Below are 54096 nucleotides of genomic sequence, written 5' to 3' on the forward strand. Positions count from 1 at the left end.
GGTCGCACCCGCTGGTGCCGTGACCGCCCCGGCGAGGAGAGCGACGCCGCACGCGGCCAGCACGAGCCGCCGCACCGGTCCGCCGGACCGGGAGGCGTCGGTGCGACCCAGCCCCACCTCGAGCGCGGTCGCGGTGGTCACCAGCCACACCCAGGCTGCGGCGAGGGCCGCCACCACGGCGGTCCCCCGCACGAGCACCACGTCGAACGGGAGGCCGGCCCAGGAGCCGTGGAACGAGGCGACCACGTCGGCCCACACCAGGGCCAGGCCGAGCGCCACCACCATGGTGACGCCCGCCCAGACGGCCAGGCACCGGGTCCCCCGATTCATGCCGATCCCTTCGTTTGCTTCCGTTTGCCTCATTCAACGGCGCGTGGCGCCTCCCGTCAATCAACTGTGCACAGACGACGGCGCGCGCCGGGGATGCGACAGACTGGGCCCATGACGGGGGCGCGATGACCTGGGAGGAGCAGCTGTTCGCGCTCTTCGACGACCTCGAGGGCCAGGCCGAGGCGCTCTACGACGCCGAGCGCGAGGCCGAGGTGGCCGACCGTAGCCGCGCGGAGTACCAGCAGGTGACGCTCGCCAGCCGGCTGATGGCCTCGCTCGATCGCGAGATCGGGCTGGAGGTGACCGGCCTGGGCGCCGTCCGTGGGAGGCTGCACCGCGTCAGCGCGGAGTGGTGCCTGCTCGCCGCTCGCGCGCAGGAGTGGATCGTGCCGCTGGCCGCCATCTCGGTGGTGCGCGACGCCTCCCCGCGCTCAGTGCCCGAGGTGGCGTGGTCGCCGCTGACACGGCTGGGCCTGGGCTCGGCGCTGCGGCGTCTCGCCGAGGCCGAGGAGCGCTGCCTGGTGCACCTCGACGACGGCTCACGCCACGAGGGGCGCTTCACCCGGGTGGGCGCGGACTTCGCCGAGGCCGTGGGCGACCACGGCGGCACGCTGCTGGTCGCCTTCGCCCGGCTGGCGGCCGTGCAGAGCCGGACGTCCTGAGAGCGGCTACGTCGCCTCGACGTCGTAGGGCGGGATCTGGCCGTCAGCGAGCCGCGGGCTGCGGCGACGGGCGTCCGCCTCGTCGCCCTCCTCCATCGCCTCGATGATGTGCTTGCGCACGATCGAGCGCGGGTCGAGGTCGCGCAGCTCGAGGTCGGCGAACTCCGGCCCCAGCTCGGTGCGCAACTCGTCGCGCGCGTTGTTGGCCAGGGAGCGGGCCTTGCGGAGCATCTGGCCCGCCTGCTGGGCAAGGCCGGGGAGCCGGTCGGGCCCGAAGACCAGGACGGCGATGAACGCGATCACCGCCATCTCGGGCAGTCCGACTCCGAACATGGCTCAGAACTTACTGGACGGGGTGAGGCCGAGCTGCATGCCGGCCAGGCCGCGTCCGCGACCCGACAGGGTTGCAGCGATCCTGGAGAGCTCCTGGGCGGCCGGTGCGGTGGGGTCGGAGTCGACGATCGGCTTGCCGGCGTCGCCGCCCTCGCGCAGCGAGATGTCGAGGGGGATCCCGCCGAGCACCGGCACGTCGTAGCCGAACCGCTGCGACAAGGTGGCCGCGACGCGGGCGCCACCGCCGGAGCCGAAGACCTCGAGGCGGTGCTCGACACCGTCGGCGGTGCAGTGCGGGCAGGGCAGGTAGCTCATGTTCTCCACGACGCCGATGACGCGCTGGTGCATCATCGAGGCCATCGTGCCGGCCCGCTCGGCCACCTCGGCGGCCGCCTCCTGCGGTGTCGTGACGACGAGGACCTCGGCGCCGGGCAGGTGCTGGCCCAGGGAGATGGCGATGTCGCCGGTGCCGGGAGGGAGGTCCAGCAGCAGGACGTCGAGGTCGCCCCAGTAGACGTCGGCCAGCATCTGCACGAGCGCACGGTCGAGCATCGGCCCGCGCCACGCCACGACCTGGTCGCGGCGGGGCTTGAGCATGCCGATGGAGATCACGGACACGCCCGACGAGGTCGGCACGGGCATGATCAGGTCGTCGACCTGGGTGGGCCGGGAGTCGGCCACCCCGAGCATCGCCGGCACGGAGTGGCCGTAGATGTCGGCGTCCACGACGCCCACCTTGAGACCCTGCTTGGCCAGCGCCAGGGCGAGGTTGACTGTCACCGACGACTTGCCCACACCGCCCTTGCCGCTGGCGACGGCGTAGACCTTGGTCAGCGACCCGGGCTGGGAGAAGGGGATCTCGCGCTGTGCCTGGCCGCCGCGCAGCTGCTCGCCGAGGCCGGCTCGCTGCTCGGCCGACATGACGCCGAGGTCGACCTGCACGCGGGAGACGCCCTCGAGGCGACCGACCGCGGCGGTGACGTCGCGGGTGATGGTCTCCTTCATCGGGCAGCCCGCGACCGTCAGCAGCACGGTCACCGCCACGACGCCGTCGGAGGAGATGCCGACCGACTCCACCATGCCTAGGTCGGTGATCGGGCGCTTGATCTCGGGATCGTTCACGGTGGCCAGGGCGGCTTGGACCTGCTCGACGGAGGGAGAGCTCATAATGCCCCAGCGTAGTCGGCGATCCGCGGGCAGCCACACCGCGACCGCTCAGGCCTCTGTGACCTGCGACTCAGGACCCGACGCGGGCCCGGTCTCGGTGCGCGCCCGCTCGTCGAGGTCCTGCAGCAGCGAGCGGAGCTCGGAGCGCATGAAGTCGCGGGTGGCCACCTCGCCGACCGACATCCGCAGGGAGGCGACCTCGCGGGCGAGGAACTCCATGTCGGCGTGCGCCCGGGCGTTGGCCTGCCGGTCCCGCTCGTTGATGATCTTGTCGCGCGTCTCCTGCCGGTTCTGGGCGAGCAGGATCAGCGGCGCGGCGTAGGAGGCCTGGAGGCTGAGCATCAGGGTCAGGAAGATGAACGGGTAGTCGTCCCAGCGCAGCCCGGCCGGCGCCAGGAGGTTCCAGGCGACCCAGACCAGGACGAACAGGGTCATGTACATCAAGAACCGCGCCGTGCCCATGAACCGGGCGAACTGCTCGGCGAAGACCCCGAAGGCGTCGGAGTCGTAGCTCGGCCGCCGCACCAGCGAGCGGCGCGCCTCCCGGGGGGTGTCCAGGCGGGGGCGGTGGGCGCGGGACTCGCTCATGCGCGACCGCCGATCGGCCCGGGACGGACGGCGTCGTCGCGCCAGTTCGCCGGGAGCATGTGGTCGAGCAGGTCGTCGACGGTGACCGCGCCGAGCAGCCTGCCCTCCTCGTCGACCACCGGCGCCGCCACCAGGTTGTACGTGGCGAGGTGGGCGGCCACCTGGTCGATGCCGGCCTCGGGGTGCAGCGGGTCCATCGACTCGTCGAGCGCCGCCGCCACCAGGGTGGAGGGCGGCTCGCGCAGCAGTCGCTGGATGTGGGCGGCGCCGAGCAGCCGGCCCGTCGGCGTCTCGAGCGGCTGCCGGCACACGTAGACCAGCGCCGCGAGCGCGGGCGTCAGCTCGGGGTTCCGCACCTGCGCCAGGGCATCGGCGACCGTGGCCTGCGGGTCCAGGATCACCGGCTCGGGGGTCATCATGGCGCCGGCCGTGTGCTCGGCGTACGACATCAGGCGGCGCACGTCGTCGGCGTCCGCGGGCTGCATCAGGGCGAGCAGGGTCGCGGCCGTGTCGGGCGGCAGGTCGGCGATCAGGTCGGCGGCGTCGTCGGCCGACATCTCCTCGAGCACGTCGGCGGCGCGCTCGGAGTCCAGGTGCTCCAGGATCTGGACCTGGTCCTCGTCGGGGAGCTCCTCCAGCACGTCGGCCAGCCGCTCGTCGTCGAGCGCCGCGATGACCGCCGCGCGCCGCTCGGCGGGGAGGTCGTGGATCATGTGCGCGGCGTCGGCGGGCCGCATCTCGTTCATGGCCGCGATCAGCTGGGTGGCGCCCTGCGTCTCCTCGCGCCGGGTCAGGCCGTCGACGTCGCGCCACTCCGCGACGTGCGTCTGGCCCTTGCGCCGGAACCCCTTGGCCGGCTCGGCGACCGCGACCCGGCTGACGACCCAGTCGCGGTTGCGCGCCTGCTCCATCGCGACGTCGTAGACCGTGCCCGAGACGCCGGACGGCTGGATGGTCACCGAGCGGTCGAGCATCTGCGCCATCACCAGCGTCTCGGTGGATCGCTGCTCGAAGCGCCGCATGTTGAGCAACCCGGTGATCGACACCTGACCGGCGTCGATGAAGGTCACCCGGGTCATCGGCACGAAGATGCGTCGCCGGCCGAAGACCTCCGCGACCAGGCCGAGCACGCGGGGCTGGTTGGCCTCCGACCGCAGGGCGACCACGACGTCGCGCACCTTCGCCACCTGGTCACCCTGGGGGTCGAAGATCGGCAGGCCGACGAGCCTGGCGACGTAGACGCGGGTGGGGGTGGTGCTCACCGGGCAAACCTACCGGCCGCCGGGCACCGCGAGGGGCAGTGCTCTCAGCGTTGCGCGGAGGAGTAGAACTCCCGGGCGCAGGTCTCGCCCGCGCAGTCGCGCTGCTCCTTGGTCAGGCGGCGCAGCTCGCGCAGCTGGCCGGCGAAGCGCGGGTCGTCGGCGACGCTGCTGAGCTCCCACGGGTCGAGGTCGCGGTTGTAGAGCTCCTCGCGGCGACCGGGGGTCCGGACGTAGGTCCAGGGCCCCGCCCAGACGCCGTCGTACAGCGGCTTGGTCCCGCCCTTGACCTTGTAGCCCTCGATCGGCACGACGCGGGTGTCGGCCCCCGTCCTGAGGTACGGCGTGACGTCGACGCCGTCCTGCGGGCGACCGGGGGTCGCCCCGGCCAACGACGCGAAGGTCGTCGCGATGTCGGCGTTGGTCACCGGTGTCGGCACCGTGCCGCCGGGCGGCAGCCCGGGTCCGCGGATGACCACGGGGATGCGGAGGATGGGGGAGAAGTGCCAGAGCTTGCCGGTGAGGTTGTGCTCTCCGGAGGCGTAGCCGTTGTCGCCGGTGAAGACCACCCAGGTGTTCTCGAGCTGACCGGTCTCGCGCAGCGCGTCGACGGTGTCGGCGATGGCCTGGTCGACCGACTGCAGCGCCTCGAGGCGCTGCTGGTAGGCCTCGCGCAGCAGCGCGCGGTCGCGCTCGTCCCAGCGGGCCCAGGTCACCCTGGCCACCGCCTTGTCGGACGTCTCGTCCTCGAACATGTCGGGGGTGGCGGGCAGGTCCTGGTCGCTGAAGGTGTTCTCGTGCTCGGGGGCCGGCACGGTCGTCTTGAGGCGCCTGTCGCTGTCGGGGTCGGTCCGCAGCGGATCGTCGTCCTGCTGCGGGTGGCCGGTGTGCGGCGCCACGTAGTTGACCCACATGTACCAGGGCCGGTCCCTGCGCGCCGGGTCCCTCACCTGCTCGATGGACAGGTCGCGCAGCAGGTCGGTGGAGTACTGCTCGCGCTCGCTCACCACACCGTTGTCGTTGATCTCAGGCTTGGCGAAGTTGTACGTCGAGGGGTCGACGGTGGCCTGCCAGTCGGTCCACCCCGGGGGGACGTAGGTCTGGTCGTCCTCCCCGTAGCCGTTGAGGTACTTGCCGACGAACATCGTGTCGTAGCCGGCCTCCTGCAGCCAGACCGGCAGCGTGTCCTCGTCGGCGAACGCCTCGAAGCCGCCGCCCTCGCCCTCGATGGTCAGCGCCTGGTGGTTGTGGGCGTACTGGCCGGTGATCAGCGAGGCGCGGGCCGGGACGCAGATCGGCGTCGGGGCCAGGCCGTTGGCGACCGTCACGCCCCGGTCGGCGACGTACCGCTGCAGCTTCGGCATGAAGGCGATGTCGCCGGGTGCCGCGTCGTCGGCGGTGACGAGGAGCAGGTTGGGCCGCCTCCCGCCCGGCTCGAGCGGTCGCGGCGCCACCGGTGACGACGGCAGCACGGTGTCGCGCGGACCGGGGTCGGCCACCGGCGCAGCCGAGGTCGGCACCTGCCGCTTCGGCTTGGCCCGGGGCGCCGCGTCGTCGGAGGTACAGCCGGCGGCACTGGTCGCCAGGACGGCCAGCGCGGTGACGGCGACCAGCCGGCGCCGGCCGGGGCGTTGCGAGCGGCGCCGCATGCGGACACCTCACTGTGTCGGGGACTGTGTCGGGGTGGGTCGGCTCCCGATCCTAGACGCCGGTGGCGGAGGCCCTGGTGCTAGGTTCGCCTTCGTTGACGAGCCCTTGGAGAGTGGATCGAGGCAGCAAGTGACCCGTCGCGTGATCCTTCACGTGGGTGCGATGAAGACCGGCACGAGCTTCGTCCAGTCCGTGCTGGCCACCCACCGCGAAGCACTCGCCGACGTGGGCGTCAGCTACCCCGCGGGCAGTCCGCAGGCGGTGCTCGACCTCCTCCGGCTCCCCAAGCAGCCGCGGCAGCACCGGGAGCGGTGGCAGGCGCTCGCCGCCGAGGGCGCGCAGGACGGCCGCGACCTCCTGGTCTCCATGGAGTTCCTCAGCTTCGCCCAGGACCGCCACGTCGCCGCCGCGCTGGAGCCCTTCGCCGGCGACCGCATCGAGGTCGTCGTGTCCGTGCGTGACCAGCTCGGCGCCATCCCCGCGCAGTGGCAGACCTACTGCCGCAACCTCGGCACGGAGGGGTGGCCGGACTACCTCCGCTCGATCCAGCCCACGTTCCTGGGCCGCGCGCGCAAGACCCGCGCGTTCCGGACCTTCAACCGGGCGCAGCAGATCCCCGCCTTCGTACGCCGCTGGGAGGAGGCGCCCGGTGTGGCCGGCGTGCACGTGGTGACGGTGCCCCCGTCGGGCTCGCCGCCCTCGCTGCTGTGGGACCGCTTCGCAGCGGCCGCCGGCCTGCCTCCCGTCGAGGTCGACCTCTCCGTGGTGGAGTCGAACCCGTCGCTGGGCTACGGCTCCTGCGACTTCCTGCGCCGGGCCAACACCCACCTCTCGGTGGTGCAGTCCAAGCCCTACCGCCGCGGCGTGCGCCGCCTCGCCCGCGGCGCTCTGGTCGGTCGACGCGGCGAGGAGTCCAAGCCGGTCCTCGACCGGGGCGGGGTCAGGCTGGGGCTCTCGATCAACCGCGAGGTCAGCTCCTTCCTCTCCCAGCGCGGCTACCCGGTGTTCGGCGACCTCGCCGACATCCGGCTCGAGGCGGACCCTGACGACGCGCCCGACCGGGCGGCGGAGGTGGACGACTCCGAGACGCGCGGCGCCGTGCTCGCCGCCCGTGCGTGGCTGGCCGACCGGGTGGAGGGGGTCCCGACGACGGCGCCGGAGTCCCTCGACGAGCTCGTCCGCGAGACGTCGCTGCTGCTGGCCCGGCTCAACGGGTGGGCCGACGTCGCCGCAAGGGCCGAGACGACCGGTGCGGGGGTGCGCTGATGGTGGCCACCATGCAGGACGTGCGCGTCGACGACGACGGCATCCGCTTCAGCTCCCACGACGACGTGGTCGTCGACGTCACCTTCGACGGCCGCCGCGTCTGGTCCTTCTGGCTGCAGCGCGACACCGCCGGCCGTGGCGGTGACCGGGAGATCGCCTGGCCGCAGCCGCTGCGCCGCTTCCTCGACGGCGCCACCCGGCTCGCCCTGGTCGACCACGTCGCCGACGCCGAGCTGTACGCCGCGGAGGTCGCCCTCGGCGGCGGCACCGGCCGGATCGCCGTCCAGGACAGGAAGGGCCGGCCGCTGGGCCTCGACAAGTCCAACCGCCTCTCCCGGCTGTTCGAGAGCCGCGACAGCGACCAGGTCGCGCCGCTCATGGACGCCATCGACACCGTCCTGCATGCGCTCGACAAGGCCGGCATCGAGGGCTTCGTCGCCTACGGCACGCTGCTGGGCGCCTACCGCGACGGCCGGCTGATCGGCCACGACTCCGACGCCGACCTCGGCTACGTCAGCCGGCACTCCCACCCGGTCGACGTCATGCTCGAGTCCTTCGCGCTGCAGCGGACGCTGGTCGAGATGGGCTTCGTGGTCACCCGCTACAGCGGCATCGCGGTCAAGGTGCACGTCCCCGAGGCCGACGGCAGCATCCGCGGGCTCGACGTCTTCGGCGGCTTCATGCGTGACGGCATGCTGTACCTGATGGGCGAGGTGGGCGCGCCGTTCGAGGAGTCCTGGATCTTCCCGCGCGGCACCGTCGAGCTCGAGGGCCGGACCTTCGCCGCACCGGCGCACCCCGACCGGCTGCTGGCCGCGATGTACGGCGAGGGCTGGCGAGTGCCCGACCCGGCGTACGAGTTCACGACCCCCGACTCCACGCGGCTGCGCCTCAACGGCTGGTTCCGCGGCATCCGCGTCGGCCAGGGCCGCGGCATGGGCACCCGTGAGCTCACGCCCGACGAACCCAGCGGGTTCGTGCAGTGGGTGCACGGCCGGTGCGACGCCTCGGTCGGCACCGTCGTCGACGTCGGCTGCGGCTACGGCACCGACGTGGTGTGGCTGGGCCGGCAGGGCCGCTCCGCGTGGGGGATGGACGCCCACTACAAGTCCTACGTGCGGATGCGGAGGCTCGCCGAGGCGGAGGACCTGCCCGTGCGGTTCCGCTGGGTCAACCTGACCGAGCAGCGCTCCGTGCTCGACGCCGCGGCCGACCTGAGCCGCCTCCCGGGTCCCCGGGTGCTGACCGCCCGGCACGTCCTGGACACCCTCGACCGCGCCGGGCGCGACAACGTGCTGCGGGTGGCCCGCGTGCTCGCCCGCGGCGGCGGCGCCTTCTTCTGCCAGGTGCAGGTCACGCCCGACCGGAACCCCGAGAGCCACGGCCAGGTCTCGCCCCTCGACCTCGACGACCTGCTGCAGGTCATCGCCGCGCACGGGGGCGACGCGGCGCACGTGGAGACCCTGAACGAGACCGACGCGGCCGGTGCCGCGAACATCGCCCGACTGATGGTCACCTGGAAGTGAGAGCCATGCCCGCCCCCCCGAAGTTCCTCACCGACCGCCTCGCCGCCCGACGCAGCCTGCGCTCGCGGGTCAGCGCCCTGGAGGAGGCCGTGCAGGAGAACCGGCAGCTCAACCTGCGGATCGCCGAGCTGACCGACGCCATGATGGAGCTCGTCGTGCCGCTCTCCGAGCGCGACGAGAGCAAGGTGCAGGCCGTGGTCGACCGCTACCGAGAAAGCCTGGGCGGTCCCCGCTGATGGCACGACGGGTCCTCGTCCACCTCGGGCTGCCCAAGACCGGCACCACCTACCTCCAGGCTGCGCTGTGGTCCAACAAGGACCGGCTGCGCAAGGCGGGCGTGCTGCTGCCCGGTGCCCGGCACCGCCGCCACCTGCTCGCGTCCCTCGACATCCGCGAGGACCCTCGCCTGGCCCGCCGCACGGGCGACATCGCCCACCCGTGGCAGGACCTCGTCGACGAGAGCCGGGACTTCCCTGGCGACGTCCTCATCAGCCACGAGTTCTTCGGGGCCGCCGCGCCCCGGCACGTACGGCGGATGGTCGACTCCTTCCCCGACCGCGAGCTGCACGCCGTCGTCACGGCGCGGCCGCTGACCGACCTCGTCGCCTCGCGCTGGCAGGAGTGGATCAAGAACGGCGGCGCGCTGCCCATCGACGAGTGGCCGGCCCGCAGGACCTACGACCCGGCCAACGAGTGGGGCTGGGGCTCCTTCGACCTGCACGACATCCTCCAGCGCTGGGAGCAGGTCGTGCCCCGCGAGCGCATCCACGTCCTGCCGGTCGACACCAGCGCCGACCCCGTCGAGCTGTGGCGACGGTTCTGCGGCGTGCTGGGCGTCGACGCGGACGAGTTCTCCGCACCCGCCGACGTGGTGAACGCCTCCCTCGGCGTCGTGGAGGTCGAGCTGCTGCGCCGCGTCACCCCGCACCTCACCGACTTCCTCAGCGCCAGCGACCGCGGCCGGTGGGTGCGCGGCTACCTCGCCGAGGGCGGGGTGCTCCCCGAGTCGGGCGAGAGGTTCAGGGTCGGACGTGAGGCCTACGAGAACCACCACGTCGGGCGCGCCCGGGCGGCCGTCGACCTGGTGGCCGAGGGGGGCTTCGACGTGCGGGGCGACGCCTCGCTGCTCGAGCCCCGGCCGCTGCCGGACCACCGGCACCCCGGCGAGGTCACCGACGCCGAGCTGGTGGAGTCCGCGGCCCAGACGATCGCCGCCATGCTGGAGGACGTCCGCACCATCTCGCGGGAACGCGACGAGCTGCGTCGACGTCTCGTCGAGGAGGAGTCGATGGAGGCCCGCGCGCGCGGCTTCGTCGATGAGGAGCAGCAGGGATCCTGGGTTAGGCTCTCGCGTTCGTTGGACCGATTTCGGAGGCATGGGGAATGAAGTTCCGGGGGATCACCCTGCTCGTCGTGGCGCTGCTGCTGACGACGCTCACCGCGTTCTCGACGCCTGCGCAGGCGGGGCGCAACTACACGCCGCGTGACGGCGGCTACTTCAACCACCCGCGCGAGTCCAAGCGCGAGGAGACCCGCATCGAGCGGACCATCCTGAAGACGATCAACCACGCCAAGCGCGGCTCCCGCATCCGGATCTCGCTGTTCTCCTTCGACCGCCAGCGGATGGCGCAGGCGCTGGTGCGCGCCAAGAAGCGCGGCGTCCGGGTGCAGGTCCTGCTCAACAACCACCAGTTCACGCCGGCGCAGAGGATCCTCAAGCAGGGCCTGGGAGGCAAGCGCCGCAAGAAGAGCTTCTCCTACGAGTGCCACTTCGGCTGCCGCCACTTCCAGCTCGGCGAGAACCTCCACACCAAGATGTTCCTCTTCTCCGAGCTGAAGAGCGGTGCCACGAACATCGTCTTCACGGGCTCGCTGAACCTCACCGAGAACTCCGTGGTCAACCAGTGGAACGACATGCTGTCGCGGCCCAACGACCCGGCCCTGATGGCCGGCATGGACGAGCTGTGGCGGGAGATGCGCCGTGACAAGCGCGCCAAGGAGCCCTACTTCGTGCGGCAGGCAGGGGAGTTCCACCTCCAGGCCACGCCGTTCCCCAACCCCACCAGCACGACCGATCCCGAGATGGCGATCCTCAACCAGATCGACTGCGTGACGCCGCCGGCTGCCGGCTTCGGGCACAACGGGCGCACGGTGGTGCGGGTCTCCATGCACTCCTGGGCCGACGCGCGCGGGGTGTATCTCGCCAAGAAGATGCGCGACCTGTACGCCGCGGGGTGCGACGTCCAGGTGATGTACGGCATGGCGGGCGTCGCGGTGCGCAAGGCGCTCGCCACCCGCACGCCCCGTGGCTACCTGCCCGTCCACGTCGACGGCTACGACACCGACTACGACGGTGAGATCGACCTCTACAGCCACCAGAAGTACCTCGCCGTGTCCGGCACCTACGAGGGCAACCCGGCCAACGGCGGCGTCTGGACCGGCTCCAGCAACTGGAACTTCGGCGGCCTGCGGGGCGACGAGATGATCATCCGCCTGCCCTACCGGTACTACGGCCAGTGGCTCCAGAACTTCGAGTACATCTGGAAGCACGGGTCGCACCTGGCCCGCTTCATCCCCTACCTGGTGCCGGGCACGTCCGGGCGCATGGTGGTGCAGGACACCGAGCCCGTCGACCAGCCCAACCTGAGGAAGGGCGAGGCCTGGGAGGACGACTGATCCTCCCCGGATCAGCAGCCGCCGGGTGACCCAGGTCACGGTGCCGGTGCCGTACCGCTGGGTAGCGTGACAGGTCCGCCCGCCGCCCCACAGTGAGGACACGTCATGGGCCGTCTGTGCCAGACCGAGGGCCTCTCCGAGGACCAGACCGAGATCCTCAAGGCGGTCCGGCAGTTCGTCGACACCCGGATCATCCCGGTGGCGACCGAGCTCGAGCACGCCGACGAGTACCCCCAGGAGATCGTCGACGGCCTCAAGGAGCTCGGCATCTTCGGGCTGATGATCCCCGAGGAGCACGACGGGCTCGGGGAGTCGCTGCTGACCTACGCCCTGTGCGTGGAGGAGATCGCGCGCGGCTGGATGAGCGTCTCCGGCATCATCAACACCCACTTCATCGTCGCCTACCTGCTGATGCAGCACGGCACGCCCGAGCAGAAGCAGAAGTACCTGCCCCGCATGGCCTCCGGGGAGGTGCGCGGCTCGTTCTCGATGTCCGAGCCGGGGCTCGGCTCCGACGTCTCCGCCATCAAGACCCGCGCGAAGCGGACCGACTCCATCGATGGGGGAGGCTACGAGATCACCGGCCGCAAGACGTGGCTGACCAACGGCGGCACCTCCAACCTCGTGGCGGTGCTGGTCCGCACCGACGACGACGCCGAGGAGGGCACCTCGGTGCACCAGCGGATGTCGACCTTCCTGGTGGAGAAGGAGCCGGGCTTCGGCGAGACCGCCCAGGGCGTCACCATCCCCGGCAAGATCGAGAAGATGGGCTACAAGGGCGTCGACACCACCGAGGCGGTCTTCGAGGGCCACCGGATCTCCGCCGACCAGGTCCTCGGCGGGAAGCCCGGCAGGGGCTTCTACCAGATGATGGACGGCGTCGAGGTCGGCCGCGTCAACGTCGCCGCCCGCGCCTGCGGCATCGCCCACCGCGCCTTCGAGCTCGGCATCGCCTACGCCCAGCAGCGCGAGACCTTCGGCAAGCCCATCGCCCAGCACCAGGCGATCCTCTTCCGGCTCGCCGAGATGGCGACCAAGGTCGAGACCGCCCACGCGATGATGGTCCGCGCCGCCCGCCTCAAGGACAAGGGCCGGCGCAACGACGTCGAGGCCGGCATGGCCAAGTACCTCGCGGCGGAGTACTGCAAGGAGGTCGTCGAGGACTCCTTCCGCATCCACGGCGGCTACGGCTACTCCAAGGAGTACGAGATCGAGCGCCTCTACCGCGAGGCCGCCTTTCTGCTCATCGGCGAGGGCACCGCCGACATCCAGAAGATGATCATCGGGCGCCGCCTGCTCGAGGACTACAAGCTCCGCTGAGGCGTCGCACGCAGACGCGGGGCGCTCCGGTCGTGGCCGAATGTGCAGCCCCGGACCGGTCCAGAGGTTAGACTCCCCCCACCGCTCGGTGATCGGCTGCTGCGGCGACCTGGATCCCAGCCCTGTAGGAGGCAACCCCGTGCGGCCATCTCGGTACGCCCACTCCGACGCACTGCGTGCAGGCGCCGTGGCGGTCGTCGTCGCCGTGATCCTCGCTGCGCTGACCCTCGACCTCGATGGCTCGCCCCGCTCGGAGCCCGCCCCGCGGGCCGAGGCCGGAGCGGCGCCGGTGGAGGCCGAGGTCGAGATCGAGGTCGTGGAGGAGCAGGTCGAGCAGGTCGCCGCGCGCGCACGCCCCCGGAAGACCAAGCCCAAGTCGGCCAAGCAGCAGGTCGTCGAGCGCGCGAGGGCGGTCAAGAAGCTCGCCCGGGTCGCCCAGAAGAAGGCCGACTACCGCGAGGACCTGCTGGTGAAGCTGGGCCGCGTGCCCGTCGGCGCCACCGCACCGACCAGCGTGCGCATCAGCTCCTTCAACATCCTGGGTGCCGGCCACACCGCCCCGGGTGGCAACCGTCCCGGCTGGGCCGGCGCCGTGACCCGCATGCAGTGGCAGCTGAGCCTGCTCCAGCTGCACGACGTCGACGTCGTGGGCTTCCAGGAGTTCCAGCCGCCGCAGTACGCCTCCTTCATGGCCTCCGCCGGATCCCAGTACGGCGTCTACCCGGGCCCCGCGCTCGGCCCCGCCGCGATGGCCAACTCGATCGCCTGGCGCCTCGACAAGTGGGAGCTGGTCTCCTCCACCGGGATCGACATCCCCTACTTCGGCGGCAACCCGATCAAGATGCCGCTCGTGCTGCTGAAGAACAGGCAGAGCGGCCGCCAGATCTACTTCGCCAACTTCCACAACCCCGCCGACGCCCACGGCCCGGCCCAGGGCTTCCGCAACCAGGCGACCCAGATCCAGGTCAAGATGGTCAACGACCTGCGCGCGACCACCGGTCTCCCGGTCTTCATCACCGGTGACATGAACGACCGCGAGGAGTACTTCTGCCCGATGACCACCCTGGCCTCCATGAAGGCGGCCAACGGTGGCGGCAGTGGTCCCGGTGCCTGCGCCATGCCGCCCAAGCCGTGGCAGGTCGACTGGATCTTCGGCTCGCCGGAGGTGACGTTCAGCAACTACGTCGCCGACCGCAGCCCGCTCGTGGCCCGCAGCACCGACCACCCGATGATCGTGGCCGACGCCACCGTCGCCGCAGCGGTCGGCACCGGCGACTGCTACCCCGTCCGCAAGGGCACCGGATGGGTCCCCTGTCCCGGTGAGGGCACCCTGGGGCGCACCGACGGCAGCAGCACCCCCTGAGGAGGCCAGGAGCATGACGCAGAACCCCAACGACGACCTCAAGGCCAAGATGCGTGAGGCGCTCGACCGCAAGAACAAGCAGGAGAAGGGCGTCCACCGGGACGGCCCGGTGCGCGAGAAGGCGCACGGCTCCGAGGTCGAGGGCGGCGCGGGCCCGAAGATGCACCGCCGCAAGGCGGGTGGCGGGGGCTCGTAGCCCACCCGTCGCGAGACGGTGGCGACGTCCGGGAGGATGGGCGCATGCAGTTCGGACGCAGCTATGAGGAGTTCGAGGTCGGTGCCACCTACCGGCACTGGCCCGGCAAGACGGTCACCGAGTCCGATGACCACCTGTTCTGCCTGCTCACGATGAACCACCACCCCCTGCACCTCGACGCGCACTACGCCGAGGAGACGACGCAGTTCGGCCGCAACGTGGTGGTGGGCAACTACGTCTACTCGATCCTGCTCGGCATGAGCGTCCCCGACGTCTCGGGCAAGGCCATCGCCAACCTCGAGATCGAGTCGCTGCGCCACGTGGCTCCCACGTTCCACGGCGACACGCTCTACGGCGAGACGACCGTGCTCGACAAGTGGGAGTCGAGGTCCAAGGACGACCGCGGCGTCGTCCACGTCGAGACCATCGGCTACAACCAGGACGGCAGGGTCGTGTGCATCTTCCGCCGCAAGGTGATGGTGCCCAAGGACTCCTACCTCGCGGCGCGCGGCGGCGAGCAGCCGGGCCGGCCGACGCCACAGCCGGACAAGAGCTGGCCGGCCCCTCAGCAGGGCTAGGTGCACTCAGGGGTTACGACGGCGAACAGGTCGCCGGGCTGGCACTCCAGCGCGTCGCACAGCGCGGTGAGCGTCGAGAAGCGGACGGCCTTGGCGCGCTGGTTCTTCAGCACGCTGATGTTGACCACCGTGACGCCGATGCGCTCGGCGAGCGCGGTGACCGTCAGGCCCCGCTCGGCGAGCAGCTCGTCGAGGCGGCATTGCACCCGGTGGGGCTCCTCGACGGGCATCAGACGAGCCCCTCGACGTCGTCGCGGAGCCGGGCGCCCTGGCGGAACGCCTCGGCCACAGCCCCGAGGGCCAGACCCAGCGCCGAGATGGCGAGGGTGCCGGCGGGGATGACGACCGAGAACCAGAACTCCTGCCCGAACGCCTCCTCGAGCACTGCCGCGTTGGCGATCCCCGTGAGCGCGTGGTGCGCCCACGGCGCCAGGAGCAGCGTGAGGCCCACGACGCGCAGGCGACGTACGGCGGCGTCGGAGAAGCTCTCGCCCCGCTGGATCGTCCGCACCAGGCCCAGCAGGGGCCCGGTGACCAGCGGCGCGGCCGCCGCGACCACCAGGGCGGGCAGCAGGGTGAGCAGCCAGAGCGTGCCGGACGCGTCGGCGAGGGTGACCTCGGCGCCGCCGTCCCACGCCGCCGAGGCGCCGTCGCGCAGTGCCGGGCTGGTCACGCGCGCCTGCTCCTCGAGGACGGCGGGCCACACGAGGGCGTCGCCGCCTGCCCAGGCGGCCAGCGGCAGTCCCACGACGACGAGCGGGACACCCAGGAGGCCGACCAGCAGCAGGAGCTTGGTGGCGGCGTAGTCCCACCGGTCGAAGTCGAGTCGTGCCATCGTCGTGTCCCCTGTCCTGGATCCGTGTGTTATCGAGGAACGATAACATCGACTTTCGATGTGTCAACGCTCTGGCATGCTCAGGGGATGACGAGCGAGCTGTGGATGTGCCGGCACGGCGAGACGGAGTGGAGCCGCGACGGCCGCCACACCTCCACCACCGACCTCGAGCTGACCGCCGGGGGCGAGGAGGTCGCCACCACCCTGGCCGAGCGCCTCGCCGGCACCTCGTTCGACCTGGTGCTGAGCAGCCCGCGGGTGCGCGCCCGGCGCACCGCCGAGCTGGCCGGGTTCGATCCCGAGGTCGAGGAGGACCTGGTCGAGTGGGGGTACGGCGACTACGAGGGCATCAGCACCAACGAGATCCGCGAGACGGTGCCGGGCTGGACGGTCTTCACGCACCCGACCCCCGGCGGCGAGACCGCCGAGCAGGTCGGTGCCCGGATCGACCGGGTGGTGGCGAGGGCGCGTGACCACGGCGGCCGGGTGCTCGTCTTCGGGCACGGCCACTCGCTGCGCGTGCTGGCGGCCCGCTGGCTCGAGCAGGACGTCCGCGACGGTCGCCATCTCAAGCTCGACACCGCCACCATCTCGACGCTGGGCTACGAGCGGGAGACGCCGGTGCTGCTGCGCTGGAACTCCGATGCTTGACGGGCCGGGACGGGCGGCTCCACCGTAGGGCCATGTCCCTCGTCGTCGGCTGCCCGCGCTGTCGCGGGGTGGTCACCGAGCACCAGCAGGAGTGGGCCTGCGTCGACCACGGGCCCACGCCGCCGCTGTGGCGACCCGGGGAGGCGTCGTACGAGAGCTTCACCGCGCACCTCGGTGCGGCCGGGACGTTCCCGACGTACGTGCCGTGGCCGATGGGGCCGGACTGGCAGGTCAGTGACTTCGCGGTGGTGGGGGCGTCGCCCGAGCAGGCGTGCGCGACCATGGCGTGCACGTCGGGCACCAGCCGGCTCGACGGCCCGGTGGACGTCTTCGTCGTCACCGAGGAGGCCGGCACCGGGCTCGGCTCGCGGGTCGCGGGCACCGGGGGGCGCGACCCGGGCCCGGAGGTGCGTGACGGGACACCGGTGGCCCGCGTGCGCCTGGGCCGCACCGCGGTGCCGCTGTGGGTGGTGTCGGCGGGCCGGACCGATGAGGAGTTCGACCGGTTCGTCGTCGTGGGCGAGGCGGAGGGACGCTGGTTGTGGATCGTCCTCAGGCCGGCGTCGGCCGTGCTGCTGCTGCGTGACGAGTGGATCCTGCGCGACCTCTCCGGGCTCGGACCACTCCTCGTGGACACCCGCTTCGGGGGGCCGCGCCCACCGTGGTGAGCCCCTCCGCGATGCGGATCGGCCCCTGCCCAGGCAGTAGCCTCGACGGGTGCGCATCGACCTCCACACCCACTCGCTCGCGAGTGACGGGACGCAGACTCCCAGCGAGCTGGCGGAGGCGGGGTCCCGCGCCGGCCTGGACGTGATGGCGCTCACCGACCACGACACCGCGGCCGGGTGGGCCGAGGCGACGGCCGCGGCGGAGTCGGCCGGCATCGCGCTCGTGCGCGGCATGGAGATCAGCACCCGGCACGAGGGGCGGGGCGTGCACCTGCTGGCCTACCTGCCGGACCCGACGTACCCGCCCCTGGTCGAGCACCTGGACCTGATCCTCGAGAGCCGCAGCGGCCGGGTGCCCGCGATCATCGAGCGGCTCCGCGCCGCCGGCATCGACGTCACCGAGGACGACGTCCGCCGCGAGGCCGGTGCCTCCGCCGCTGCCGGTCGGCCGCACATCGCCGACGCCCTGGTGCGCCGGGGGGTCGTGGTCGACCGCGGCGAGGCCTTCGACCGGTTCCTCAAGCCCGGCCGCGCCGGCCACGTGCACCGCTACGCCGCCGAGCTCGTCACCATGATCGAGACCGTCCGGCTCGCGGGCGGCGTGACCGTGATGGCCCACCCCTGGGGCCGGTCCGACCCCGGCTCGCTCGGCGAGGCCGCCTTCGCGGGGCTCGCGGAGGACGGGCTCGCCGGCATCGAGGTCGACCACCGCGACCACACCGACGAGCAGCGCGACGAGCTGCGGTCCATCGCCGCCAACCTCGACCTGGTGGTCACCGGCTCCAGCGACCACCACGGCACGGGCAAGACCGACCACGACCTCGGCTGCTTCACCACCGCGCCCGACCAGTACGCCCGGCTGATGGAGCTGGCCGCCGGGTCCGCCGCCGTCGCCGGCCGTGCGACGCCACCGGTGGTGGGTGGGTGAGCGGCGTCCTCGACGTCGTGCTGCTGACCGAGGTGTTCGTGACGCTGTTCGTGATCATGGACCCCGTCGGCACGGTGCCGATCTTCCTCTCCCTCACCTCGGGCCGCTCGGCGGCCACCGCCCGCCGGGCTGCCTGGCAGGCGGTGACGGTGTCGTTCGTGGTGATCACCGCCTTCGCCTTCTTCGGCCAGCAGATCCTGTCCTACCTCCACATCTCCCTGCCCGCCCTCCAGTGCGCCGGCGGGCTGCTGCTCCTGCTCGTCGCGCTGGAGCTGCTGACGGGCAACGAGAAGGAGCCGACCGCCGCGGCCGGCACCAACGTGGCCCTGGTGCCGCTCGGCACCCCGCTGCTCGCCGGGCCCGGCGCGATCGTCGCCACGATGCTGTTCTCGCGTGAGGTCGACGGCCTGCCCAGCTTCACCGCAGTGGCGCTGGGCGTCGTGCTCACCCACGTCAGCCTGTGGCTGGCGATGCGCTACTCCCTGCCGATCCTGCGGCTGATCCGCGAGAGCGGGGTCCTGCTGGTGACCCGGATCGCCGGCCTGCTGCTGTCGGCCATCGCCGTCCAGCTCGTCGCCGACGCGGTGCGCGCGTTCGTCGCCGGCGAGGGCTGAGGGTCAGCGTCGCCCCAGCGACTGCGCCGCCTGGAGGGCACGCGCGGGGACCAGCCGCGTCAGTGCCACCACCGCCCGGTACTGCGCCCCGGGCACCGAGCGGCTGCGCCCCCGGTCGAAGTCGGCCAGCGTCCGGCGCACCACGTCGTCGGCGTCGAGCCACATGAAGGCCGGCGCGGAGCCTCGGCCCACCGCCATGCGCTCGTGGAACTCCGTGCGCGTGAAGCCCGGGTGCAGGGTCGTCACGCGCACGCCGCTGCCCGCGTGCTCGGCCGCCGCCCACTCCCCGAAGCTCGTCACCCAGGCCTTGGCCGCGCCGTACGTGCCGCGGGGGAGGTACGCCGCGACGCTGGAGACGTTGATGAGCCCGCCGTGGCCGCGGGCCGACATGGCGCCGAGCGCGGCGTGGCTGAGTCGCATGACGGCGGTGACGAGCACGTCGAGCATCGCCTGCTCCGCCTCCACGTCGTTGTCGAGGAACCGGCCCCTGAGCCCGAACCCGGCGTTGTTGACGAGCAGGTCGACCGGCTGCGCGGCGTCGGCGAGCCGCTCCTCGACGCGGGCCAGCTGCGCGCGGTCGGCGAGGTCGGCCGGCAGCACCTCCACGTCGACGGCGTACGCCGTCCGGAGCTCGTCGGCGACCTCCGCGAGGCGCTCCCGGTCGCGGGCGACGAGCACGAGGTCGTGCCCGCGGCGGGCGAGCTGGTGGGCGAAGCGGAGTCCGATGCCGGCCGTGGGGCCGGTGATCATGGCGGTCGACATGGCCCCACCCAACACTGTGTCCTCACGGCCGCGGCAAGGCCGGTCCGGCATGATGGGCAGGGATGACCACGACACTCGCGATCGCCAACCAGAAGGGCGGCGTCGCCAAGACGACCACCGTCGCCTCGCTCGGTGCCGCGCTGGCCGAGCTCGGGCACTCCGTGCTGCTGGTCGACCTCGACCCGCAGGCCTGCCTGACCTTCTCCCTGGGCATCGACCCCGAGGACCTCGACGTCTCGGTGCACCAGGTGCTGACCCGGGGCGTCGACCCGGCCGAGGTGGTGATCGGGACCGACGACGGCGTCGACCTGCTGCCCGCGACCATCGAGCTCGCCCGCGCCGAGGCCGACCTGCTGACCCGCACCGGTCGTGAGCACGTCGTCAGGACGACGCTGGAGCTCCTCGCCGAGGGCGGCAGGGCCTACGACTGGGTGCTGCTCGACTGCCCGCCCTCGCTGGGCGTGCTGACCGTGGCGGCGCTCACCGCGGCCGACGGCGTGCTCGTCCCGCTGCAGTGCGAGACGCTGTCGCACCGCGGCGTCGGGCAGCTCCTCGACACCGTCCACGACGTGCGCCGCTTCACCAACCGCGGGCTCGAGGTGTGGGGCGTGCTGCCCACGCTGTACGACGGCCGCACCGCCCACGCGCGCACCGTGCTCGAGACGATCTCCGACACCTACGACCTCGACGTGGTCGAGCCGCCCATCCCCAAGACGGTCAGGTTCGCGGAGGCGCCGGCGGCCGGCCGGTCCATCCTGTCGACGAGCCGCAGCAGCAAGGGCGCCCGGGCCTACCGCGAGGTGGCCGCCCACCTCGTCGCGCGAGCGCAGCAGCCGGCGACGAGGACGGCCTCCCGCACGGGGGCCCGCACGTGACCGGCGACCGGCTCGGCCCGGTGCGGCCGCGCTACGGCCGCCTGCTGCTGGCGGTCGCGTCGCTGTCCGTGACCGGGGTGGCGGTGCTCGGCGGGCTCGGGGTGCTGCCGGTCGCGCAGGCCGGTGACGCGCCCGCGCCGGCCGCCCGGCTGGCGAGCGCCGAGGTGTCCACCGGCCCGGCGGTCACGCAGGCCCCGACGCCGACGGCGACACCCGTCGTACCCTCCGCGGGCGCTGCCGCGACGGCCCCGGTCGACGACGCGCTGCCGGCCGACTCGGGCCAGGGCCGGCGCGTGGTCTTCAGCGAGGGTCGCCAGCGCGTCTGGCTGGTCGAGGACGACGGCACCGTGGCGAGCACCTACCTGGTCTCGGGCAGCGTCCACGACAACCTCGACCCGGGGGAGTACGCCGTCTACTCGCGCTCGGAGCGGGCCTGGGGCATCGACGACTCCGGCACGATGAGGTGGTTCGTGCGCTTCACCCGGGGCGACAACGCCGCCATCGGCTTCCACGACATCCCGGTCGACGAGGGCCGCAAGGTGCAGAGCGTCGCCCAGCTCGGCACCCCGCTCTCGCACGGCTGCATCCGGCAGAGGCGGGCCGACGCCGAGCGGATGTGGGCCTTCGCCCCGATCGGCACGACCGTCGTCGTCACCGCCTGAGTCCCCTCAGGCGCCGAGGCCGGCCTCCCGGGCCTTGAGGACCGCGTCCGAGCGGTCGCGCGCGTGGATCTTGGCGAGCGCCAGCGAGACGACGTTGCGGACCGTCTTGTCCGAGAGGAACAGCCGGGTGGCGATCGCGGCGTTGGGCAGCCCCGCCGCCACCAGGTCGAGCACCTCGAGCTCCCGGTCGGTCGGGCCGGGGAACTGCTCGGAGCCGCGCCGGGTGGTGCGGGAGGACTCCTGGACCCGGCTCAGGACCTGGTCGGCGACACTGCCGCCGAAGACGGCTCCACCCTTGGCGACGTCGCGGAGGGCCCGGGCCGCCTCGTGCTTGGTCGCGCCCTTGACGAGGTAGCCGCGGGCGCCGGCCCGGAGGGCGGCCAGCACGCTGTCGGCGCCCTCGTGAATGGACAGCACGAGCACCTGGGTGTCGGGCAGCGCGGCGCGCACCCGGCGGGTGGCCTCCACGCCGTTGAGGCCCGGCATCGCGGCGAGGTCCATCACGACGTCGGGCCGCAGCTTCCTTGGCGCGCTCGACCGCCTCGAGGCCGTCGGAGGCCTCGCCGACGACGGTGACGCCGTCGAGCGTCCAGCACCATCGCGAGCCCCTCGCGGTACACGGGATGGTCGTCCGCGACGACCACACGCAGGGCGGACCTCTGCTCGCCGCTCACGCGGGCACCTCCTCGAGTCGGGTGACGGGGTCGTGCAGGGGGAGCGGGGTGGCGCCGCCGGTAGGGGTCGGCCCGGTCGCCTCGCGCGAGCCGGTCGACGAGCTGCTGCACCCGGCGCCGCGCCGGCTCCGCCCCGAGCGCACCAAGACCGTAGTCCCGGGACGGAGATGACGTCTCGCCTCGGGACCCCGGGACGTCCGGCCCGGCACGGTGTCCTCGTCGGCACCGGGAGGTCCGGTGCCCCTCGCCGAGGAGTCACGTTGACCGAGCCGCAGGCCCACGCCCGTCCCACCACCGCATCCATCCTGGCCACCTCCGGCGGCCTGAGCGACTGGGCCCGCGACGTCGTCGGCCCCCCCCGGTCGCCGACCGGGTGACCGACCGGGCCACCCGGCTCGTCGCCGGCGCCATGGTCGCCGACCGACTGCCCCGGCTGGCGCCCGTCCTGGGCGTCGTCCTGGCGCTGTCCGGACTGGGGCTCCTGGCGCAGGTCGGCTTCCGGCTGTTCGTGCTGTCCACCGTCTCCGACGGACCGGTGCCGGACTCGGCCGTGGACACCTACCTGTCCTTCCAGGGCAGCCCGTACTTCGACATCCTGCTGCTGCCCGGGCTGCTGCTGGGAGCGGTGGGCACCTTGCTGATGATCGGGTCCCTGCTGGGCACGGGCGTCGTGCGACGGTGGGTCCCGGTCGTGCTGGTCGCCGGCACGGTGCTCGCCTCCGGCGAGTTCCCCGACCCGGTCACCATCGGCGGCGCCGCGCTCGGGGCCGTCGCCAACCTCCAGCTGGCTGGCGCCCGGGCGTCGTACGCCCGGGGTCGGGCTCAGCTGGTGGCGGGAGCCTCGGTCCTCGTGCCCGAGCCACCGCCGCCACGACGGCGGCGGCGACGGGGGCGAGCGGCGCCGGTGGAGCCCTCGCCCGCCTCGGCCGGGGCGCTCTCGGTGGTCATCGCCGAGGCAGCCTGCTCGCCCTCGACCGGACGACCGTTGCGGGTGCGGCTGCGCTGGCGGTCGCGGCGGGGCGCCCGCTCGGAGCGCTCGGACCGCTCAGGGCGCTCGCGGTCCTTGCGCGGGGCCCGCTCGACGGGCTCGGGGTCCTTGATGCGACCCTTCGTGCCGGGAGCGATGCCCTGGTCGTGGTAGAGGTGCGCGGAGGTGGAGTAGGTCTCCGGCGGCTCGTCGAAGGGCAGGCCGAGGGTCTTGTTGATGACCTTCCAGCGCGTGAGGTCGGCCCAGTCGACGAAGGTGATCGCGGTGCCGGTGGCGCCCGCCCGGCCGGTGCGGCCGATCCGGTGCACGTAGGTCTTGTCGTCCTCGGGGCAGGTGTAGTTGATGACGTGCGAGACGCCGCGGACGTCGATGCCGCGGGCAGCCACGTCGGTGCACACGAGCACGTCGAGCTTGTCCTCGCGGAAGCGGGTCAGCGCCTTCTCGCGGGCCACCTGCGCCATGTCGCCGTGGAGGGCGCTGGAGCGGAAGCCTCGCTCGGCGAGGTCGTCGGCCACCCGCTGCGCCTGGCGCTTGGTGCGGGTGAAGACGATGATCTTGCTGGCGTCCTCGGACTGCAGGACGCGGCCGATGATCTCGGGCTTGTCGAGGTCGTGGGCGAGGTAGATGAACTGCGCGGTCGCGGGCACCATCGTGGTGTCGTAGGACGACTCGGCGCGGATGTTCATCGGGTGGCGCATGTGGGTGCGGGCCAGCGCGACGATCGCCGCCGGCATGGTGGCCGAGAACAGCATCGTCTGGCGCGTCTCCGGCGTCTTCTTCAGCAGCCGCTCCACGTCGGGCAGGAAGCCGAGGTCGAGCATCTCGTCGGCCTCGTCGAGCACGAGCGCGTGCACGTGGGAGAGGTCGAGCGCGCCGCGGTTCATCAGGTCGATGAGCCGGCCGGGGGTGCCGACGACGATGTCGACGCCCGCCGCGAGCACGTCGAGCTGGGTGTCGTAGCCGACGCCGCCGTAGACGGTCAGGACGCGCATGCCGCGGTCGGCGGCGGCGAGGGTCAGGTCGGAGGACACCTGGAGGGCCAGCTCGCGCGTCGGCGCCACGATCAGGGCCTGCGGCTTGCCCTGCGGGATCTCGGTGTAGTCGGGGTCCTTGGGGGCGATCGAGCGCTGGATGACAGGGATGCCGAAGGCCAGCGTCTTGCCGGTGCCGGTGCGGGCCTGACCGATCAGGTCGGTGCCGAGCAGGGCGACCGAGAGGGTCATCTCCTGGATGGCGAAGGGAGTGGTGATGCCGCCGCGCTCGAGCGCGTCGCAGATCTCGGGGTGGACCCCGAGCTCACGGAAGGTGGTCACGGTGTGTCGCTTTCGTCTGGTCTCCACAGCAGATGCGGTGGACCGGTCGAGTCGGGACGACGGGGACATCCACCGCGCACATGCTCGGCAGGGGCTCCCGCCGGAAGTCAATCTGGCCGGAAGTCTATCGGTAGGGTCGGCGCATGACGGAATCCCTGCCCGTGGCCCTGCCGGTTGCCCTGCCGGTGGCCCTGCAGGACGACGCGTACCGCGAGGCCGTCGTCGACCTGCTCGGGGCCATCGCGTACGGCGAGCTGTCGGCGTTCGAGCGGCTGGCGGAGGACGCCAAGCTGGCGCCCTCGCTGGAGGACAAGCTCGCGATCAGCGCCATGGCCGCCGCGGAGTTCGGCCACCTCGACGCGCTGCGCCAGCGCCTCACCGAGATCGGCGCCGACCCGTACGCCGCGATGCGGCCGTTCCGTCGCGCCATCGACGACTTCCACGCGCACACCGCACCCGCCGACTGGTACGAGGGCCTCATCAAGGCCTACGTCGGCGACGGCCTCGCCGCCGACTTCTACCGCGAGATCGCGGCGTACCTCGACCCCGACACCCGCGACCTCGTCATCGACTCCCTCTCCGACACCGGCCACTCCGCGTTCGTGGTCGACCGGGTGCGCGCCGGCATCGCGAGCGACCACCGCCTCGGCGGGCGCCTGGCGCTCTGGGGCCGCCGGCTGATGGGCGAGGCCCTCACCCAGGGCCAGCGGGTGGCGGCCGAGCGTGACGCGCTGAGCGCCCTGCTGGCCGGCGGCATCGACCGCCCATCCCTGGACCTCGCGGCCATCGGCCGGATGTTCAGCCGGCTCACCGAGCGGCATGCCGAGCGGATGGCCGAGCTGGGGCTCGACTCCTGAATCCGCGTCCGGCGCCTCGTCTCAGTGCGAACGGCCCCGCACCCGTCAGGTGCGGGGCCGTTCGTGGCGTGGGGTGGAGGTCGGGTCAGACCCGGTGCCCCCGGCTGCTGCGCGAGCGCCCGGTCAGCGTGGAGGCGATGATGACGAGCACCATCGCGGTCAGCACGGCGACGATGCCCTGGACCCAGTCCAGGCCCCTGCTGCCGTCGCCACCGAAGGCGCGGTAGATGACGTCACCGAGCAGCATGCCCCCGATGCCGCACACGAGCACGAGCCACAGCGGGATGTTGTCCTTGTCGCCCGGGGCGAGGAACTTGCCGAGCAGGCCCACGATGGCCCCGACGACCAGGTAGAACAGGATTGTTCCGATCTCCATGACGACCTACCTCTCTGGTGCCACGGGCGTGGCACGACGGTCAGCGGAAGCCGACCGTGCCTGAGGTACCCGAACCGATCTCGACATATGCGATGTTGTGGGCGGGCACCACGATGCGGCGCCCCTTGCTGTCGGTGAGGGCGAGCACGCCGTCCTCGGACACCGCCTGCTCGAGCTGCTTCTCCACGTCGTCGGCGCTGGCGCCGGTCTCCACCACGAGCTCGCGCGGGGCGTGCAGCACGCCGATCTTGACCTCCACGGTCGTCTCCTTCGAGTTGTGCTTCAGTGTTCGTCGGTGAGGGGGTACCCACGGATGCCGCGCCAAGCCAGGCCGGCCACCAGCGCCGCGGCGTCCTTCTGGGTGATCGTGCGGGACTCGCCGGCCTCCGAGAGCCAGAACCGTGCGCTGACCTGGGCCATTCCCACCAGCGACACCGCCAGCAGGTTGGACGCCTCGCCCGGCAGGCCCGTGTCGTCGTGGATGACCTCGGCGATCATGGCCGCGCAGTCGGTCGTGACCCGGTCGACCAGGGCCCGCACGGCGGGCTCGTTGGTCAGGTCGGACTCGAAGACGAGGCGGAAGGCGCCGGTCTCGGCCGCGACGTAGGCGTAGAAGACCTCGACGGTGGCCGCGACGCGCACCTTGTTGTCGTTGGTCGAGGCCAGCGCCTGACGGCAGTGGTCGATGATCTGCGCGCAGGAGGACTCCAGCAGCGCGAGGTAGAGGTCGAGCTTGCCCGGGAAGTGCTGGTAGAGCACCGGCTTGGAGACTCCGGCGCGGTCGGCGATGTCGTCCATCGCGGCCGCGTGGTAGCCCTGGGCGACGAAGACCTCGAGCGCGGACCCGAGCAGCTGCTCGCGCCGCTCACGGCGCGGCATCCGGCCACCGCGGGGACGGGCCTCGACGACGTCGTGCTCGGCCACGGGGCGGCTCCTTCGCTGCGGTCGGCGGGACAGGTGGACGGCCGGCCGGATCGACGCCGGCTGGTGCAGCGTGAACCCTACCGGCTGGTCACGAGGGGGTCCGCGATCCGGTCGCGGACCCTTCGGCGACCCCTGGAGGGAGAGGATGGGAAGAAGCCGCTCCCGCATGACGTTGTGAGGGGGAGCAGCCGATCAGAGACGAAGGAGTCACCGTGTCCTACCCAGCGCTCGTGGAGCCCGCCGACGAGCTGACGATCGACGAGGTACGCCGCTACAGCCGGCACCTCATCATCCCCGACGTCGGCATGACCGGGCAGAAGCGCCTCAAGAACGCCAAGGTCCTCGTGATCGGCGCCGGTGGCCTCGGCAGCCCAGCGCTGCTGTACCTCGCCGCGGCCGGCGTGCACACGCTCGGCATCGCGGAGTTCGACGAGGTCGACGAGTCCAACCTGCAGCGCCAGATCATCCACGGCCAGTCCGACATCGGGAGGTCCAAGGCGCAGTCGGCCAAGGAGTCGATCGCCGAGGCGAACCCGTACGTCGAGGTGGTCCTGCACGAGGAGCGCCTCGACAACGACAACGTCATGGAGGTGTTCGAGGGCTACGACCTCATCGTCGACGGCACCGACAACTTCGCGACGCGCTACCTGGTCAACGACGCGGCGTACTTCCTCGGCATCCCCTACGTCTGGGGCTCGATCTACCGCTTCGACGGCCAGGCCAGCGTCTTCGCGCCGTCGATGGCCGACGACGCCCCGTGCTACCGCTGCCTCTACCCCGAGCCGCCCCCGCCGGGCATGGTCCCGAGCTGCGCCGAGGGCGGCGTGCTGGGCGTGCTGTGCGCCAGCATCGGCTCCATCCAGGTCAACGAGGCCATCAAGCTGCTCACCGGCATCGGCGAGCCGGCCATCGGCAAGCTCGTGATCTACGACGCCCTCGAGCTGGAGTGGCGCAAGCTCAGGGTCCGCAAGGACCCTGACTGCGCGCTGTGCGGCGAGAACCCCACCGTCACCGGCCTCATCGACTACGAGACCTTCTGCGGTGCGGTCAGCGACGAGGCGGCCGACGCGGCCGCGGGCTCGACGATCTCCGTGGTGACGCTCGAGCACATGCTCAAGGAGCGCGAGGAGGGCACGCGGGACTTCGTGCTCGTCGACGTGCGCGAGCCCAACGAGTACGAGATCAACCGGATCCCCGGCTCGGTGCTGATCCCCAAGGGCGACTTCCTCAACGGGTCGGCGCTCGAGCAGCTGCCCTCCGTCGATGCCGGCAAGCAGGTCGTCATGCACTGCAAGTCGGGGGTGCGGTCGGCCGAGACGCTGGCGATCGTGAAGGGCGCGGGCTACTCCGACGCCGTGCACGTGGGCGGCGGCGTGGTCGCGTGGGTCAACCAGGTGGACCCCAGCCAGCCGTCGTACTGACCAGAGGCCCGCGCGTGGCCTGACCGGCGCGGCCTCCTCCGTCCGCGGGGACGGGCGCCGCTCGCGCGCCCGATAGGTTTCTGCCATGCAGGGGCAGACTGCGGACGGCGCGCGGGCGGGCAGGACGGCCGTGCTCGCCGTGGCGGCCCTGCTGCTCGTCGCGCTGCTCGCCGTGTGGGCCGCCTCCATCGGCGGTGACGCGGTCCTCTCCGGTGACGGCCCCGACCGGGCGGTGGGGGAGAGGCCGACCTCCACGCCGACGCCGAGCCGCAGCGCCACGGGGTCGCCGTCACCCGAGGACGCCGTCGCCGGCGACCCGCCGGCGCTCTTCTCGGTCCTCGCCTACGTCGTGGTGGCGGCGTTCTGGCTGCTGGTCGCCGTCGTCGGCTCGCTCCTCCTGCGCGAGCTGTGGCGGCGGGTGCGCGGCGTGCGCCTGGAGGTCGAGCCCGACCCGGTCGACGTCGAGCACCTCGACCAGCCGGCCCTGGTGGCGCGGCAGATGGAGCGCGACGCGTCGGTGCAGCGCAGGATCCTCGAGGAGGGCGAGCCGCGCACGGCCATCGAGGCCTGCTGGCACCGCTTCGAGGTGCAGGCGCGCGAGGCCGGGCTGCCCCGCGAGCCGTGGGAGACCTCCTCGGAGTTCACCTACCGGATGCTCGACCTGGTGGGGGCCGACTCGCACGCGACCTACGTCCTGGGCGAGCTGTACCGCGAGGCGCGCTTCTCCGAGCACCCGCTGGGCGAGGCGTCCCGGGAGGCCGCCCGCGCCGCCCTGGCCGCGATCCAGCTCCGCCGCGGGGCCGCCTCGCCGGGGGAGCGGTGACGAGCGGGCAGGGCCGTCCGGCGCTGCTCGCCGTGGCGGCGTACGCCGCGACGTACGCCGTGCTGTGGGCGCTGGACTACGAGCCGCACGCGCTGCCCCTGCTCCTGCTGCTGCTCCTCGCCTGGCTCGTGTGGCGGCTGGTCCAGGAGGCCCTCGACGCCCCCGCGGCCGAGTGGAACACCGAGCTCGAGGGCTCCTTCCGCCCCGTCGCGCAGGACCCCGTGCTGTCGGGCTACCTCCGGCTGCTCCAGAGCCACGCCGACACCCGGGAGGCCGAGCCCGCGCTGCGACGACGGCTGCTGGAGCTGGGCAGCACCCGGCTCGAGGCGCGGCTCGGCGTGCCCGCCGACGCCCGGACCTCCGACGAGCGCCTGGGACCGGAGTGGGCCGCCCTGCGCCGAGACCCCGGCCGGCGCCTCTCGGTGGCCGAGATCGACCGCCTGCTGACCAGGATCGAGGAGCTGTGACGACGGAGGGCCCCGGAACCATGGGGGTCGGCGAGGCCGCCGAGCTGGCGGGCCGGGTGCTGGCCGAGGTCGAGAAGGCGGTCGTGGGCAAGCACGACAAGCTGGCGCTGGTGCTCGCCGCGGTGCTGGCCAAGGGGCACGTCCTGCTCGAGGACTTCCCGGGGCTCGGCAAGACGCTCGCCGCACGCTCGTTCGCGCAGGCGCTCGGCCTGGACTTCGCGCGGGCCCAGTTCACCCCCGACCTGCTGCCCGCCGACCTCACCGGCTCCTTCATCTACGACCAGCGTGAGGGCCGGTTCGACTTCCGCAGGGGACCGCTGTTCACCGGCCTGCTGCTGGCGGACGAGATCAACCGCACCCCGCCCAAGACGCAGGCGGCGCTGCTGGAGGCGATGCAGGAGCGGCAGGTCACCATCGAGGGCGAGACGTTCGCGCTGCCGGCGCCCTTCCACGTGCTCGCCACCGCCAACCCGGTGGAGTACGAGGGCACCTACCCGCTGCCCGAGGCGCAGCTGGACCGCTTCCTGCTGCGGGTCAGCTTCGGCTACCCCGGCGCCGAGCAGGAGTACGACGTCGTGGCGCGGCGGCTCGCCCGGCGCCGGGAGGAGGTGGAGCTCGAGCGGGTGACCGACGCCGCCGGGGTGCTCGCCATGCAGGCGGCGGTCGAGGAGGTGGAGGTCGACGAGAGCATCGGCCGCTACTGCGTCGACCTCGTCACCGCGACCCGGGCACACCCCGACGCCCTCACCGGCGCCTCGCCCCGCGGCTCGCTGGGCCTGGTGCTCGCCGCCCGTGGCTTCGCGGTCCTGCGAGGCCGCGACTTCGTGATCCCCGAGGACGTCAAGGCGGTCGCCCGCCCGGTCCTGGCGCACCGCATCACCGTGCGGCCCGAGCTGTGGATGACCTCGGCGTCGGGGCAGCGCGTCGTCGACTCCGTCCTCTCCGACGTGCCCACACCGCCGACGCTGGGCGGCAGGCGGTCGTGACCACCTGGCGGGCCACCCCGGCGCTGGCGCGGGCCGTGGTGCTGGCGGCCGTCGGCCTGCTGGCCGGGGTGACGCTGGGCCGGCCGGTGGTCGTCGTGCTGGTGAGCCCCTTCCTGCTGCTCGTGCTGATGTCGTTGCTGCACCGGCCGTCCGGTCACCCGCGCGTCGACCACCGCCTCGACCACGTCACCCTGCACGAGGGCCAGGGCACGACCCTGCGGCTGCGGCTCGAGGCTGCCGAGGGCGTCGAGGTGGTGTCCCGGGCCGCCGCCCGGGCGCCGTACGTCGCTACCCGGCCGCCCGGCGGGGCCCTGGTGGCGCTGGCCGACGACGACCACTCGCTGCGGGTCAGCCCGCGCCGGTGGGGCCGCCGGACGCTGGGCGACGAGCGGGTCGCGCTCACGAGCCGGTGGGCCGGGTTCCGCTTCGGCGCGACGCGCGTGCAGGGCGCGAGGATGTTCGTGATGCCCGGCCCGGCGCCGTACGACTCGCGGGCCGAGGCGCCGGCCCCGGTCGGGCTCGTGGGCGCGCACCGCTCGCGCCGCAACGGCTCGGGCACGGAGTTCTCCGGCATCCGCCCCTTCGCCACCGGCGACCGGCTCCGGCGCATCCAGTGGCGCACCTCGCTGCGCACGGGGTCGTTGCACGTGGTGACCACGCGCGCCGAGGAGGACAGCGCCGTGCTCGTCGTGGTCGACGCTCTCGTCGACCTCGGCCGCTCCGGCGGTGTCGACGGCGAGGCCAGCAGCCTGGACCTCGCCGTGCGGGCCGCCTCCTCGCTGGCCGAGCACCACGTGCGCCGCGGCGACCGGGTCGGCCTGCGGGTGCTCGGTGCCGATGACGTGCGGCTGGCGCCGGCCGCCGGCCAGCGCCACCTGCGCCGCCTCCAGGGCACCCTCGCCCGCACCCGTCTCCACTCCCGGGCGAGGCTGCCCGAGGGCTTCGCGCTCGGCGTCCCCGGCGGCACGGTCGTCCACGTGCTCTCGCCGATGCTCGACCCCGCGCTCGTCACGGCGGTGGCCACGGCCAGCCGGCGCGGGCTGCACGTGGTGGTGGTCGACACGCTGCCCCCCGACGTGCGGATGGCCGTGGCGGAGGGCACCGACGAGCGGCTGGCCGGGCTCGCCTGGCGGATGCGTCGCCTGGACCGCGACGACCTGCTGCGGCACCTCGCCGCCACCGGCTGCCCCGTCGTGCCGTGGCGCGGGCCCGGCACCCTCGACGAGGTGCTGCACCGGCTCGCCCGGCGCGCCCAGCTGCCCGCGATGAGGTCGCGATGATGGTGGTGCGGGGTGGGCGCTGGGTGTGGTTGTTGCGGGCCGTCGTGGCCGTGGCACCCGTGCTGGCGGTGCTCCTCACCGCACCGGTCGGCACGGCCCCTTCGCCGTGGTTCGCCGTGCCCCTGGGCGCCCTCGCGGTGAGCTGGGCCGTCTTCCCGGAGTCCGTGGCCGGGATCGTGGTCCTGGCGCTGTCGGTGGGGTGGTGGGCGGTGGGCCCCCCGGGCGACGACGCCCTGCACCCGGCGGCGGTCGGCGCCGCCGCCTGCCTGGTCGCGGCCCACGTGGCGGCGGTGCTGGCGTCCTACGGTCCGGCGCAGGCCCGGGTCCCCCGCCGGCTGCAGGAGCTGTGGCTGCGACGGGCGCTGCTCGTGCTGCTGCCCGTGCCGGCGCTGCTGGCCGCCGCCCGGCTGCTGCGCGGCGACGTCGACGTGGCGGGGGCGTGGATCGCGGGCCTGCTCGGCGTCCTGCTCGCCACGGCGCTGTGCCTGCTCGCCGTCCGCCCTGCGGAGGAGCCCTCGTGACGCGCCGGGTGACGGGACGGGTCGACCCGGAGGAGTACGCCGAGCTGGTGCTGCGGTGCGTCGAGCGGGTGCCGCGGGGGCGCGTCACGACGTACGGCTCGATCGCGGAGGCCGTCGGCGGGGTGCTGGGCGGGGGAGGGCCGCGGCAGGTCGGCTCGGTGCTCGCCTCCTCCGGCGGTCCGGTGCCGTGGTGGCGCGTCGTGCGGGCCGACGGCTCGCTGCCGCCGAGCCACCAGGACGAGGCGAGGCAGGCCTACCTCGAGGAGGGGACACCCCGGCGGCCGTCGGGGTCGATCGACCTGCGTGCCGCCTTCTGGACCGCGACCCTGCCTGTGGACGGGACTGTGGACGGTCCTGTGCAGGAGGTCGCGGAACCTGTGGAGGACGGAGGGGTCTCGCGCCAATAGTGGGGAAAGTCCACGCCCCCTCTTGTGCCCGCCCTTCCCGGGGGCATAGAACTGCTCCACGCACTCCCCCCGGGGAGCGCGGGATGGCTCGGAGACGAGGATCCGTGCGGTGGCGAGGCCCTTCGGGGTGGAGCCGCCGAGGCGCCAGGGTGACGGGGTGCTGGGATCGGTGTCGAGGAGCGATCGACTGGAAGCGTCACCACGATCCGGTCACCAGGAGGGCCCCCGCATCTCATACGTGCGGGGGCCCTTCGTCCATCACCGCTCCGGTCCTCGTGCGCCCCGCCGCGGGAGCGGCATGATGGGCGGCATGCTCTACGGCCTGGTCCACCCCGTCGTCGCGCCCCTCGCCAAGGCGATCTGGCGGCCGGAGGTGACGGGCCTCGAGAACGTGCCGGCGACCGGCGGGGTCATCCTGGCCAGCAACCACCTCAGCTTCGTCGACTCCGTCGTCATCCCGGTCGTGGTGCCCCGCAGGGTGGCGTTCCTGGCGAAGAAGGACTACTTCGAGGGCCGGGGGGTCAAGGGGCTCCTGACCCGCGCGTGGTTCGAGGGCATCGGCATGCTGCCGGTGGACCGTGACGACCCGCAGGCCGCCATCAACAGCCTCGAGACCGCACTGGCGGTCGTCGGGCGCGGCGATGCGTTCGGGATCTACCCCGAGGGCACCCGCAGCCGCGACGGCCGGCTCTACCGCGGCCGCACCGGTGCGGCCCACGTGGCCCTGACGGCCGGGGTGCCGATCGTGCCCGTCGGCCTGCGCGGCACCGAGGACCTGATGCCCGTGGGCACCAACCGGCCCCGGCTGGTGACGGTGCACGTGGCCTTCGGGGAGCCGCTCCACGTCGCCGGGCGCTTCGACGGCGTGCCGCTGGGCAGGGCCCGCCGCATCGTCACCGACGAGGTGATGGCGGCGATCGCCCGGCTGTCCGGCCAGGAGGTCGCCGGGTCCTACAACGACCGGGCTCCCGACGCCTGAGCGCCGCGCGGGGCAGCGCGCTCGCGCGCCCTCTCGGCCAGTCGCGCCAGGGCGGCCGGGAAGATCTCGGCGGGCGGCGTGACGAGGCCGGCGCCGACCTGACCGGTGCCGGCGACCCGGCCGGCCATGCCGGTGTTGATCTGCGGCAGGATCCCGGTCCGGCAGACCCGCGTGACGTCGATCCCGGACGGCACGCCGCGGAAGTCCAGGATCGGCACGGACCAGCGGGGGTTCTCGCCGAGCGTGATCTCGTGCATCCGGCGGGTGGTCGCCAGCGCGTCGGGCACCGTGCCGCCGACGAGGCGCACGATCGCCGGGGCGGTGGCCATCGCGAAGCCGCCGATGCCGGCGGTCTCGGTGATGGCGGAGTCGCCGATGTCGGGGTTGGCGTCGTCGGGGCCGTGGTCGCCGAGGTAGAGGCCGTCGGCCACCTGGGCCGGCCCGGTGAACCACTCGTCGCCCGTGCCGGCCACCTGGATGCCGAAGTCGGTGCCGTTGCGGGCCATCGCCACGACCATCGTCGAGCCCTCGATGCCGCGGGCGGCGTCGAGCGCGAGCTTGCACGCCGGCATCGCGAGGTTGAGGAAGAAGTGGTCGTTGGCACCGACGAAGCGCAGCGACTCCCCGACGTCGGCGGAGTCCGCCCCCGACATCGCCATCGCGGGCGCGAGGTCGCGCAGCAGCATCAGGGTGCCGGCGCGGTTGCGGTTGTGGGCCTCGTCGCCCATCTGCAGCATCTGGGTGAGGATGCCGGTCACGTCGACGGGTCCGGCCGCGCGCACGGCCGTGCGCAGCAGCGGGCCGAGCACGTCGCCCATCCACCGCAGCCTGGTCAGGACGTCGGGGGCGTAGGCGCCGTACCGCAGCACCTTGCCGAGCCCCTCGTTGAGCGAGCAGTGGGTACGGCGCCCGGTCGCGGGGTCCTCGAGGACGAACATCCACATCGAGGGGGTGACCACACCGGCCATCGGGCCCACGGTGCCCCGGTGGTGGCACGGCTCGAGGCTGACCGAGGTGCCCGCCTCGAAGAGAGCCACGGCGTCCTCGGGGTCCTCGACCAGGCCCTCGAGCGCGGCGCCGCCCATCAGGGCGCCCCGCAGCGGGCCCGACGTGCGCTCCCACCCGATGGGAGGACCGGCGTGGAGGAACTCGCCCTCCTGCAGCCCGAGCACCTCCGAGGCGGGGCCGACGTCGACGAGCAACGCCTGGACGCCGAGCATCGCGGCGAGCGCCTGCTCGTTGGCGGCGGCTCGCAGCGGGTCTCCCGCCACGCCGGCGAGGTCGACGGCGGTGCCGTCCATCGGCGGCCGCCAGTCGACACGGGTGACCTCGACGGCCTGGCCCGAGACCGCGTCGGCGAAGAGGTCGGCGCCGACGCCGACCACGAGCTGGGGGGTCCGGGTGGTCATCGGGCTCCTCCCGCGAGGGTCAGGGCGACAGCGGCGCGGGCGGCGCCGGCGTTGGAGAGGTGCACCTGGGCGCCGGCCCCGACGAGGGCGGCGACCTGCCGGTCGAGCCCCTGGGGGTCGGCGGAGGTGCCGACCACGGAGACGACGACGGGCTGCGTCGTGGCGGCGATCGCGGGTGCGAGGAGGGCGGCCGGGTCGGGTTCGGCGGCGTGGCCGAGGACGACGTCCATGAGGATGACGCCGGTGGACGGGTCCGCCGCCACCCGGGCCAGGTGCTCCAGGCGCAGGGTCGGGTCGATCATCGGGTGCGCCCGCCCGGCGGTGAGGTCGTCGTCGCCGAAGTCCACCATCGTGTGTGCGTCGGCGGTCAGGTCGGAGCCGACCTCCAGCCCCGCCTCGAGGGGGATGTTGCTGCGGATCGGGCCCAGCTCGGCGCCGGCGACGAGCATCGCCTCGTCGCACAGGGTGCCGCCGACGAAGAGGCCGCGCAGGTGTCCACCGCGCGGCTCCCGGGCGGTCGACGGCTCGTGCACCGGCCATGCCGGCACGTCTCGGCCCAGCGCCCGCAGCGTCGCCTCGGCCGCCGCGGTCAGGTCCGGTCGGCCGGGCCCGAGGAACGCCAGCTCGACCGGGGTGGCCAGCCCGTCGGCGTACGCGCGGATCTCGGTGGCCACGTCGTCGGCCGGCGGCTTGGAGACCAGCACGACGAGCTCGACGGAGCCGTCGGCGTCGAGGCGGGCGAGGGCGGCACGGGTCGAGAGGCCGCGCACCTGGGCGGAGAGGTCGCGCCCGCCGACGCCGAGGGCGTGGGTGACGCCGACGCCCGCGTGGTCGAGGAGGCAGAGCAGCTGCTGGGCGCCGGTGCCGGAGGCGGCGACCAGGCCGACCGGGCCCGGCTCGGTGGTGTTGGCGAAGCCGAGCCCGATGCCGCCCAGCACGCTGGTGCCGCAGTCGGGACCCATCACCAGGACCCCGCGCTCGGCCGCCGCGTGCTTGAGCGCGAGCTCGTCGTCGAGGGGCATGTTGTCGCTGAAGACCATCACGTCGCAGCCCGCCTCGACGGCGTCGATCGCCTCGACGAGGGCGTTCGGGCCGGGCACCGAGACGAGGACCAGGCTGTCGGCGGGTGCCGACCGGAGGGCGGAGGCGGTGGTGCGCGACGGCGCCTGCTCGACCGAGGCCGACTCGGTGCGGGTGGCGAGGGCGGCCTCCATCGCGGCGTGCGCCCGGCCGAGCGCGTCGGGTGGGGCGTCGTCGGTCAGTCGGACCGCGACGACGAGGTCGTTGGCGGTGGCCGCCTCGGGCACCTCGAAGCCCATCTGGGTGAGCACCTCGACGTTGAGCGGCGTGGCCATCGCCACCTGCGCCGCCGCGACGCCCGACAGCTGCTGGAGGGTGCGGCTGACCTGCAGGAGGGCCACCGAGTCGGCGTACGCACCGGGGCGCAGCTCGACGTGGCTGGGGGAGGAGGAGGTCATCCGACGGCCTTCCGGGAGAGGTGGAGCAGGGCGTGGCGGGCGCCGTGCAGGAGTCCGGCCCCGGAGCTGTGGCCGACGGCGGCGAGGGCGGCCGCCCGGGCGGGCTCGTCGGTCGGCGACGCGGCGACCCAGGCGGCGAACTCCGGGATCACCTCCCCGTCGGCGGCGTGCTGCACGAGCGTCGCGGAGAGGAGGGTGGTGCGCTCGCGCGCGCGGCGTACGACGTCGTCGGCCTCCGGCGCCGGGGCACCGAGCGCCCGGTGCATCGCCAGCCAGCCGCAGACCACGTCGTCGCCGAGCGGGGTGAGGCCGCCCCCGCTGCCCAGCACCGAGTCCAGGTGCGCCGGGTCGACGGTGAGACCGGCCAGCTCGGCGGCGACCCGGGGATCGATGCCCTGCAGCGGGTCGGCCACGGCGGGGGCACGCGTCAGCCGGGGGACGGCGGCGTCGACCACGCGGCGCACGGGCAGGGCGGTGCCGTCGACGAGCAGCACGCCGTCGCGGACCTCGGCGCGGTCGCCGGTCAGGGGGTGCAGCGTCGGCGCGGCGAGCCGGACGGCGCACGGCACGGCGGTGGCCCGCGAGCCGACCACGCCGACGCAGCGGGGCTCCGCCCCGGGCAGCGCGAGGTAGAGCGCATGGGCGCCTCGGTGCACGACGTCGAGCCGGGTGTCCGGGGTGCGCGCCAGCAGCCCGCGCAGCCGGGCCGGGGCGCTGACGGGCAGGGCGGCTGGCAGGTCGGCTGGCATGGTCCGACCACCGTAGAGCCGGTGGCTAGGGTTTGCCGATGTGAGGTTCTGCCAACGGTGCCGCGGACGAGGTCCACATTGTGACGACACGTGACCGGGCCAGCGCGGCGCTGGCCCGCATCGACGCCCTGCACTCGGCGCTGACCGAGCTCGTGCTCGAGGGCGGTGACCTCGACCGGATCGCCGCCGAGGCGGCCCGGGTGCTCGACCTCGGCGTGCTCATCACCTCCACCGACGGTCGCGAGCGGGCGGCCGCCCTCACCGACGACCTCCGCGAGACGCTGTCCGCAGCCGGCCTGCTCGACCACACGGGGCGCGTGCGCGTCGAGCGGGCGGGTGCCGACGGCGTATCCCTCGGTGCGGGGGAGGCGCGCGTGCTCCGCGTCGTGGCCGGCGGCACCGACCTGGCGCGGCTGGTCGCCTGCCGGGCCACCGGGACGATCGACCAGGACGACGTGCACGCGCTCGAGCGGGCCGCCGCGGTGGCTGCGCTGCTGGTGACGCGCGAGCAGGCGGTGTCGGCCGTCGAGACGAAGTACCAGGGCGACTTCCTGCGCGACCTGTTCCTCGGCCGTGCCGGCGACTCGGCCTACGTCACCGGCCACCTCGCCTCCTTCGGCTGGGACCTCACCCGTCCCCTGGTGGTCGTCTGCGCCGAGATCGACCCGGCACCGGCCGACACGACGGGGGAGTCGGCCCAGCACCGGCAGTGGCAGGAGCGGTTCGCCCGCGCCTGGCGGCAGGTCACCCGCGACGTCGCCGAGGGCGTCCCCACCGCCGACTTCTCCTCCGAGGTCGTCTGCCTGCTCCCCGCGGTCCAGCGCGACCCGCTCGGGCACGACGTCGTACGTCGGGTGGTCACGGCCGTCGCGGGCGACAGGGGCGGTGGGCGGCGACCGTTCACGGTCGGCGTCAGCCGGGTGACCGCGTCGCTGGAGGGGCTGCCCTCGGCGTACGCCCAGTCGCGGCGCGCGCTGGCGATCGGCAAGAAGCTGCACGGCAGCGGGTCGACGACCTTCTTCGACCAGCTCGGCGTGCACCGGCTCTTCGCGCTGGTGCCCGACGCCGCGGAGCTGCGCGAGTTCGCCCGGGACGTGCTCGGCCCGCTCGCCGAGCCCGGCGTCGAGGCGGCCAAGGCCCGCGAGACCCTGCAGGTGCTGCTGGACACCAACTTCAACGTGGCCGAGGCGGCCCGGGCGCAGTTCGTGCACTACAACACCCTGCGCTACCGGGTGACCAAGCTGGAGAAGCAGCTCGGCCCGCTCTCGACCGACCCGCACCTCCGGCTCGATGTGGCGGTGGCGCTGCGGGTGCTCGACCTCTCCTGACGGACGACTCGGACTCGGTGACGTCAACCCCTGCCAGCGGGCGCGGCGTTCCTTCGACAGTTCTCGCCCTGATGGGTGTGTCATGGGTCGCACTAGCTTGTGACTCTCGGGCTCACCCCAACCGATGCAGGAGGGACGCCGACGATGTCGATGTTCAAGTGGGAGGTCGTCGACCCGGAGCCCGGCGTGGCGGTCGCGCCGCACCAGCGCCTGCCGTGGAGCAAGACGATCGGCCTCGGCGCGCAGCACGTCGTGGCGATGTTCGGGGCGACGTTCGTCTTCCCGCTGGTGATGGGCCTCGACGCCAACCTCGCCATCATGTTCTCGGGCCTCTGCACGATCCTGTTCCTGCTCATCTGCTCCAACAAGGTGCCGTCCTACCTCGGCACCAGCGCCTCGTTCGTGGCGAGCGTCGCGGCGATCCGCGCCCAGGGCGGCGACTCCGCCGACGTCACCGGTGCGATCATGGTCGCCGGCATCGTGCTGGCCCTCGTCGGCGTGCTCGTCCACTTCGCCGGCGCCCGCCTGATCCACCGGATCCTGCCGCCCGCGGTCACCGGAGCGGTGGTCATGCTGATCGGCTTCAACCTGGCGCCGGTCGTCGCGGGCGTCTACTGGCCCCAGGACCAGTGGATCGCCCTGCTGACCGCGGCGTTCATGGTCTTCGCCGCGGTGACCTTCCCGGGCTTCTGGTCGCGCATCGCGGTGTTCCTCGCGCTGATCTTCGGCTACCTGCTGTCCTTCGCCGCCGACCTGGTCCTCGGCCCGATCACCTCCGTGCTGGGCGGCGCCACCGAGGCGACCGAGCACGACCGCGTCAGCTGGGCCGGGGTCCAGGCCGCCGACTGGATCGGCTTCCCCAGCGGCACGCTCGCCGACGGCGTCGACGCCGTGCACGGTCCGAGCATCTCGCTGACCTTCGTCCTCCTGGTGCTCCCCGGCGTCATCGCCCTCATCGCCGAGAACACCGGCCACGTCAAGGCGGTCGCCGAGATGACCGGTGACGACCTCGACCCCTACATGGGCCGCGCCATCGGCGCCGACGGCCTGGCCACGGCGTTCGCCAGCGCGTTCGGCGGCTCGCCGACCACGACGTACGCCGAGAACATCGGCGTCATGGGCGCCACCCGCGTCTACTCCACCGCCGCCTACTACGTCGCTGCCGCGGTCGCGATCCTGCTCGGCCTGTGCCCGAAGTTCGGGGCGATCGTCAACGCCACCCCCGGTGGCGTGCTCGGCGGGATCACCGTGGTGCTCTACGGCATGATCGGTCTGGTGGGCGCCAAGATCTGGGTCGAGAACCGCGTCGACTTCGGGCTGCCCGTCAACCTGGTCGGCCTCGCCGCCGGCATCATCATCGGCATCGGCAACGTCTCGCTGCAGGTCACCGACGACTTCCAGCTCGGCGGCATCGCGCTCGGCACGATCGTCGTCATCGTGTTCTTCCACATGGTCGCCTGGCGGCACCGCGCCACGGACTCGGGCGAGGTCACCCGCGCACTATGAGGAGGACCGCATGAGGAGGACCCCGTGAAGCCGGCGCCCTTCGCCTACGTCCGCCCGTCGTCGCTGTCGGAGGCCCTCACCGCTCTCGGTGAGGACCCCGACGCGAAGGTCCTCGCCGGTGGCCAGTCGCTCCTGCCGCTGCTCTCGATGCGGCTGGCGCAGCCCTCGCGGCTCGTCGACATCAACGGGCTGCCGGACCTCGACCACGTCGACGTCACCGACGAGGGCGTGCGCGTGGGGGCGCTCGCGCGGCACAGCGCGGTGCTCGCCTCGGCGGAGGTCGAGCGGGTGCAGCCGCTGGTCACCCTGGCGCTGCGGCACGTCGCCCACGCGACGATCCGCAACCGCGGCACCACGGTGGGCTCGGTGGTGCACGCCGACCCCGCCTCCGAGCTGCCGGCGGTGCTGGCGCTGCTGGGCGGTTCGGTCGACGTGGAGGGCCCGCGCGGGCGGCGTACGGTCGCCGCCGAGGAGCTGTACGTCGGCCCGCTCGAGACCTCGCTCTCCCACGACGAGATCGCCGTGGAGGCGTTCTTCCCGGCGCTGGGCCCGCGCTCCGGGGTGGCGTTCGAGGAGCTGGCCCGCCGGCACGGCGACTACGCGATGGCCGGCGTGGCGGCGCTGGTCGAGGTCGACGGCGACGACGTCGTCTCCGCGAGCGCCGGCTTCTTCTCGGTGTGCGAGCGGCCCACGGTCGTCGACCTGACCTGCGCCGAGGACCCCGGCGAGGCGGCCCTGGCCGAGCTCGAGCCGTCGGCCGACATCCACGCCAGCCTCGACTACCGGCGCCAGCTCGTGCGGGTGCTGACGCCCCGCGTGCTGGCCGCCGCCACCGAGCACGCCCGGAGGAGGGCCCATGGCTGAGGTGTTCCGCGACGACCTGCACGACGTCACGCTGCACGTCAACGGCGCGGCGCACGACGTCCGCGTGCCCGCGCGGCGGCTGCTCTCCGACGCGATCCGCCACGACTGCGGCCTCACCGGCACCCACGTCGGCTGCGAGCACGGCGTGTGCGGCGCCTGCACGGTGCTGCTCGACGGTCGGCCGGTGCGCTCGTGCCTGATGCTCGCGGTGTCGGTCGCCGACGCCGAGATCACCACGGTCGAGGGGCTCGGTGGCGACGACGACTCGCTCGGCCCGGTGCAGCAGGCGTTCGCGGAGTGCCACGGCCTCCAGTGCGGCTTCTGCACCCCCGGCTTCCTCACCACGATCACCGCGGGCCTGCGCGAGAACCCCACGCCGACCCGCGAGGAGGCGACCGAGATGATCGCCGGCAACCTGTGCCGCTGCACCGGCTACCAGAACATCGTGAGGTCGGTCCTGCGTGCGGCCGAGATCCAGGCGGGTGAGCAGTCGTGACCACGAGGCTCTTCGGCCAGAGGGTCGAGCGCGTCGAGGACCAGCGCTTCCTGCGCGGCAGGGGGCGCTACGTCGACGACGTGCTCGTCGACACCCACGCCGGCACGCTGCACGCCGCCGTCCTGCGCTCGCCGCACGCCCACGCGCGCATCGTCGGGATCGACGTCGAGGCCGTCCTCGACCTCGACGGCGTGCACGCGGTCTGGACCCACGAGGACCTGCCCGGCCCGATGGCCGAGCCGCTGCCGCTGCTGATCCCGCACCCGGCGCTGACCCACGGCCGCACGCAGCACGCCCTGGCCAGGGACGAGGTGAACTACGTCGGCGAGGCGATCGCCTTCGTCGTCGCCGAGGACCGCTACGTCGCCGAGGACGCCGTCGACCTGATCCGGGTCTCCTACGAGGTGCTGCCGCCGGTCGTGGGCATCGACGCCGCGCGCGCGGCGACCTGCGCCGTGCACGACGACGTGCCCGACAACGTCGGCGCCCGGATGGAGCAGCGCAACGGCGACGCGCCGGCCGCCATCGCCGCCGCGCCCCGCCGGATCTCGCTGGACCTGATGATCGAGCGCAGCTCGTGCCAGCCGATGGAGGGCCGGGGCGTGGTCTCGCGCTGGGACCCCGACACCAGCCGGCTCACCGTGTGGAGCTCCACGCAGACCTCCACCGGCGTCCGCGGCTGCGTGGCCGCGCGCCTGGGGCTCGACCTCGACCAGGTCGACGTCATCACCCCCGACGTGGGCGGCGGCTTCGGCGTGAAGATCAACCACCCGTGGCCCGAGGAGCTGCTCGTGCCGATGGCCGCGCGCGCCCTCGGCCGGCCGGTGAAGTTCACCGAGGACCGCCGCGAGCACTTCATCTCCTCCGCCCACGAGCGCGGCCAGGTGCACCACGTCGAGGTCGGCTTCGACGACGACGGCCGGGTGCTGGGGCTCGACGTGATGTTCTGGCACGACCACGGCGCCTACTCGCCGTACGGCCTCATCGTGCCGATCATCACCGCCACCCAGCTGCTCGGGCCCTACAAGCCGGGCGCCTACCGCGTGCGCTTCGAGTCGCTGTTCACCAACACCGTGATGGTCACGCCCTACCGCGGCGCCGGGCGCCCGCAGGGCTGCTTCGTCATGGAGCGCACCATGGACGCCATCGCCGCCGAGCTCGGGCTCGACCGGGCTGAGGTGCGGGCGGCCAACTTCATCCAGCCCGACGAGTTCCCCTTCGACCACGGGCTGGTCTTCCAGGACGGCCGCGAGCTCGAGTACGACTCCGGCGACTACCCCGCCTCGCTGCACAAGATCAAGGAGCTCATCGGCTGGGACGGCTTCCCGGCGCTCAAGGCGGAGGCGGCCGCCGAGGGGCGACGGATCGGCATCGGCCTGGCCTGCTACGTCGAGGGCACCGGCGTCGGCCCCTACGAGGGGGCGCACGTGCACGTCGAGACCTCCGGCAAGGTCAAGGTCGCCATCGGCCTCACCACCCAGGGCCAGGGGCACGCCACGGTGTTCGCGCAGATCGTCGCCGACGAGCTCGGCGTACCTCTGGAGGACGTCGAGGTCGTGTCCGGCGACACCCGCAGGATGCCGTACGCCGTCGGCACCTTCGCCTCCCGCGCGGCCGTGATGAGCGGCTCGGCGGTCCACCTGGCGGCGAAGGCGGCCAAGGACAAGGCGCTGCGCATCGCCGCGGAGGCGCTGGAGGCCGACGTCGACGACCTCGAGATCGTGGACGGGGTCGTCCGGGTGCGCGGCACCGACGCGTCGCTGGCCCTCGGCACGGTGGCGGTGCTGTCGAACCCGCTGCGCTACGCCTTCGACGAGGCCTCCAAGCTGGCCACCCAGTTCGTGGTGGGCGACCCCGGCAAGCCCCCGGTCGCCGAGGACGACGAGCCGGGCCTGGAGGGTCGCGACTTCTACTCCCCGCAGCGGGCGACGTTCGCCTCCGGCATGCACGCCGTCATCGTCGAGACCGACCCCGACACCGCCGAGATCAGGATCCTGCGCTACGCCGTCGTCCACGACTGCGGCAACATCATCAACCCGATGATCGTCGAGGGGCAGATCCACGGCGGGGTCGCTCAGGGCGTGGGCGGTGCGCTCTACGAGAAGATGGAGTACGACGAGTCGGGGCAGCTGCAGAACGCCTCGTTCATGGACTTCCTGATGCCCTACGTCACCGAGGTCCCCGGCGAGATCGAGATCGACCACCTCGAGACGCCCTCGCCGCTGAACCCGCTCGGCATCAAGGGCGCGGGGGAGGCCGGCGTGATCCCCGGCTCCGCGGCGATCGCCGCCGCCATCGAGGACGCCGAGGGCATCGCCATCACCTCGATGCCGATCTCGCCGTCCGACCTCTTCGCACTGCGCAGCAGAAAGGAGACGCCATGAAGGTCACGGGCGTTAGCGTCCTGCAGGCTCCCGTCGAGCGGGTCTGGGACGCCCTGCTCGACCCCTCCGTCCTGGTGCGCACGATCCCGGGCTGCTCGAGGCTCGAGGCGACCGGGGAGAACTCCTACGACATGACCGTCACCGCCGGCGTCGCCGCGATCAAGGGCACGTACGCCGGCAGCTGCACGCTGCACGACCTCAAGCCGCACGAGTCGCTGCAGATGGACCTCCGGGGCGCTGGCGCCCCGGGCACCATCGGCGCGCAGGTCGCGGTCTCCTTCGCCGCCGCGGGCGACGGCACCACCCGGGTCACCTACGACGCCGACGCCGTCGTGGGCGGCATGGTCGGCGGGGTGGGCCAGCGGATGCTGACCTCGGTGTCCCGCAGGATGGCCGCCGAGTTCTTCGGCAACATCGGCGACGTGCTCTCCGGCGCCTCGTTCTCGACGGCCTCCCCGGTCGAGGCGGCGGCCCAGTCGTCGTCCCCCGGCAGGCCGCGGACCGTCTTCACGCCCCCCGCCGCGGCGGCCGGCGGCCACGACGACTTCCTGCGCGGCGTCGGCGTCGGCGCAGGCCTCGTGCTCGTCGGCGTCGTCGCGGGCGCGGTGCTGGGGCGCCGCCGGTGACGGACCTGGACCCCGACTCCACCGCCCGGGAGATGGCCGCGGCGGTGGCGTCGCGCCGGGTCTCGGCGCGCGAGCTGCTCGACCTGCACCTCGAGCGGATCGCCGAGCGCAACCCCGAGCTCAACGCCATCGTGTCCCTCGACGAGGAGCGCGCCCGCGCGGGCGCCGCCGACGCCGACGCCGCGAGCGCCGCCGGACGCAAGCTCGGACCTCTGCACGGCCTGCCCTTCGCCTTCAAGGACACCCACGCGGTCGGCGGGTGGCGCACGACGTACGGCTCGCCGCTGCGCGCCGACCACGTGCCCGAGGCCGACGAGCTCGTCGTCGAGCGCGTGCGCCGCGCGGGCGCGGTGACGATCGGCAAGACCAACGTGCCGGAGTTCGCGGCCGGGTCGCACACCTTCAACACCCTCTTCGGCACCACGCTGAACCCGGTCGACCCGCGCTTCTCCGCGGGCGGCTCCAGCGGGGGGGCGGCGTGCGCGCTGGCCTCCGGCATGGTGCCGCTCGCCGAGGGCTCCGACATGGGCGGCTCGCTGCGCAACCCGGCGTCGTTCTGCGGCGTCGTCGGCATGCGTCCCTCGCTGGGGCGGGTGCCGGAGTGGCCGCTCGACAACCAGTGGGAGTCGACGTCGGTCGCCGGACCGATGGCCCGCAACGTCGGCGACCTCGCGCTGCTGCTGTCGGTGCTCGCCGGCCCCGACCCACGGGCCCCGCTCGCCCTGGGTGACCCCGGCCCGGTCTTCGCCCCGCCGGTCTCCGGCACGCTCGCCGGCCTGCGCGCAGCCGTCAGCATCGACCTCGGCGGTGCCTTCGAGGTCGACGACCGGGTCGCCGCCGTGGTCGACCAGGCGGCCGCGGCGCTCGCGCGCGAGGGCGCCGGCGTCTCCGCCGACCACCCCGACCTCTCGCTCGCCGACGACACCTTCCGCACCCTGCGCGCCTGGCACTTCCAGGCCAGGTTCGGGCGGCTGCTGGCCGACGACCCCGGCTCCTTCAAGCAGTCGCTGGCCGACAACATCCGGCTCGGTGAGGGCCTGAGCGGCGCCGACGTCGCCCGGGCGTACGCCCAGCGCACCGCCCTCGCCGAGACCATGCGCCTGTTCTTCGAGCAGTACGACGTCCTGGTCCTGCCGGTCTCCCAGGTGCCGCCGTTCCCGGCCGACCAGGAGTTCCCGGCCGACATCAACGGCAGGCCGATGGAGACCTACCTCGACTGGATGCGGTCGGCGTACTTCATCACCGTCACCGGCTGCCCGGCCATCTCCCTGCCCGCCGGCCGCACGCCCGACGGCCTGCCCGTGGGCATCCAGGTGGTCGCCCCGCACGGGGCCGACCGGCGGCTGCTGGAGGTCGCGGCGGCGTACGAGGCCGCGGCCGCCGGCTGACCGGGCGTCTTCATGTTCCCCATCAGCCGGGGTACCGACCTGCAACGAAGGGAGAGACATGACCACGACACCGGGCGAGTCGTCGCCCCACGAGCGCGAGGACTCCCCGCCGGCCACTCCGGACCCGACCGAGGACGTCGGCGCGGAGATCGGCATGGTCGGCGGCGAGGGCAGCACGTTCGAGCCCGAGGAGGACCCGCCGGAGGAGCGCGACGAGTGATCGCCGGCGTGCCGGCCCCGTGCGCGCGCTGCCGCGCCGTGGCTGCGGTCAGTCGGTGAGGACGGGGCCGGGCCAGGGGGTGGACCTGCCCATGTCCAGGGCCCGCTGCTTCACGAACGGGTCGGCCTGCTTGTAGAGCCACGGGCGGCCGAACCAGACGAATCCGTCGACGTGCTTCGCGGCCAGTGCCCTGTCAGCGGCGGACAGTCCCCACTGCGGGTCGGCGACGTCGACGGTGGGCGGGATGCCCAGGGTGACGCAGCGTCGCATGCCGGGCCGCTTGCACGTGCGGCCGTCGTCGTTGAGGCCGCCGCGCTCGGAGGGGATCATGTCCAACCAGCTCGTCGGCTGGCCGGACTTGGCGGTGTCGATGATGAAGTGCTTCTGGCCGTACCCGTCGCGGGCCAGGATCTCCACGATGTCGGTGCCGTGGTCGATGTTCTGCGACGGTCCGGTGTAGTGGGTGGAGTCGAGGGCGAACCCGCGGGCGTACCGGACGCCGGTGCGCTTGAGGATGGCGGCGCACCGGGCGGGGTCGGCGCCCTTGCCGTTCTCGCACCAGTCGGCTGCACCGGCGTCGATGTAGACCGAGGTGGCCGGCAGCGAGCTCAGCTTGCGGGTGGCATAGGTCAGGAGCCGTGCCTTGGCACCCCTGTCGGGCACGCACCACAGGAACGGCCCGTCGGGCTGCATCACGACGAGCGTGGGGGTGTCGGCGATGGCGGTGGCGAGGTTGTCGATCCAGCGGACGTAGGAGGCCTTCTCGGCCGGGGTGGACGGACGGGTGCACGCCTCGTGCTCCCACGGCTTCATCCGGAAGACCGCCATCTGCACCAGGGCGCTCGGGTCGCCCTTCTGCGAGGACTCGATGTAGGCGGTGACCGAGTCGATGACCCGGCTGTCGGCCAGGTAGGAGCCGAACCACTTCGTACGGGGCCGCAGCGCGATCTTGCCGATGAGCTCCTTCTCGACGCCGGTGGCCGCCCGGTAGGGAGCCCAGACCTGGTCCTGCGGGCCTTCGTAGACGCCCCAGATGCGGTCGGCCAGCGGGTTGCCGGCGTTGGCCGGGTGCGCCCGCTGCGGCGCCTGCCACACCTCGCCCGCGCTGTTGCGGCCAGCCGCCCGGGAGACCTGCTTCTCATCGGCCTCCGCCGCGGCGGGGGCCGGGGCGGGGTCGGGGGAGAAGGCGAGCCCGGTGGCGGCGTGCGCGCCGAGGAGGACGGGGGCGGCAGCGGTCAGCGCGCCCAGCGCGATGGTGGTGCGGGCCCGGGCGAACGCGCGGCGCAGGGGGTTGGAAGGGCTCATGGGGTTGACCCGCGGTCTCGCGGGGCTCCTTTCGGGATCGGGCGACGCGAGGGGGCGTTCGGGGAGACGAGCCTCTCGGCCGGTGCCGACCGCGGCGAGCTGAGCAGTCGGTGACCTCGGGTGCTGCCTCGCCTGGAGCCGTCCCAGCAAACCACGACGACCCAGATGTCATCGGCAGGAGGCGGGCCCGGGTGCGAGGTTCCGCGGCGGAGCTCGCACCCTGGACATCCGGCGCGCGCGCTCAGGCGGTGGCCGCGCGTGCCAGCTCCCTGAGCCTCGCCTCCACGGTCGCGTTCCAGGCGGTGATGGCGAACGACGTCGCCCACATGTCCCCCTCGTCGAGGGTGGCGTCGTCGTTGAACCCGACGGTGGAGTAGCGGCTCTTGAACTTCTCGGCGTCCTGGAAGTACACGACGACCCTGCCGGCGTCGTTGGCGTAGGCCGGCATGCCGTACCAGGTCTTCGGCACCAGGCTCGGGGCGGCCGTGGTGACCGTCATGTGCACGCGCTCTGCCAGCATCCGGTCGGGTGGCGACATGCCGGCGATGCGGTCGAGCACCGCCTGGAGCCCGTCGGCCTTCTTGGCACCCGTCCTGCCTGCGGACCGCAGCTCGGCGGCCCGTTCCTTCATCGCAGCGCGCTCCTCGGCGCTGAAGCCGTCCGCGTGGTCCGTGGTGGTCTGTGTGGGCATGGTGTGTTCCTCTCGATCTCGTCTGTGTCCGGGGTGCCGGTTGGAGCACCCGGTGAGGGTCGTGGTGGCGCGTGCCGCCGGCCGGTTCAGGGATGGCTGGAGGCGCTGTCGTCGGGGAGCGCGGCGAAGGCCCGCTTGGCGTCGCGGTACCAGTCCATCGACTTCTTGGGGTGCCGCCAACGGCCCTTCATCGCGTCGCGGGCCTCCTGGTGGGTCGCGTCGCCCGCCTTCTCCGCCTCCTTGAGGTGGCGGTCCTGGGCGTTGATGACGTCGTCGGCGCTCTCGCCGTGGTGCTCGAGGTCGCAGGGCCCTCCGAGGGCCCGGCAGGTCATGGTCTTCATGGTGCCTCCTGGAGTGGTGTGCTTGCTGTGTTGACGATCGAGCCGGGTCGGGTGTGACCGGATCAGTCGCGCGGCCGAGCGCCTGCACGACGCACGACCCGCGCGCTCACGTCGGGGGCTGGGCCGCGGCCGGAGTCGGGGCGGCTCAGGCTGCCGAGCCGAGCCCCGCGTAGCCCAGCGTGAGGACAGGGAGTGCTGCCCGAGGCATGGGCTCCCCTGTCTATCGACGCAGGGGCACGGGCGCCACCGTGGTGGCTGGCACCACCTGACAGTGGATCCGCGGCTCGTCGGCAACTGTTGCTCTCGCCGGTCGCCGTACCGGCCCGTTTGAATGGTCCGCATGCCTGAGCCCGCGACTCGCCGGATCCGCATCGGCATCGACACCGGTGGCACCTTCACCGACGTCGTCGCCCTCGACGAGGAGACCGGGGAGCTGGCCACGACCAAGACCCCGTCGACGCCGTCGGACCCGGCCGACGGGTTCATGGCGGGCATCGACAAGGTGCTGGGGTTGCTCGGTCTCCCGCCCGGCGACGGCAGCGCGATCGCGGCGGTCAGCCACGGCACGACGGTGGCGACCAACCAGCTGCTGGAGGGCAAGGTCGACGCGCTCGGGTTCATCACCACCGAGGGGTACGACGCGATGCTGGAGATCGCACGGCAGTCGGTGCCCGACGGCTACGGCAACTCCTACTTCTGGGTGAAGCCGCCCCGGATCGTGCCCCGGCACCTGGTCAGGGCGGTGGGTGGGCGCCTGGACTTCACCGGCGCAGAGGTGCGGCCGTTCGACGAGGCCGGTGCCCGCGAGGTGGCGCGCTGGTTCCGCGCCGCGGGCATCGACGCCCTCGGCGTCTGCTTCCTGCACTCCTACGCCAACCCGGAGCACGAGGAGCGGATGCGGGCGGTCCTCGCCGAGGAGCACCCCGGGGCCGTCGTCTCCATCTCCAGCGAGGTGCTGCGGGAGTACCGCGAGTACGAGCGCGCCATGACCACCCTCGTCGACGCCGCGGTGAAGCCTCGGCTGAGCCGCTACGTCACCAACATCAGTCGCCGGCTCGAGGAGTACGGCCGGCGCAAGGTGCCGTTCTACGTCATGAAGTCGAACGGCGGCGTGCTGAGCGCCGACGAGGTCGTGCACCAGCCGATCACCACCGTGCTGTCCGGCCCGGCCGCCGGCGCGCTCGGCGCCGCGCTGATCGCCCGGGTCGCCGGCTTCGACCGGGTGCTCACCAGTGACGGTGGCGGCACCTCGACCGATGTCTCGGTCGTCATCGACGGCCAGCCCGCGCTCACCACCGAGGGCAGCGTGGGCGTCTACCCCTCCAAGATCCCGATGATCGACGTGGTCACCGTCGGCGCGGGCGGCGGCTCGATCGCCTGGCTCTCGCCCGAGGGCACGCTCAAGGTCGGGCCGCGGTCGGCCGGCGCCGACCCGGGGCCGATCTGCTACGGCAAGGACGGCACCGAGGTCACCATCACCGACGCCCACGTCCTCCTCGGCCGCATCCCGCCCCACCTGCTCGGCGGCGAGATCCCGCTCGACGCCGGCGCCGCCAGGGCCGGCATCGAGACGCTGGCGAAGGAGCTCGGCATGTCGGCCGAGGCCTGTGCCGCCGGCGTGCTCGAGATCTCCGCGTGGAACCAGGCCAACGCGCTGCGGCAGGTGACGGTCAAGCGCGGCCTCGACGTCCGCGACTTCACCCTCACCACCTTCGGCGGCTCCGGCTCCCTGCTGCTCTGCCGGCTCATGGACATCCTGGGCATCCCCACGGTCCTCGTCCCGCCCAACCCCGGCAACGTCTCCGCGTTCGGGCTGCTCACCGTGGACGTCAAGAACGACTACGTGCAGACCCACGTCGCGCTGCACGGGTCGCTCGACCCGGCGACCCTGCAGACGGCGTACGACGCCCTGGCGGAGCAGGCGCGCGCCGCGCTGGTGACCGAGGGGTTCACCGAGGAGGCCCACGTCTTCCAGCGCACCGCCGACGTGCGCTACTTCGGGCAGGCCTTCGAGGTGCGGGTGCCGGTGCCCGAGGGGCCGATCGACCGGGGAGTGCTCGACGAGGTGGCGCGGCGGTTCCACGCCGAGCACCGGGCGCTGTACGGCTACGACTTCTCGGCCGACGCCTCGCAGCAGGTGGAGTGGGTCAACCTCCGCACGTCAGGCATCGGGCCGATCCAGCGGCCGGAGATCATGCGCCACGAGACCGCCGACCGGACCACGTCGCGGGGCGGGCCGACGCGCCCGGTGTGCTTCCACGCCGACGATGAGTACGTCGACACGCCGGTGCTGTGGCGGCCCGACCTGCCACCGGGGCACTCGGTCGCCGGGCCGGTGATCATCGAGGAGTTCGGCTCCACCGTGCCGGTGCACCCCGGCTTCACCGCCCGCATCGACGGCTTCCTGAACATCATCGTGACCCGCGACGAGAAGGAGGACCAGGCATGAGCCGCCGCGCTCCCACCCAGTTCCCCTACGGCATGCTCACCGACGACGCCGGTGCCGGCGCCGACCCGGTGCTCGTCGAGATCGTCCAGGGCTCGCTCGCCAGCGTCGAGATGGAGGTGGAGACCGCCATCGGCCGCACCTCGCGCAGCCCGATGATCCGCGACGCCCACGACTTCCGGGCCGGCATCCACGACCGGCTGCTGCGCAAGCTGACCGGTCGCTCGTACTCCGCCCTCGTGCACCCCGTCGCCCGCGACTTCCCGATCGAGGAGATGCGCGAGGGCGACGTCTTCTTCCACAACGACGTCTACCGCTCCGAGGGCGGCATCGGCCACCTGCCCGACCTCTGCGTCACCGTGCCGGTCTTCGCCGAGGCCGATGGGCGGCGCAGCGTGGTCGCCTTCGTGCAGGCCTTCGGCCACCACGACGACATCGGCGGCGCGGTGCCGGGCTCGATGCCCAGCCACGCCACCAGCGTCTTCGAGGAGGGCCTGATGGTGCCGCCGATCCGGCTCTGGGACGCCGGGGTGCCCAACAAGGCGGCGCTCTCGATCATGACGCGCAACTCGCGGATGCCCGAGTCCCTCGCCGCCGACCTCGACGCCGAGTGCTCGGCCTGCCTGATGGGTGCCCGCCGCCTCGGGGAGCTCTTCGAGCGGTACGGCGTCGCCGTCGTCGAGTCCTGCTTCGACGCCATCCTCGACCGGACGACGACGACGTACCGCCGCGAGATCCTGAGCCGGATCCCGGTCGGCTCCTGGACCTGGGAGGACTACGCCGAGCACGACGGCGTCGACGAGCCGCAGCTGCACACCCAGCGCATCACGCTGACGCGCACGCCCGCCGACGACCCCGACGGCGAGCGGCTGGTGCTCGACTTCGACGGCACCGGCCCGCAGGCGAAGGGGCCGATCAACCACTGCGGCGACTACAGCGACGGCGTCTTCCTCAAGAAGTGGCTGGCGCCGATCCTGCGCAACCTCGCGGAGAGCCCGGAGCGGATGGCCGAGCTCGACGTCAACGAGGGCATCGTGCCGCTGATCGAGCTGCGGTTCCCGGAGCCGGGCACGCTGCTCACGCCGGTCTTCCCGGCGCCGACCAACGCGCGCACCTTCGTCATCCTCCGTCTGCTCGGCGTCCTGGCGGGCGTGGTGGCCAAGGCGGTCGACGGCAGGATGCCGGCCGACCAGGAGACCATCCGCTACACCGGCGTCTACGGCGAGGACCGCGACGGCCGCTCGTACCTGATGCGCGAGGTGCTCGGCGGCGGCTCCGGCGGCCGCTACTACGCCGACGGCGAGGACACCATCCACGTGGTGCCCGACTCCCGCAACCTGCCGAGCGAGTTCACGGAGTCGCGCTTCCCGTTCCTGGTGGAGTCGCTCGGGCTGGCGATGGACTCCGGCGGCGCGGGGGAGTTCCGCGGGGGTCTCGGCTACGAGAAGCACATCCGGATGGTCAAGGACGGCCACTTCATGTCCATCGCGGACCGCTCGATCCTGGCGTGCTGGGGCGTCCGCGGCGGCAAGGCGGGCAAGCCGTTCGAGGTCACCATCGACCCCGGCGGCCCGCACGAGCGCGAGGTCGACGCCCTGGCCGACGACGAGCCGGTGCGGGCCGGCGAGGTCATCCGCATCCGGACGACGGGTGGTGGCGGCTGGGGCGACCCGCTGGTGCGTGAGCCGGCGCTGGTCGTGCGCGACGTCGTCTGGCGCAAGGTCTCCCCGGAGGCGGCGCTCGCCGACTACGGCGTGGTGCTCACCGGCTCGCTCGACGACGACACGCTCGGCTTCGACGCCTCGCGCACCCGTGCGGAGCGCGAGGCCCGGCCGGCGGCGTCCGAGGCGTTCTTCGACCGTGGTCCCGGCTACGCCCGGCTGTCCGGCGGGGCGGCGCACGCCGAGGTCGACCTGGTCTGACGCTGCGGTCAGCCTCGCCGGCAGGCCCAGGTGCCCGTCGACCACACGCTCGCCCGTCGGCCGCGGCAGCCGGGTCCAGGCCTCCTCGGTGTCGTCGTACAGTCAACCCTCCGCCGCGACGACCGCACCGCCCGGCGCGTCGACGGGCCGGCCGCCGGTGCGCTCCTCCGGGGCGTCGGGAAGCGGCGACCAGGCGGACGTGGGGTCGAGCCGCGACCGGTCCAGGACCAGCGCCAGCCAGCCACCGAGCTGCTCGACCGCCGGGAGGGCGCGCCAGGTGTCCTGCCCGGGTGGCAGCACGGCGCCGTGGACGAGCGCCGGGTCCACGGGCCCGCCGTCGGCCGCGTCGACCACCTGCCCGTGGTGGTCGAGGGCGTGGTCGCGACGTACGCCGCGCACGTCGCTGTGCGAGGCCAGGACCAGCCGTGGTGCGTCGGGCGATGCGGCGCCCACGTCCCGGTGCCGAGGTCGTAGGCCGCCCCGTCCTGCTCCGCGTCGCGGGCCACGGGCGCGGGGCTCCACCCGCACTCAGAGCAGGATGCGCGCCCGGACCTCGGGTGCGAGCTTCTCGGTGGCCAGCCGCAGCCCGGGCCGCGGCATCTCGCTCGCGTGCCGGTCGAGGAACGAGCGCAGCCCCGCCTCGTCGGCGGTGCCGGCGTGCTTGAGGAAGATGCCGACCGCGTTCTGCACCACCGGCTCCGCGTCGCCGGCCAGCCGGGCCGCGACGTCGAACCCGCCGGCGAGGTCGGCGAAGCTGCCCGACTTCACGAAGTAGAGGGGTGCGGTGATCGCCGTGCGCCGTTCCAGCGGCACCGAGGAGGCGGCCAGCTCGTGCAGCGGCGCGAGCGAGCTGCCGGCCAGGTGGCCGCCGACCACGCGGGGCGCGGCGCGGTCGACCATGTCCCAGGTGGTGATGCGGTCGTGTCGTCGCAGGTAGAGCTCGTACCTGGCCTGCCGCGCCTCGTCGTCGAGCCGCTGCCGCACCTGGAAGTCCAGGACGCAGAACGCCGCGAGCCGCGGCTCGTACGTCGGGTGGTGCAGCAGCTCCTCGACCTGGTCGAGCGGCAGTGCCGCGTGGGCCTTGGCGACGGCGAAGAGGTCGCGCATCCGCATCCCGATGGCGGGCTCGTCGGGCGCGAGGCGCCGCCGGACGGTCGGCAGCTCGTCCTCGTCGCGGTGCGACTCGAGGGCGGATACGACGGCGGCAGCGGTGAGGTCCACCGACCCAGGGTAGGTTCCGGCGGATGAGGGTGGCGGTGGTGGGAGGCCACGGCAAGACGGGCCGCGCGGTGGCCTCGGCGCTGATACGCCGCGGCGTCGACGTGGTGACCACCGGTCGCGCCGAGTGGGACGACCTCGCGACCGCGTTGGGCGGGTGCGACGCGGCGTACGTCATCGCGCCGAACCTGCACCCCGACGAGGCGTCGTACGTCGCGCACGTGGTGGCCGCCGCCCGGTCGGCGGGCTGACGCGGGCGGGGCACAGGGGGCGATCTACGAGGTGGCGAGCCGGCAGGCGACCGTGGCCGGGCTCGCCGCCGAGGCCGGTGTCGAGGTGGTGGTCGAGCGCCCGGCGGGCGAGCCGCGGGACCGGCAGGAGGCGTGGCTGCGCGCGATGTTCGCCTACTACGACCGGCACGGGCTGCCGGTGGGTGCCCGCGTGCTCCGCTGGCTGCGATCATCCGGGAGATGACCGCCCCCGAGCAGTACGCCGCCCTCGGCGAGGCCGGCTGGCGCTGGGTCCTGGACCAGGTGCGCTGGGACGACGGCCCCTGGATCCCGGAGTCGGTGCCGGCCGCGGCCGAGAAGCCGCCCGCGGACCGCGACGGGATGCACAGCGGCATCGGCGGCCTGGCGCACGTGCTCGCCGAGGTCCGGCTGGCGCGGCCCTGGACCGACGAGGAGTCGGGGCTGGCCGAGGGCGTCGCGGCACGGATGCGTGCCGACCTGGACCACGTGACCGACTGCACCCACTTCGACGGCCTCGTCAGCCGGATGGGCTCCCTCACCGCGGTGGGC

The 54096-nt window shown here is 73.2% G+C and carries 61 protein-coding genes (1 of these 61 only partly in view); 38 read left to right on the plus strand and 23 right to left on the minus strand.

The features are described 5' to 3' along the window. On the minus strand, positions 1 to 330 hold a 330-nt coding region (locus tag QZX64_RS00005), incomplete at its 3' end, for a hypothetical protein (protein WP_295655911.1). A gap of 125 nt (positions 331 to 455) precedes the next feature. Between QZX64_RS00005 and QZX64_RS00010 the strand changes: the two genes are divergently transcribed. Continuing rightward, a complete protein-coding gene (locus tag QZX64_RS00010; RefSeq protein ID WP_295655912.1) occupies positions 456 to 992 on the plus strand; it encodes a hypothetical protein in 537 nt (178 codons plus the stop codon). Between the two features lie 6 nt (positions 993 to 998). Here the strand turns inward: QZX64_RS00010 and QZX64_RS00015 are convergent, their stop codons facing one another. Genes QZX64_RS00015 through QZX64_RS00035 form a run of 5 tightly spaced genes read right to left on the minus strand, consistent with a single transcriptional unit; the run spans position 999 to position 5988 of the window. Then, a complete protein-coding gene (locus QZX64_RS00015; protein ID WP_295655914.1) occupies positions 999 to 1325 on the minus strand; it encodes a sec-independent translocase in 327 nt (108 codons plus the stop codon). Positions 1326 to 1328: 3 nt separating this feature from the next. Continuing rightward, the gene (locus QZX64_RS00020) at positions 1329 to 2492 is read right to left on the minus strand and encodes an Mrp/NBP35 family ATP-binding protein (protein WP_295655916.1); all 1164 of its coding nucleotides are present in this window, start codon (positions 2490 to 2492) and stop codon (positions 1329 to 1331) included. A 48-nt stretch (positions 2493 to 2540) separates the two neighbouring features. Next, positions 2541 to 3080 (minus strand): DUF1003 domain-containing protein, encoded by a 540-nt coding sequence (locus QZX64_RS00025; protein WP_295655917.1) that lies wholly within the window; start codon positions 3078 to 3080, stop codon positions 2541 to 2543. Next, positions 3077 to 4342 (minus strand): magnesium transporter MgtE N-terminal domain-containing protein, encoded by a 1266-nt coding sequence (locus QZX64_RS00030; RefSeq protein ID WP_295655919.1) that lies wholly within the window; start codon positions 4340 to 4342, stop codon positions 3077 to 3079. The genes QZX64_RS00025 and QZX64_RS00030 overlap by 4 nt, the downstream gene beginning before the upstream one ends. A gap of 44 nt (positions 4343 to 4386) precedes the next feature. Next, the gene (locus tag QZX64_RS00035) at positions 4387 to 5988 is read right to left on the minus strand and encodes a sulfatase (protein WP_295655921.1); all 1602 of its coding nucleotides are present in this window, start codon (positions 5986 to 5988) and stop codon (positions 4387 to 4389) included. Between the two features lie 163 nt (positions 5989 to 6151). Here QZX64_RS00035 and QZX64_RS00040 point away from each other — a divergent pair, with 163 nt between their 5' ends. The 9 genes from QZX64_RS00040 to QZX64_RS00080 all read left to right on the plus strand — a co-directional run bounded on the left by QZX64_RS00040 (position 6152) and on the right by QZX64_RS00080 (position 14914). After that, positions 6152 to 7255, plus strand: coding sequence for a hypothetical protein (locus QZX64_RS00040; RefSeq protein ID WP_295655923.1), 1104 nt, complete (start codon positions 6152 to 6154; stop codon positions 7253 to 7255). Further along, complete coding sequence (locus QZX64_RS00045; protein ID WP_295655924.1) at positions 7255 to 8781, plus strand: class I SAM-dependent methyltransferase; 1527 nt, start codon at positions 7255 to 7257, stop codon at positions 8779 to 8781. The genes QZX64_RS00040 and QZX64_RS00045 overlap by 1 nt, the downstream gene beginning before the upstream one ends. Positions 8782 to 8786: 5 nt before the next feature. Continuing rightward, positions 8787 to 9017: a DUF6752 domain-containing protein gene (locus tag QZX64_RS00050; protein ID WP_295655925.1), complete on the plus strand. Its 231-nt coding sequence runs from the start codon at positions 8787 to 8789 to the stop codon at positions 9015 to 9017. After that, entirely contained in the window at positions 9017 to 10168 is a 1152-nt protein-coding gene (locus QZX64_RS00055; RefSeq protein ID WP_295655926.1) for a hypothetical protein, read from the plus strand. The genes QZX64_RS00050 and QZX64_RS00055 overlap by 1 nt, the downstream gene beginning before the upstream one ends. Beyond that, positions 10165 to 11457 (plus strand): phospholipase D-like domain-containing protein, encoded by a 1293-nt coding sequence (locus tag QZX64_RS00060; protein WP_295655927.1) that lies wholly within the window; start codon positions 10165 to 10167, stop codon positions 11455 to 11457. The genes QZX64_RS00055 and QZX64_RS00060 overlap by 4 nt, the downstream gene beginning before the upstream one ends. 105 nt (positions 11458 to 11562) lie before the next feature. Then, on the plus strand, positions 11563 to 12777 hold the full coding sequence (locus tag QZX64_RS00065) for an acyl-CoA dehydrogenase family protein (RefSeq protein ID WP_295655928.1): 1215 nt from the start codon (positions 11563 to 11565) through the stop codon (positions 12775 to 12777). Between the two features lie 139 nt (positions 12778 to 12916). Beyond that, positions 12917 to 14140, plus strand: a complete 1224-nt coding sequence (locus tag QZX64_RS00070; RefSeq protein WP_295655930.1) for an endonuclease/exonuclease/phosphatase family protein — start codon at positions 12917 to 12919, stop codon at positions 14138 to 14140. Between the two features lie 13 nt (positions 14141 to 14153). Beyond that, positions 14154 to 14336: a DUF5302 domain-containing protein gene (locus QZX64_RS00075; protein WP_295655931.1), complete on the plus strand. Its 183-nt coding sequence runs from the start codon at positions 14154 to 14156 to the stop codon at positions 14334 to 14336. A gap of 44 nt (positions 14337 to 14380) precedes the next feature. After that, positions 14381 to 14914 carry a MaoC family dehydratase gene (locus QZX64_RS00080; protein WP_295655932.1) on the plus strand — a complete coding sequence of 178 codons (534 nt, stop codon included), beginning with the start codon at positions 14381 to 14383 and terminating at the stop codon, positions 14912 to 14914. Here QZX64_RS00080 and QZX64_RS00085 read toward each other — a convergent pair. Both QZX64_RS00085 and QZX64_RS00090 read right to left on the minus strand, forming a co-directional pair. Next, positions 14911 to 15144 (minus strand): helix-turn-helix transcriptional regulator, encoded by a 234-nt coding sequence (locus tag QZX64_RS00085; protein ID WP_295655934.1) that lies wholly within the window; start codon positions 15142 to 15144, stop codon positions 14911 to 14913. The two genes, QZX64_RS00080 and QZX64_RS00085, sit on opposite strands and share 4 nt — an antisense overlap. Then, the gene (locus tag QZX64_RS00090; protein ID WP_295655935.1) at positions 15144 to 15749 is read right to left on the minus strand and encodes a DUF2975 domain-containing protein; all 606 of its coding nucleotides are present in this window, start codon (positions 15747 to 15749) and stop codon (positions 15144 to 15146) included. The genes QZX64_RS00085 and QZX64_RS00090 overlap by 1 nt, the downstream gene beginning before the upstream one ends. An 87-nt stretch (positions 15750 to 15836) precedes the next feature. Here QZX64_RS00090 and QZX64_RS00095 point away from each other — a divergent pair, with 87 nt between their 5' ends. From QZX64_RS00095 to QZX64_RS00110, 4 genes are read left to right on the plus strand one after another with little or no spacing between them, the layout of a single operon-like run. Further along, positions 15837 to 16400, plus strand: coding sequence for a histidine phosphatase family protein (locus tag QZX64_RS00095; protein WP_295655937.1), 564 nt, complete (start codon positions 15837 to 15839; stop codon positions 16398 to 16400). Positions 16401 to 16432: 32 nt separating this feature from the next. Continuing rightward, positions 16433 to 17068, plus strand: coding sequence for a DUF6758 family protein (locus tag QZX64_RS00100; RefSeq protein WP_295655939.1), 636 nt, complete (start codon positions 16433 to 16435; stop codon positions 17066 to 17068). A gap of 49 nt (positions 17069 to 17117) precedes the next feature. Further along, positions 17118 to 17996 (plus strand): PHP domain-containing protein, encoded by an 879-nt coding sequence (locus tag QZX64_RS00105; protein ID WP_295655941.1) that lies wholly within the window; start codon positions 17118 to 17120, stop codon positions 17994 to 17996. Next, entirely contained in the window at positions 17993 to 18610 is a 618-nt protein-coding gene (locus QZX64_RS00110; protein WP_295655943.1) for a MarC family protein, read from the plus strand. Before QZX64_RS00105 ends, QZX64_RS00110 begins: the two co-directional genes overlap by 4 nt. A 3-nt stretch (positions 18611 to 18613) precedes the next feature. Here QZX64_RS00110 and QZX64_RS00115 read toward each other — a convergent pair whose 3' ends face one another. Then, complete coding sequence (locus QZX64_RS00115) at positions 18614 to 19372, minus strand: SDR family oxidoreductase (protein ID WP_295655945.1); 759 nt, start codon at positions 19370 to 19372, stop codon at positions 18614 to 18616. Between the two features lie 62 nt (positions 19373 to 19434). On the opposite strand from QZX64_RS00115, the gene QZX64_RS00120 reads away from it, so the two are divergent. Beyond that, the gene (locus QZX64_RS00120) at positions 19435 to 20247 is read left to right on the plus strand and encodes a ParA family protein (protein WP_295655947.1); all 813 of its coding nucleotides are present in this window, start codon (positions 19435 to 19437) and stop codon (positions 20245 to 20247) included. After that, positions 20244 to 20909: a L,D-transpeptidase gene (locus tag QZX64_RS00125; RefSeq protein ID WP_295655949.1), complete on the plus strand. Its 666-nt coding sequence runs from the start codon at positions 20244 to 20246 to the stop codon at positions 20907 to 20909. The genes QZX64_RS00120 and QZX64_RS00125 overlap by 4 nt, the downstream gene beginning before the upstream one ends. Before the next feature lie 6 nt (positions 20910 to 20915). On the opposite strand, the gene QZX64_RS00130 is transcribed toward QZX64_RS00125, so the two are convergent. From QZX64_RS00130 to QZX64_RS00140, 3 genes are all read right to left on the minus strand, one after another. After that, a complete protein-coding gene (locus tag QZX64_RS00130; RefSeq protein ID WP_295656006.1) occupies positions 20916 to 21410 on the minus strand; it encodes a response regulator transcription factor in 495 nt (164 codons plus the stop codon). Between the two features lie 731 nt (positions 21411 to 22141). Continuing rightward, positions 22142 to 22291, minus strand: a complete 150-nt coding sequence (locus QZX64_RS00135; RefSeq protein WP_295655951.1) for a hypothetical protein — start codon at positions 22289 to 22291, stop codon at positions 22142 to 22144. Between the two features lie 114 nt (positions 22292 to 22405). Beyond that, positions 22406 to 23884 carry a DEAD/DEAH box helicase gene (locus QZX64_RS00140; RefSeq protein ID WP_295655952.1) on the minus strand — a complete coding sequence of 493 codons (1479 nt, stop codon included), beginning with the start codon at positions 23882 to 23884 and terminating at the stop codon, positions 22406 to 22408. Positions 23885 to 24027: 143 nt separating this feature from the next. Here QZX64_RS00140 and QZX64_RS00145 point away from each other — a divergent pair, with 143 nt between their 5' ends. Beyond that, a complete protein-coding gene (locus tag QZX64_RS00145) occupies positions 24028 to 24741 on the plus strand; it encodes a ferritin-like fold-containing protein (protein ID WP_295655953.1) in 714 nt (237 codons plus the stop codon). 85 nt (positions 24742 to 24826) lie between these two features. On the opposite strand, the gene QZX64_RS00150 is transcribed toward QZX64_RS00145, so the two are convergent. The 3 genes from QZX64_RS00150 to QZX64_RS00160 are packed head-to-tail and all read right to left on the minus strand — an operon-like array spanning position 24827 to position 25996. After that, entirely contained in the window at positions 24827 to 25117 is a 291-nt protein-coding gene (locus QZX64_RS00150) for a GlsB/YeaQ/YmgE family stress response membrane protein (RefSeq protein ID WP_295655954.1), read from the minus strand. A 40-nt stretch (positions 25118 to 25157) separates the two neighbouring features. Continuing rightward, entirely contained in the window at positions 25158 to 25376 is a 219-nt protein-coding gene (locus QZX64_RS00155; RefSeq protein ID WP_295655955.1) for a DUF3107 domain-containing protein, read from the minus strand. A 23-nt stretch (positions 25377 to 25399) separates the two neighbouring features. Further along, entirely contained in the window at positions 25400 to 25996 is a 597-nt protein-coding gene (locus QZX64_RS00160; protein WP_295656009.1) for a TetR/AcrR family transcriptional regulator, read from the minus strand. A gap of 257 nt (positions 25997 to 26253) precedes the next feature. Here QZX64_RS00160 and moeZ point away from each other — a divergent pair, with 257 nt between their 5' ends. From moeZ to QZX64_RS00200, 8 genes are all read left to right on the plus strand, one after another. Further along, positions 26254 to 27462: an adenylyltransferase/sulfurtransferase MoeZ gene (gene moeZ, locus QZX64_RS00165; RefSeq protein ID WP_295655956.1), complete on the plus strand. Its 1209-nt coding sequence runs from the start codon at positions 26254 to 26256 to the stop codon at positions 27460 to 27462. 85 nt (positions 27463 to 27547) lie between these two features. Further along, positions 27548 to 28285, plus strand: a complete 738-nt coding sequence (locus tag QZX64_RS00170; protein ID WP_295655958.1) for a DUF4129 domain-containing protein — start codon at positions 27548 to 27550, stop codon at positions 28283 to 28285. Continuing rightward, positions 28282 to 28752 (plus strand): hypothetical protein, encoded by a 471-nt coding sequence (locus QZX64_RS00175; RefSeq protein WP_295655960.1) that lies wholly within the window; start codon positions 28282 to 28284, stop codon positions 28750 to 28752. The genes QZX64_RS00170 and QZX64_RS00175 overlap by 4 nt, the downstream gene beginning before the upstream one ends. 20 nt (positions 28753 to 28772) lie before the next feature. Next, positions 28773 to 29738, plus strand: coding sequence for a MoxR family ATPase (locus tag QZX64_RS00180; RefSeq protein WP_295655962.1), 966 nt, complete (start codon positions 28773 to 28775; stop codon positions 29736 to 29738). Beyond that, on the plus strand, positions 29735 to 31018 hold the full coding sequence (locus QZX64_RS00185) for a DUF58 domain-containing protein (RefSeq protein ID WP_295655963.1): 1284 nt from the start codon (positions 29735 to 29737) through the stop codon (positions 31016 to 31018). The genes QZX64_RS00180 and QZX64_RS00185 overlap by 4 nt, the downstream gene beginning before the upstream one ends. Continuing rightward, positions 31015 to 31539 carry a hypothetical protein gene (locus QZX64_RS00190; RefSeq protein WP_295655965.1) on the plus strand — a complete coding sequence of 175 codons (525 nt, stop codon included), beginning with the start codon at positions 31015 to 31017 and terminating at the stop codon, positions 31537 to 31539. Before QZX64_RS00185 ends, QZX64_RS00190 begins: the two co-directional genes overlap by 4 nt. After that, positions 31536 to 31946, plus strand: a complete 411-nt coding sequence (locus tag QZX64_RS00195) for an MGMT family protein (protein WP_366558482.1) — start codon at positions 31536 to 31538, stop codon at positions 31944 to 31946. Before QZX64_RS00190 ends, QZX64_RS00195 begins: the two co-directional genes overlap by 4 nt. A gap of 310 nt (positions 31947 to 32256) precedes the next feature. Beyond that, positions 32257 to 32925 (plus strand): 1-acyl-sn-glycerol-3-phosphate acyltransferase, encoded by a 669-nt coding sequence (locus QZX64_RS00200; protein WP_295655967.1) that lies wholly within the window; start codon positions 32257 to 32259, stop codon positions 32923 to 32925. On the opposite strand, the gene QZX64_RS00205 is transcribed toward QZX64_RS00200, so the two are convergent. From QZX64_RS00205 to QZX64_RS00215, 3 genes are read right to left on the minus strand one after another with little or no spacing between them, the layout of a single operon-like run. After that, positions 32898 to 34334: a DUF1116 domain-containing protein gene (locus QZX64_RS00205; protein WP_295655969.1), complete on the minus strand. Its 1437-nt coding sequence runs from the start codon at positions 34332 to 34334 to the stop codon at positions 32898 to 32900. The genes QZX64_RS00200 and QZX64_RS00205 overlap by 28 nt on opposite strands. Next, positions 34331 to 35812, minus strand: a complete 1482-nt coding sequence (locus QZX64_RS00210; RefSeq protein WP_295655971.1) for an FdrA family protein — start codon at positions 35810 to 35812, stop codon at positions 34331 to 34333. The genes QZX64_RS00205 and QZX64_RS00210 overlap by 4 nt, the downstream gene beginning before the upstream one ends. Beyond that, complete coding sequence (locus tag QZX64_RS00215) at positions 35809 to 36561, minus strand: DUF2877 domain-containing protein (RefSeq protein WP_295655973.1); 753 nt, start codon at positions 36559 to 36561, stop codon at positions 35809 to 35811. The genes QZX64_RS00210 and QZX64_RS00215 overlap by 4 nt, the downstream gene beginning before the upstream one ends. Before the next feature lie 80 nt (positions 36562 to 36641). On the opposite strand from QZX64_RS00215, the gene QZX64_RS00220 reads away from it, so the two are divergent. From QZX64_RS00220 to QZX64_RS00255, 8 genes are all read left to right on the plus strand, one after another. After that, positions 36642 to 37889: a CdaR family transcriptional regulator gene (locus tag QZX64_RS00220; RefSeq protein ID WP_295655975.1), complete on the plus strand. Its 1248-nt coding sequence runs from the start codon at positions 36642 to 36644 to the stop codon at positions 37887 to 37889. 144 nt (positions 37890 to 38033) lie between these two features. Then, complete coding sequence (locus QZX64_RS00225; protein ID WP_295655977.1) at positions 38034 to 39395, plus strand: uracil-xanthine permease family protein; 1362 nt, start codon at positions 38034 to 38036, stop codon at positions 39393 to 39395. A 24-nt stretch (positions 39396 to 39419) separates the two neighbouring features. After that, positions 39420 to 40259 carry a xanthine dehydrogenase family protein subunit M gene (locus QZX64_RS00230; protein WP_295655979.1) on the plus strand — a complete coding sequence of 280 codons (840 nt, stop codon included), beginning with the start codon at positions 39420 to 39422 and terminating at the stop codon, positions 40257 to 40259. Next, positions 40252 to 40755 (plus strand): (2Fe-2S)-binding protein, encoded by a 504-nt coding sequence (locus QZX64_RS00235; RefSeq protein WP_295655980.1) that lies wholly within the window; start codon positions 40252 to 40254, stop codon positions 40753 to 40755. The genes QZX64_RS00230 and QZX64_RS00235 overlap by 8 nt, the downstream gene beginning before the upstream one ends. Beyond that, the gene (cutA, locus tag QZX64_RS00240) at positions 40752 to 43139 is read left to right on the plus strand and encodes an aerobic carbon-monoxide dehydrogenase large subunit (RefSeq protein ID WP_295655981.1); all 2388 of its coding nucleotides are present in this window, start codon (positions 40752 to 40754) and stop codon (positions 43137 to 43139) included. Before QZX64_RS00235 ends, cutA begins: the two co-directional genes overlap by 4 nt. Continuing rightward, positions 43136 to 43765 (plus strand): carbon monoxide dehydrogenase subunit G, encoded by a 630-nt coding sequence (locus QZX64_RS00245; RefSeq protein WP_295655982.1) that lies wholly within the window; start codon positions 43136 to 43138, stop codon positions 43763 to 43765. Before cutA ends, QZX64_RS00245 begins: the two co-directional genes overlap by 4 nt. Then, positions 43762 to 45153, plus strand: a complete 1392-nt coding sequence (locus QZX64_RS00250; protein WP_295655983.1) for an amidase — start codon at positions 43762 to 43764, stop codon at positions 45151 to 45153. The genes QZX64_RS00245 and QZX64_RS00250 overlap by 4 nt, the downstream gene beginning before the upstream one ends. A 58-nt stretch (positions 45154 to 45211) precedes the next feature. Continuing rightward, the gene (locus tag QZX64_RS00255; RefSeq protein WP_295655984.1) at positions 45212 to 45373 is read left to right on the plus strand and encodes a hypothetical protein; all 162 of its coding nucleotides are present in this window, start codon (positions 45212 to 45214) and stop codon (positions 45371 to 45373) included. 48 nt (positions 45374 to 45421) lie between these two features. On the opposite strand, the gene QZX64_RS00260 is transcribed toward QZX64_RS00255, so the two are convergent. The 3 genes from QZX64_RS00260 to QZX64_RS00270 form a co-directional block, all read right to left on the minus strand. Then, positions 45422 to 46678, minus strand: a complete 1257-nt coding sequence (locus QZX64_RS00260; protein ID WP_295655987.1) for a glycoside hydrolase family 6 protein — start codon at positions 46676 to 46678, stop codon at positions 45422 to 45424. A 241-nt stretch (positions 46679 to 46919) separates the two neighbouring features. Further along, on the minus strand, positions 46920 to 47369 hold the full coding sequence (locus tag QZX64_RS00265; RefSeq protein ID WP_295655989.1) for an iron chaperone: 450 nt from the start codon (positions 47367 to 47369) through the stop codon (positions 46920 to 46922). A gap of 86 nt (positions 47370 to 47455) precedes the next feature. Continuing rightward, the gene (locus tag QZX64_RS00270; protein ID WP_295655990.1) at positions 47456 to 47710 is read right to left on the minus strand and encodes a DUF1059 domain-containing protein; all 255 of its coding nucleotides are present in this window, start codon (positions 47708 to 47710) and stop codon (positions 47456 to 47458) included. A 340-nt stretch (positions 47711 to 48050) separates the two neighbouring features. Here QZX64_RS00270 and QZX64_RS00275 point away from each other — a divergent pair, with 340 nt between their 5' ends. Together QZX64_RS00275 and QZX64_RS00280 are read left to right on the plus strand one after the other, a co-directional pair. Further along, the gene (locus tag QZX64_RS00275; protein ID WP_295655991.1) at positions 48051 to 50159 is read left to right on the plus strand and encodes a hydantoinase/oxoprolinase family protein; all 2109 of its coding nucleotides are present in this window, start codon (positions 48051 to 48053) and stop codon (positions 50157 to 50159) included. Continuing rightward, entirely contained in the window at positions 50156 to 52078 is a 1923-nt protein-coding gene (locus tag QZX64_RS00280) for a hydantoinase B/oxoprolinase family protein (protein ID WP_295655992.1), read from the plus strand. The genes QZX64_RS00275 and QZX64_RS00280 overlap by 4 nt, the downstream gene beginning before the upstream one ends. Positions 52079 to 52180: 102 nt before the next feature. Here the strand turns inward: QZX64_RS00280 and QZX64_RS00285 are convergent, their stop codons facing one another. Both QZX64_RS00285 and QZX64_RS00290 read right to left on the minus strand, forming a co-directional pair. Further along, positions 52181 to 52531 carry a hypothetical protein gene (locus QZX64_RS00285; protein WP_295655993.1) on the minus strand — a complete coding sequence of 117 codons (351 nt, stop codon included), beginning with the start codon at positions 52529 to 52531 and terminating at the stop codon, positions 52181 to 52183. Positions 52532 to 52606: 75 nt separating this feature from the next. Beyond that, a complete protein-coding gene (locus QZX64_RS00290; protein ID WP_295655994.1) occupies positions 52607 to 53299 on the minus strand; it encodes a DNA alkylation repair protein in 693 nt (230 codons plus the stop codon). A gap of 23 nt (positions 53300 to 53322) precedes the next feature. Between QZX64_RS00290 and QZX64_RS00295 the strand changes: the two genes are divergently transcribed. The 3 genes in view from QZX64_RS00295 to QZX64_RS00305 are tightly spaced (at most 31 nt apart) and all read left to right on the plus strand, a layout consistent with a single transcriptional unit that may run on beyond the window. Further along, on the plus strand, positions 53323 to 53547 hold the full coding sequence (locus QZX64_RS00295; protein ID WP_295655995.1) for a hypothetical protein: 225 nt from the start codon (positions 53323 to 53325) through the stop codon (positions 53545 to 53547). Positions 53548 to 53578: 31 nt separating this feature from the next. Next, positions 53579 to 53770: a hypothetical protein gene (locus QZX64_RS00300; protein ID WP_295655996.1), complete on the plus strand. Its 192-nt coding sequence runs from the start codon at positions 53579 to 53581 to the stop codon at positions 53768 to 53770. Next, positions 53767 to 54096 carry the beginning of a lanthionine synthetase LanC family protein gene (locus QZX64_RS00305; protein ID WP_295655998.1) on the plus strand. It continues 987 nt past the right edge of the window, so the window shows 330 of its 1317 coding nt (coding positions 1–330); it begins with the start codon at positions 53767 to 53769; its stop codon lies beyond the right edge, outside the window. Before QZX64_RS00300 ends, QZX64_RS00305 begins: the two co-directional genes overlap by 4 nt.

The organism is uncultured Nocardioides sp., from assembly GCF_902805925.1.
Lineage (GTDB): Bacteria > Actinomycetota > Actinomycetes > Propionibacteriales > Nocardioidaceae > Nocardioides.

Coding starts and splice junctions, on each gene's coding strand:
- QZX64_RS00265 (WP_295655989.1), bottom strand. CDS start 47,369: ATGCCCACACAGACCACCACGGACCACGCGGACGGCTTCAGCGCCGAG.
- QZX64_RS00080 (WP_295655932.1), top strand. CDS start 14,381: ATGCAGTTCGGACGCAGCTATGAGGAGTTCGAGGTCGGTGCCACCTAC.
- QZX64_RS00235 (WP_295655980.1), top strand. CDS start 40,252: ATGGCTGAGGTGTTCCGCGACGACCTGCACGACGTCACGCTGCACGTC.
- QZX64_RS00205 (WP_295655969.1), bottom strand. CDS start 34,334: ATGACCACCCGGACCCCCCAGCTCGTGGTCGGCGTCGGCGCCGACCTC.
- QZX64_RS00150 (WP_295655954.1), bottom strand. CDS start 25,117: ATGGAGATCGGAACAATCCTGTTCTACCTGGTCGTCGGGGCCATCGTG.
- QZX64_RS00260 (WP_295655987.1), bottom strand. CDS start 46,678: ATGAGCCCTTCCAACCCCCTGCGCCGCGCGTTCGCCCGGGCCCGCACC.
- QZX64_RS00050 (WP_295655925.1), top strand. CDS start 8,787: ATGCCCGCCCCCCCGAAGTTCCTCACCGACCGCCTCGCCGCCCGACGC.
- QZX64_RS00120 (WP_295655947.1), top strand. CDS start 19,435: ATGACCACGACACTCGCGATCGCCAACCAGAAGGGCGGCGTCGCCAAG.
- QZX64_RS00065 (WP_295655928.1), top strand. CDS start 11,563: ATGGGCCGTCTGTGCCAGACCGAGGGCCTCTCCGAGGACCAGACCGAG.
- QZX64_RS00045 (WP_295655924.1), top strand. CDS start 7,255: ATGGTGGCCACCATGCAGGACGTGCGCGTCGACGACGACGGCATCCGC.
- QZX64_RS00090 (WP_295655935.1), bottom strand. CDS start 15,749: ATGGCACGACTCGACTTCGACCGGTGGGACTACGCCGCCACCAAGCTC.
- QZX64_RS00225 (WP_295655977.1), top strand. CDS start 38,034: ATGTCGATGTTCAAGTGGGAGGTCGTCGACCCGGAGCCCGGCGTGGCG.
- QZX64_RS00245 (WP_295655982.1), top strand. CDS start 43,136: ATGAAGGTCACGGGCGTTAGCGTCCTGCAGGCTCCCGTCGAGCGGGTC.
- QZX64_RS00055 (WP_295655926.1), top strand. CDS start 9,017: ATGGCACGACGGGTCCTCGTCCACCTCGGGCTGCCCAAGACCGGCACC.
- QZX64_RS00145 (WP_295655953.1), top strand. CDS start 24,028: ATGACGGAATCCCTGCCCGTGGCCCTGCCGGTTGCCCTGCCGGTGGCC.
- QZX64_RS00295 (WP_295655995.1), top strand. CDS start 53,323: ATGAGGGTGGCGGTGGTGGGAGGCCACGGCAAGACGGGCCGCGCGGTG.
- QZX64_RS00130 (WP_295656006.1), bottom strand. CDS start 21,410: ATGGACCTCGCCGCGATGCCGGGCCTCAACGGCGTGGAGGCCACCCGC.
- QZX64_RS00210 (WP_295655971.1), bottom strand. CDS start 35,812: ATGACCTCCTCCTCCCCCAGCCACGTCGAGCTGCGCCCCGGTGCGTAC.
- QZX64_RS00040 (WP_295655923.1), top strand. CDS start 6,152: ATGAAGACCGGCACGAGCTTCGTCCAGTCCGTGCTGGCCACCCACCGC.
- QZX64_RS00215 (WP_295655973.1), bottom strand. CDS start 36,561: ATGCCAGCCGACCTGCCAGCCGCCCTGCCCGTCAGCGCCCCGGCCCGG.
- QZX64_RS00010 (WP_295655912.1), top strand. CDS start 456: ATGACCTGGGAGGAGCAGCTGTTCGCGCTCTTCGACGACCTCGAGGGC.
- QZX64_RS00180 (WP_295655962.1), top strand. CDS start 28,773: ATGGGGGTCGGCGAGGCCGCCGAGCTGGCGGGCCGGGTGCTGGCCGAG.
- QZX64_RS00200 (WP_295655967.1), top strand. CDS start 32,257: ATGCTCTACGGCCTGGTCCACCCCGTCGTCGCGCCCCTCGCCAAGGCG.
- QZX64_RS00270 (WP_295655990.1), bottom strand. CDS start 47,710: ATGAAGACCATGACCTGCCGGGCCCTCGGAGGGCCCTGCGACCTCGAG.
- QZX64_RS00275 (WP_295655991.1), top strand. CDS start 48,051: ATGCCTGAGCCCGCGACTCGCCGGATCCGCATCGGCATCGACACCGGT.
- QZX64_RS00075 (WP_295655931.1), top strand. CDS start 14,154: ATGACGCAGAACCCCAACGACGACCTCAAGGCCAAGATGCGTGAGGCG.
- QZX64_RS00025 (WP_295655917.1), bottom strand. CDS start 3,080: ATGAGCGAGTCCCGCGCCCACCGCCCCCGCCTGGACACCCCCCGGGAG.
- QZX64_RS00190 (WP_295655965.1), top strand. CDS start 31,015: ATGATGGTGGTGCGGGGTGGGCGCTGGGTGTGGTTGTTGCGGGCCGTC.
- QZX64_RS00280 (WP_295655992.1), top strand. CDS start 50,156: ATGAGCCGCCGCGCTCCCACCCAGTTCCCCTACGGCATGCTCACCGAC.
- QZX64_RS00085 (WP_295655934.1), bottom strand. CDS start 15,144: ATGCCCGTCGAGGAGCCCCACCGGGTGCAATGCCGCCTCGACGAGCTG.
- QZX64_RS00100 (WP_295655939.1), top strand. CDS start 16,433: ATGTCCCTCGTCGTCGGCTGCCCGCGCTGTCGCGGGGTGGTCACCGAG.
- QZX64_RS00115 (WP_295655945.1), bottom strand. CDS start 19,372: ATGTCGACCGCCATGATCACCGGCCCCACGGCCGGCATCGGACTCCGC.
- QZX64_RS00095 (WP_295655937.1), top strand. CDS start 15,837: ATGACGAGCGAGCTGTGGATGTGCCGGCACGGCGAGACGGAGTGGAGC.
- QZX64_RS00015 (WP_295655914.1), bottom strand. CDS start 1,325: ATGTTCGGAGTCGGACTGCCCGAGATGGCGGTGATCGCGTTCATCGCC.
- QZX64_RS00160 (WP_295656009.1), bottom strand. CDS start 25,996: ATGCCGCGCCGTGAGCGGCGCGAGCAGCTGCTCGGGTCCGCGCTCGAG.
- QZX64_RS00170 (WP_295655958.1), top strand. CDS start 27,548: ATGCAGGGGCAGACTGCGGACGGCGCGCGGGCGGGCAGGACGGCCGTG.
- QZX64_RS00020 (WP_295655916.1), bottom strand. CDS start 2,492: ATGAGCTCTCCCTCCGTCGAGCAGGTCCAAGCCGCCCTGGCCACCGTG.
- QZX64_RS00035 (WP_295655921.1), bottom strand. CDS start 5,988: ATGCGGCGCCGCTCGCAACGCCCCGGCCGGCGCCGGCTGGTCGCCGTC.
- QZX64_RS00060 (WP_295655927.1), top strand. CDS start 10,165: ATGAAGTTCCGGGGGATCACCCTGCTCGTCGTGGCGCTGCTGCTGACG.
- QZX64_RS00255 (WP_295655984.1), top strand. CDS start 45,212: ATGACCACGACACCGGGCGAGTCGTCGCCCCACGAGCGCGAGGACTCC.